57 protein-coding genes, 2 rRNA genes, 1 pseudogene and 2 riboswitches (1 of these 62 running past the window's edge) are annotated in these 53,918 nt (G+C 72.4%); of the genes and pseudogenes, 40 read left to right on the plus strand and 20 right to left on the minus strand.

Annotation, left to right across the window (positions count from 1 at the left end):
- From ACFYMO_RS03345 to ACFYMO_RS03400, 12 genes are all read left to right on the plus strand, one after another.
- Positions 1-74, plus strand: a 23S ribosomal RNA gene (locus ACFYMO_RS03345); the annotation flags it as partial.
- A 100-nt stretch (positions 75-174) separates the two neighbouring features.
- Positions 175-291: ribosomal RNA gene (gene rrf, locus ACFYMO_RS03350) — 5S ribosomal RNA — on the plus strand.
- A gap of 203 nt (positions 292-494) precedes the next feature.
- Entirely contained in the window at positions 495-1,106 is a 612-nt protein-coding gene (locus tag ACFYMO_RS03355) for a CDP-alcohol phosphatidyltransferase family protein (protein ID WP_366773402.1), read from the plus strand.
- A 112-nt stretch (positions 1,107-1,218) separates the two neighbouring features.
- The gene (locus tag ACFYMO_RS03360) at positions 1,219-3,714 is read left to right on the plus strand and encodes a mannose-1-phosphate guanyltransferase (protein WP_019358095.1); all 2,496 of its coding nucleotides are present in this window, start codon (positions 1,219-1,221) and stop codon (positions 3,712-3,714) included.
- Between the two features lie 99 nt (positions 3,715-3,813).
- The gene (locus ACFYMO_RS03365; protein WP_366773403.1) at positions 3,814-4,713 is read left to right on the plus strand and encodes a DUF881 domain-containing protein; all 900 of its coding nucleotides are present in this window, start codon (positions 3,814-3,816) and stop codon (positions 4,711-4,713) included.
- Complete coding sequence (locus ACFYMO_RS03370; RefSeq protein WP_019358093.1) at positions 4,710-5,042, plus strand: small basic family protein; 333 nt, start codon at positions 4,710-4,712, stop codon at positions 5,040-5,042. The genes ACFYMO_RS03365 and ACFYMO_RS03370 overlap by 4 nt, the downstream gene beginning before the upstream one ends.
- 5 nt (positions 5,043-5,047) lie before the next feature.
- Positions 5,048-5,938 (plus strand): DUF881 domain-containing protein, encoded by an 891-nt coding sequence (locus ACFYMO_RS03375; protein WP_366773404.1) that lies wholly within the window; start codon positions 5,048-5,050, stop codon positions 5,936-5,938.
- Positions 5,939-6,358: 420 nt separating this feature from the next.
- A complete protein-coding gene (locus tag ACFYMO_RS03380; RefSeq protein WP_360298426.1) occupies positions 6,359-6,892 on the plus strand; it encodes an FHA domain-containing protein in 534 nt (177 codons plus the stop codon).
- Positions 6,893-6,910: 18 nt separating this feature from the next.
- Positions 6,911-7,678, plus strand: a complete 768-nt coding sequence (locus tag ACFYMO_RS03385; RefSeq protein ID WP_388543801.1) for a MerR family transcriptional regulator — start codon at positions 6,911-6,913, stop codon at positions 7,676-7,678.
- A 74-nt stretch (positions 7,679-7,752) separates the two neighbouring features.
- The gene (locus ACFYMO_RS03390; RefSeq protein ID WP_026004895.1) at positions 7,753-8,226 is read left to right on the plus strand and encodes a bifunctional nuclease family protein; all 474 of its coding nucleotides are present in this window, start codon (positions 7,753-7,755) and stop codon (positions 8,224-8,226) included.
- A gap of 244 nt (positions 8,227-8,470) precedes the next feature.
- Complete coding sequence (locus ACFYMO_RS03395) at positions 8,471-9,115, plus strand: MerR family transcriptional regulator (RefSeq protein WP_388543805.1); 645 nt, start codon at positions 8,471-8,473, stop codon at positions 9,113-9,115.
- Between the two features lie 81 nt (positions 9,116-9,196).
- The gene (locus ACFYMO_RS03400) at positions 9,197-10,729 is read left to right on the plus strand and encodes a DNA polymerase IV (protein WP_366773406.1); all 1,533 of its coding nucleotides are present in this window, start codon (positions 9,197-9,199) and stop codon (positions 10,727-10,729) included.
- On the opposite strand, the gene ACFYMO_RS03405 is transcribed toward ACFYMO_RS03400, so the two are convergent.
- Positions 10,645-11,022: a PRC-barrel domain-containing protein gene (locus ACFYMO_RS03405; protein ID WP_366773407.1), complete on the minus strand. Its 378-nt coding sequence runs from the start codon at positions 11,020-11,022 to the stop codon at positions 10,645-10,647. The two genes, ACFYMO_RS03400 and ACFYMO_RS03405, sit on opposite strands and share 85 nt — an antisense overlap.
- 135 nt (positions 11,023-11,157) lie before the next feature.
- A riboswitch (glycine riboswitch) is annotated at positions 11,158-11,255 on the plus strand.
- Between the two features lie 184 nt (positions 11,256-11,439).
- On the opposite strand from ACFYMO_RS03405, the gene gcvP reads away from it, so the two are divergent.
- Complete coding sequence (gcvP, locus tag ACFYMO_RS03410; protein ID WP_366773408.1) at positions 11,440-14,346, plus strand: aminomethyl-transferring glycine dehydrogenase; 2,907 nt, start codon at positions 11,440-11,442, stop codon at positions 14,344-14,346.
- 203 nt (positions 14,347-14,549) lie between these two features.
- Here the strand turns inward: gcvP and ACFYMO_RS03415 are convergent, their stop codons facing one another.
- Both ACFYMO_RS03415 and ACFYMO_RS03420 read right to left on the minus strand, forming a co-directional pair.
- Entirely contained in the window at positions 14,550-14,756 is a 207-nt protein-coding gene (locus ACFYMO_RS03415; RefSeq protein WP_074999764.1) for a DUF5999 family protein, read from the minus strand.
- Positions 14,757-15,052: 296 nt separating this feature from the next.
- Positions 15,053-15,733: a hypothetical protein gene (locus ACFYMO_RS03420; protein WP_388543809.1), complete on the minus strand. Its 681-nt coding sequence runs from the start codon at positions 15,731-15,733 to the stop codon at positions 15,053-15,055.
- A 500-nt stretch (positions 15,734-16,233) separates the two neighbouring features.
- Between ACFYMO_RS03420 and ACFYMO_RS03425 the strand changes: the two genes are divergently transcribed.
- Both ACFYMO_RS03425 and ACFYMO_RS03430 read left to right on the plus strand, forming a co-directional pair.
- Complete coding sequence (locus tag ACFYMO_RS03425) at positions 16,234-17,730, plus strand: glutamate--cysteine ligase (protein WP_366773410.1); 1,497 nt, start codon at positions 16,234-16,236, stop codon at positions 17,728-17,730.
- Between the two features lie 456 nt (positions 17,731-18,186).
- Positions 18,187-18,990: a CPBP family intramembrane glutamic endopeptidase gene (locus ACFYMO_RS03430; RefSeq protein WP_366773411.1), complete on the plus strand. Its 804-nt coding sequence runs from the start codon at positions 18,187-18,189 to the stop codon at positions 18,988-18,990.
- A 43-nt stretch (positions 18,991-19,033) separates the two neighbouring features.
- Here ACFYMO_RS03430 and ACFYMO_RS03435 read toward each other — a convergent pair whose 3' ends face one another.
- Positions 19,034-19,879 (minus strand): PhzF family phenazine biosynthesis protein, encoded by an 846-nt coding sequence (locus ACFYMO_RS03435; RefSeq protein WP_366773412.1) that lies wholly within the window; start codon positions 19,877-19,879, stop codon positions 19,034-19,036.
- A gap of 258 nt (positions 19,880-20,137) precedes the next feature.
- Positions 20,138-21,001 carry an endo alpha-1,4 polygalactosaminidase gene (locus ACFYMO_RS03440; RefSeq protein ID WP_366773413.1) on the minus strand — a complete coding sequence of 288 codons (864 nt, stop codon included), beginning with the start codon at positions 20,999-21,001 and terminating at the stop codon, positions 20,138-20,140.
- Positions 21,002-21,200: 199 nt separating this feature from the next.
- On the opposite strand from ACFYMO_RS03440, the gene ACFYMO_RS03445 reads away from it, so the two are divergent.
- From ACFYMO_RS03445 to ACFYMO_RS03455, 3 genes are all read left to right on the plus strand, one after another.
- Positions 21,201-21,854 (plus strand): PadR family transcriptional regulator, encoded by a 654-nt coding sequence (locus tag ACFYMO_RS03445; protein ID WP_366773414.1) that lies wholly within the window; start codon positions 21,201-21,203, stop codon positions 21,852-21,854.
- Positions 21,855-22,017: 163 nt separating this feature from the next.
- The gene (locus ACFYMO_RS03450; RefSeq protein WP_388543814.1) at positions 22,018-22,554 is read left to right on the plus strand and encodes a Clp protease N-terminal domain-containing protein; all 537 of its coding nucleotides are present in this window, start codon (positions 22,018-22,020) and stop codon (positions 22,552-22,554) included.
- A gap of 128 nt (positions 22,555-22,682) precedes the next feature.
- A complete protein-coding gene (locus tag ACFYMO_RS03455; RefSeq protein ID WP_366773415.1) occupies positions 22,683-23,699 on the plus strand; it encodes an EamA family transporter in 1,017 nt (338 codons plus the stop codon).
- Here ACFYMO_RS03455 and ACFYMO_RS03460 read toward each other — a convergent pair.
- Entirely contained in the window at positions 23,686-24,360 is a 675-nt protein-coding gene (locus ACFYMO_RS03460) for a pyridoxamine 5'-phosphate oxidase family protein (protein ID WP_366773496.1), read from the minus strand. The two genes, ACFYMO_RS03455 and ACFYMO_RS03460, sit on opposite strands and share 14 nt — an antisense overlap.
- 85 nt (positions 24,361-24,445) lie before the next feature.
- On the opposite strand from ACFYMO_RS03460, the gene ACFYMO_RS03465 reads away from it, so the two are divergent.
- Entirely contained in the window at positions 24,446-25,777 is a 1,332-nt protein-coding gene (locus ACFYMO_RS03465) for an aminotransferase class I/II-fold pyridoxal phosphate-dependent enzyme (RefSeq protein ID WP_366773416.1), read from the plus strand.
- Between the two features lie 41 nt (positions 25,778-25,818).
- Here the strand turns inward: ACFYMO_RS03465 and ACFYMO_RS03470 are convergent, their stop codons facing one another.
- The 4 genes from ACFYMO_RS03470 to ACFYMO_RS03485 form a co-directional block, all read right to left on the minus strand.
- Complete coding sequence (locus ACFYMO_RS03470; protein WP_366773417.1) at positions 25,819-26,244, minus strand: pyridoxamine 5'-phosphate oxidase family protein; 426 nt, start codon at positions 26,242-26,244, stop codon at positions 25,819-25,821.
- A 288-nt stretch (positions 26,245-26,532) separates the two neighbouring features.
- Positions 26,533-26,859: an SCO4225 family membrane protein gene (locus ACFYMO_RS03475; RefSeq protein WP_366773418.1), complete on the minus strand. Its 327-nt coding sequence runs from the start codon at positions 26,857-26,859 to the stop codon at positions 26,533-26,535.
- A gap of 160 nt (positions 26,860-27,019) precedes the next feature.
- Positions 27,020-29,344 (minus strand): 5-methyltetrahydropteroyltriglutamate--homocysteine S-methyltransferase, encoded by a 2,325-nt coding sequence (metE, locus tag ACFYMO_RS03480; RefSeq protein WP_388543820.1) that lies wholly within the window; start codon positions 29,342-29,344, stop codon positions 27,020-27,022.
- A gap of 172 nt (positions 29,345-29,516) precedes the next feature.
- Positions 29,517-29,708, minus strand: a riboswitch (cobalamin riboswitch).
- A 154-nt stretch (positions 29,709-29,862) separates the two neighbouring features.
- Positions 29,863-31,386: an MFS transporter gene (locus tag ACFYMO_RS03485; RefSeq protein ID WP_366773420.1), complete on the minus strand. Its 1,524-nt coding sequence runs from the start codon at positions 31,384-31,386 to the stop codon at positions 29,863-29,865.
- A gap of 73 nt (positions 31,387-31,459) precedes the next feature.
- Between ACFYMO_RS03485 and ACFYMO_RS03490 the strand changes: the two genes are divergently transcribed.
- The 11 genes from ACFYMO_RS03490 (at position 31,460) to ACFYMO_RS03540 (ending at position 40,561) form a co-directional block, all read left to right on the plus strand.
- The gene (locus ACFYMO_RS03490; protein ID WP_366773421.1) at positions 31,460-32,374 is read left to right on the plus strand and encodes a LysR family transcriptional regulator; all 915 of its coding nucleotides are present in this window, start codon (positions 31,460-31,462) and stop codon (positions 32,372-32,374) included.
- Positions 32,375-32,732: 358 nt separating this feature from the next.
- A complete protein-coding gene (locus ACFYMO_RS03495) occupies positions 32,733-32,990 on the plus strand; it encodes a DUF5133 domain-containing protein (protein ID WP_366773422.1) in 258 nt (85 codons plus the stop codon).
- A 186-nt stretch (positions 32,991-33,176) separates the two neighbouring features.
- A complete protein-coding gene (locus ACFYMO_RS03500; RefSeq protein WP_366773423.1) occupies positions 33,177-33,503 on the plus strand; it encodes a hypothetical protein in 327 nt (108 codons plus the stop codon).
- A 166-nt stretch (positions 33,504-33,669) separates the two neighbouring features.
- A complete protein-coding gene (locus ACFYMO_RS03505) occupies positions 33,670-34,086 on the plus strand; it encodes a CBS domain-containing protein (RefSeq protein WP_366773424.1) in 417 nt (138 codons plus the stop codon).
- A gap of 272 nt (positions 34,087-34,358) precedes the next feature.
- Entirely contained in the window at positions 34,359-35,177 is an 819-nt protein-coding gene (locus ACFYMO_RS03510; protein WP_366773425.1) for a HipA family kinase, read from the plus strand.
- Between the two features lie 5 nt (positions 35,178-35,182).
- Entirely contained in the window at positions 35,183-35,587 is a 405-nt protein-coding gene (locus tag ACFYMO_RS03515; RefSeq protein ID WP_366773426.1) for a DUF3037 domain-containing protein, read from the plus strand.
- 134 nt (positions 35,588-35,721) lie between these two features.
- Positions 35,722-36,483 carry a 3-oxoacyl-ACP reductase FabG gene (fabG, locus tag ACFYMO_RS03520; protein ID WP_366773427.1) on the plus strand — a complete coding sequence of 254 codons (762 nt, stop codon included), beginning with the start codon at positions 35,722-35,724 and terminating at the stop codon, positions 36,481-36,483.
- A gap of 22 nt (positions 36,484-36,505) precedes the next feature.
- Positions 36,506-37,279, plus strand: coding sequence for an SDR family oxidoreductase (locus tag ACFYMO_RS03525; protein ID WP_366773428.1), 774 nt, complete (start codon positions 36,506-36,508; stop codon positions 37,277-37,279).
- 245 nt (positions 37,280-37,524) lie between these two features.
- Entirely contained in the window at positions 37,525-39,111 is a 1,587-nt protein-coding gene (locus ACFYMO_RS03530) for an ABC transporter substrate-binding protein (RefSeq protein ID WP_366773429.1), read from the plus strand.
- Between the two features lie 137 nt (positions 39,112-39,248).
- Entirely contained in the window at positions 39,249-39,917 is a 669-nt protein-coding gene (locus tag ACFYMO_RS03535; RefSeq protein ID WP_366773497.1) for a uracil-DNA glycosylase, read from the plus strand.
- 92 nt (positions 39,918-40,009) lie between these two features.
- On the plus strand, positions 40,010-40,561 hold the full coding sequence (locus tag ACFYMO_RS03540; RefSeq protein ID WP_366773430.1) for a hypothetical protein: 552 nt from the start codon (positions 40,010-40,012) through the stop codon (positions 40,559-40,561).
- Between the two features lie 130 nt (positions 40,562-40,691).
- On the opposite strand, the gene ACFYMO_RS03545 is transcribed toward ACFYMO_RS03540, so the two are convergent.
- The 3 genes from ACFYMO_RS03545 to ACFYMO_RS03555 form a co-directional block, all read right to left on the minus strand.
- Entirely contained in the window at positions 40,692-41,222 is a 531-nt protein-coding gene (locus ACFYMO_RS03545) for a hypothetical protein (RefSeq protein ID WP_388543829.1), read from the minus strand.
- A 72-nt stretch (positions 41,223-41,294) separates the two neighbouring features.
- The gene (locus tag ACFYMO_RS03550; protein ID WP_366773432.1) at positions 41,295-41,900 is read right to left on the minus strand and encodes a DinB family protein; all 606 of its coding nucleotides are present in this window, start codon (positions 41,898-41,900) and stop codon (positions 41,295-41,297) included.
- A 63-nt stretch (positions 41,901-41,963) separates the two neighbouring features.
- Positions 41,964-42,572, minus strand: coding sequence for a TetR family transcriptional regulator (locus tag ACFYMO_RS03555; protein ID WP_366773433.1), 609 nt, complete (start codon positions 42,570-42,572; stop codon positions 41,964-41,966).
- A gap of 82 nt (positions 42,573-42,654) precedes the next feature.
- Between ACFYMO_RS03555 and ACFYMO_RS03560 the strand changes: the two genes are divergently transcribed.
- Positions 42,655-43,860 (plus strand): FAD-dependent monooxygenase, encoded by a 1,206-nt coding sequence (locus ACFYMO_RS03560; protein ID WP_388543832.1) that lies wholly within the window; start codon positions 42,655-42,657, stop codon positions 43,858-43,860.
- A 12-nt stretch (positions 43,861-43,872) separates the two neighbouring features.
- The gene (locus ACFYMO_RS03565) at positions 43,873-44,778 is read left to right on the plus strand and encodes a Gfo/Idh/MocA family oxidoreductase (protein WP_366773435.1); all 906 of its coding nucleotides are present in this window, start codon (positions 43,873-43,875) and stop codon (positions 44,776-44,778) included.
- On the opposite strand, the gene lnt is transcribed toward ACFYMO_RS03565, so the two are convergent.
- The 4 genes from lnt to ACFYMO_RS03585 form a co-directional block, all read right to left on the minus strand.
- Positions 44,750-46,282: an apolipoprotein N-acyltransferase gene (lnt, locus tag ACFYMO_RS03570; protein WP_366773436.1), complete on the minus strand. Its 1,533-nt coding sequence runs from the start codon at positions 46,280-46,282 to the stop codon at positions 44,750-44,752. The genes ACFYMO_RS03565 and lnt overlap by 29 nt on opposite strands.
- Before the next feature lie 96 nt (positions 46,283-46,378).
- Positions 46,379-47,449 (minus strand): DMT family transporter, encoded by a 1,071-nt coding sequence (locus ACFYMO_RS03575; protein WP_366773437.1) that lies wholly within the window; start codon positions 47,447-47,449, stop codon positions 46,379-46,381.
- A gap of 368 nt (positions 47,450-47,817) precedes the next feature.
- The gene (locus ACFYMO_RS03580; RefSeq protein WP_019358054.1) at positions 47,818-48,090 is read right to left on the minus strand and encodes a hypothetical protein; all 273 of its coding nucleotides are present in this window, start codon (positions 48,088-48,090) and stop codon (positions 47,818-47,820) included.
- A gap of 140 nt (positions 48,091-48,230) precedes the next feature.
- The gene (locus tag ACFYMO_RS03585) at positions 48,231-48,461 is read right to left on the minus strand and encodes a chaplin family protein (RefSeq protein ID WP_388543837.1); all 231 of its coding nucleotides are present in this window, start codon (positions 48,459-48,461) and stop codon (positions 48,231-48,233) included.
- A gap of 151 nt (positions 48,462-48,612) precedes the next feature.
- On the opposite strand from ACFYMO_RS03585, the gene ACFYMO_RS03590 reads away from it, so the two are divergent.
- Positions 48,613-48,861, plus strand: a complete 249-nt coding sequence (locus ACFYMO_RS03590; protein ID WP_366773440.1) for a DUF6011 domain-containing protein — start codon at positions 48,613-48,615, stop codon at positions 48,859-48,861.
- Between the two features lie 84 nt (positions 48,862-48,945).
- Complete coding sequence (locus ACFYMO_RS03595) at positions 48,946-49,266, plus strand: DUF6343 family protein (protein WP_366773441.1); 321 nt, start codon at positions 48,946-48,948, stop codon at positions 49,264-49,266.
- A 135-nt stretch (positions 49,267-49,401) separates the two neighbouring features.
- On the opposite strand, the pseudogene ACFYMO_RS03600 reads toward ACFYMO_RS03595, so the two are convergent.
- The 3 genes and pseudogenes from ACFYMO_RS03600 to ACFYMO_RS03610 all read right to left on the minus strand — a co-directional run.
- Positions 49,402-49,539 (minus strand): annotated as a pseudogene (locus tag ACFYMO_RS03600) (undecaprenyl-diphosphatase); the annotation flags it as partial.
- Complete coding sequence (locus ACFYMO_RS03605) at positions 49,536-50,912, minus strand: integrase (RefSeq protein ID WP_388543841.1); 1,377 nt, start codon at positions 50,910-50,912, stop codon at positions 49,536-49,538. The pseudogene ACFYMO_RS03600 and the gene ACFYMO_RS03605, both read right to left, overlap by 4 nt.
- 414 nt (positions 50,913-51,326) lie before the next feature.
- Positions 51,327-51,746, minus strand: coding sequence for a helix-turn-helix domain-containing protein (locus ACFYMO_RS03610; RefSeq protein WP_388543844.1), 420 nt, complete (start codon positions 51,744-51,746; stop codon positions 51,327-51,329).
- 155 nt (positions 51,747-51,901) lie between these two features.
- Between ACFYMO_RS03610 and ACFYMO_RS03615 the strand changes: the two genes are divergently transcribed.
- The 6 genes from ACFYMO_RS03615 to ACFYMO_RS03640 form a co-directional block, all read left to right on the plus strand.
- Positions 51,902-52,153, plus strand: coding sequence for a helix-turn-helix domain-containing protein (locus ACFYMO_RS03615; RefSeq protein WP_388543847.1), 252 nt, complete (start codon positions 51,902-51,904; stop codon positions 52,151-52,153).
- Between the two features lie 2 nt (positions 52,154-52,155).
- A complete protein-coding gene (locus tag ACFYMO_RS03620) occupies positions 52,156-52,476 on the plus strand; it encodes a hypothetical protein (RefSeq protein WP_388543850.1) in 321 nt (106 codons plus the stop codon).
- An 88-nt stretch (positions 52,477-52,564) separates the two neighbouring features.
- Entirely contained in the window at positions 52,565-53,203 is a 639-nt protein-coding gene (locus ACFYMO_RS03625) for a hypothetical protein (RefSeq protein WP_388543853.1), read from the plus strand.
- The gene (locus ACFYMO_RS03630) at positions 53,200-53,475 is read left to right on the plus strand and encodes a hypothetical protein (protein ID WP_388543856.1); all 276 of its coding nucleotides are present in this window, start codon (positions 53,200-53,202) and stop codon (positions 53,473-53,475) included. The genes ACFYMO_RS03625 and ACFYMO_RS03630 overlap by 4 nt, the downstream gene beginning before the upstream one ends.
- The gene (locus ACFYMO_RS03635) at positions 53,475-53,738 is read left to right on the plus strand and encodes a hypothetical protein (RefSeq protein WP_388543859.1); all 264 of its coding nucleotides are present in this window, start codon (positions 53,475-53,477) and stop codon (positions 53,736-53,738) included. The genes ACFYMO_RS03630 and ACFYMO_RS03635 overlap by 1 nt, the downstream gene beginning before the upstream one ends.
- Positions 53,735-53,918, plus strand: the 5' portion of a protein-coding gene (locus tag ACFYMO_RS03640; RefSeq protein ID WP_388543862.1) for a hypothetical protein. Its footprint extends 152 nt past the window's final position; 184 of the gene's 336 nt are visible here — the first part of the coding sequence; its start codon is at positions 53,735-53,737; its stop codon lies beyond the right edge, outside the window. The genes ACFYMO_RS03635 and ACFYMO_RS03640 overlap by 4 nt, the downstream gene beginning before the upstream one ends.

Consider the following 53,918-nt stretch of genomic DNA (forward strand, 5'->3'; position numbering starts at 1 on the left):
GGTTGATAGGCCGGATCTGGAAGCACGGTAACGTGTGGAGGTGACCGGTACTAATAGGCCGAGGGCTTGTCCATAGAGGCTCGCGTCCACTGTGTTGGTTCTGAGACAACAACCGTGCAAGCACCACCCCTGTTTGGTGGGTGTTGTGCTGCTGGTTGTGTTGTTTCACCGTGTTTCGGTGGTCATAGCGTGAGGGAAACGCCCGGTCACATTCCGAACCCGGAAGCTAAGCCTTTCAGCGCCGATGGTACTGCATGCGGGAGCGTGTGGGAGAGTAGGACACCGCCGAACAAATCGTGAAATGGGCCCCGCCGACATGGTCGACGGGGCCCATTTGTGTGTCCAGCCGTCTCGTGTTCCGGCCGCCGGCCTCACCGGTACCGGAGCGCCGGCCGGCTTTACTCCGCCCCGCGGCGACCCTCTGCACGCTCCGTGAGCGGCGCCGGGTAGGGTCGGGGGGTAGCGTCGGCACGTCTTGTTCAGGAGGCCCACGGGTGGAGGTCCAGGAGACGCGGGTCCAGACGGATCGGGTCCTCACCATCCCGAACATCCTCAGCATGGCTCGCCTGGTCGGTGTGCCCGTGTTCCTGTGGCTGATCCTCTGGCCCGAGTTCGGTGGTCCGAACTGCGATCTGTGGGCACTGCTCGTGCTCGCCGGGAGCGGTATCAGCGACTACCTGGACGGCAAACTGGCCCGCAGGTGGAATCAGATCAGCAGCCTCGGCCGCATTCTCGACCCGGCCGCCGACCGGCTCTACATCCTCTCGACTCTCGTGGGCCTGACCTGGCGGGAGATTTTGCCGTTGTGGCTCACCGCCGCGCTGCTGGCCCGTGAGCTGCTGCTGCTGGTCATGGTCTGGGTACTGGACCGGCACGGCTATGCCCCGCCGCAGGTCAACTTCCTGGGCAAGGCCGCGACCTTCAATCTGATGTACGCCTTCCCCCTGCTGCTGCTCAGTGACGGAAGTGGCTGGGTCTCGTCACTCGCGGCGATTTTCGGATGGGCCTTCGCCGGATGGGGTACTGCTCTGTACTGGTGGGCAGGGATCCTCTACGTGGTCCAGGTCCGCCGTCTGATCAGGGTGGACGCCGCGACGACCGGGTGAATCCCGCCTTTCTCGCTTCGGCGGCCGGTTGCCCTGATTACGCCTTTGTAGGTCATCCTGGAGGGGTCATGGTCGGGGTGACCGTCGTCTGTGCGAGGAGGACGCTTCCGATATGAAGGCCGTCGTGATGGCTGGTGGCGAGGGCACGCGCCTTCGCCCGATGACCGCGAGCATGCCCAAGCCGCTCCTGCCGGTGGTGAACAAGCCGATCATGGAGCATGTGCTGAAGCTGCTCAAGCGTCACGGGCTCACCGAGACCGTCGTGACCGTGCAATTCCTGGCCTCCCTGGTCAAGAATTACTTCGGTGACGGCGAAGAGCTCGGAATGGAGCTCACCTACGCCAACGAGGAGAAGCCGCTGGGGACGGCCGGCAGTGTCAAGAACGCCGAGGAAGCGCTGCGGGACGATTCGTTCCTCGTCATCTCCGGTGACGCGCTCACCGACTTCGATCTCACCGATCTCATCCGGTTCCACAAGGAACGCGGCGCCATGGTCACCGTCTGCCTGACGCGGGTGCCGAATCCGCTGGAATTCGGTATCACCATCGTGGACGACGACGGCAAGGTCGAGAGGTTCCTGGAGAAGCCGACCTGGGGGCAGGTCTTCTCGGACACGGTGAACACCGGGATCTACGTGATGGAACCCGAGGTGTTCGACTACGTCGAGCCAGATGTGCCCGTCGACTGGTCCGGCGATGTCTTCCCGCAGCTCATGAAGGAAGGCAAGCCGATCTACGGCTACATCGCGGAGGGCTACTGGGAGGACGTCGGCACCCACGAGAGCTATGTGAAGGCCCAGGCCGACGTGCTCGAGGGCAAGGTCGACGCGGAGCGGGACGGCTTCGAGATCTCGCCCGGCGTCTGGGTGGACGAGGGCGCCGAGGTGCATCCCGACGCGGTGCTGCGCGGGCCGCTCTACATCGGCGACTACGCGAAGGTCGAGGCGGGCGCGGAGATCCGCGAGCACTCCGTCGTCGGCTCGAACGTGGTCGTCAAGAGCGGCGCCTTCCTGCACCGGGCCGTGGTGCACAACAACGTCTACATCGGCCCGCAGAGCAACCTCCGCGGCTGCGTGATCGGGAAGAACACCGACATCATGCGGGCCTCCCGGATCGAGGACGGTGCCGTCGTCGGGGACGAGTGCCTGATCGGCGAGGAGTCGATCGTCCAGGGCAACGTCCGGATCTATCCGTTCAAGACGATCGAGGCCGGTGCGTTCGTCAACACCTCCGTCATCTGGGAGTCCCGGAGCCAGGCCCATCTGTTCGGCGCCCGCGGCGTCTCCGGGATCCTCAACGTGGAGATCACCCCCGAGCTGGCCGTGCGGCTGGCCGGCGCCTACGCGACGACGCTGAAGAAGGGCTCCACCGTCTGCACCGCCCGGGACCATTCCCGCGGTGCCCGTGCCCTCAAGCGGGCCATCATCTCCGCGCTCCAGGCCAGCGCCATCGACGTGCGCGACTTGGAGAACGTACCGCTTCCGGTGGCCCGCCAGCAGACGGCCCGGGGCAGCGCAGGCGGCATCATGATCCGTACGACGCCCGGGGTACCGGACTCGGTGGACATCATGTTCATCGACGAGCGGGGTGCGGAACTCTCCCAGGCCGCGCAGCGCAAGCTCGACCGCGTCTACGCGCGCCAGGAGTACCGCAGGGCCTTCCCGGGCGAGATCGGTGACCTCAGCTTCCCCTCCAGCGTCTACGACTCGTACACGGGTTCGCTGCTGCGCGCCGTGGACACGACCGGGGTCACGGAGGCCGGGCTGAAGGTCGTCGTCGACGCCTCGAACGGCAGCTCGGGGCTGGTGCTGCCGAGCCTGCTGGGACGCCTGGGGGTCGACTCGCTGACCATCAACCCGGGGCTGGACGAGTCGCGTCCGACCGAGACGGCGGAGAGCCGCCGGGCCGGGCTGGTGCGGCTCGGCGAGATCGTGGCCTCGGCCCGCGCAGCCTTCGGGGTGCGGTTCGATCCGGTGGGGGAGCGCATCTCACTGGTGGACGAGCACGGCAGGATCGTGGAGGACGACCGGGCGCTGCTGGTGATGCTCGACCTGGTCGCCGCCGAGCGGCGCAGCGGCCGCGTGGCGCTGCCGGTGACCACGACCCGGATCGCCGAGCAGGTGGCCGCCTACCACGGCACGCAGGTCGAGTGGACCACCACCTCTCCGGACGACCTCACCAGGGTCAGCCGGGAGGACGGCACCGTGTTCGGCGGAGACGGCAGGGGCGGATTCGTCGTACCGGAGTTCAGCTCGGTCTTCGACGGCGCGGCGGCGTTCGTACGGCTGATCGGCCTGGTCGCGCGTACGCAGCTCACCCTGAGCCAGATCGACGCGCGGATCCCCCGGGCGCATGTCAGCCGCCGCGACCTGGCAACTCCATGGGCGGTGAAGGGCCTTGTGATGCGCACCGTGGTGGAGGCGGCGGGCGACCGCTCCGTGGACACCACCGACGGGGTGCGGGTAGTGGAGTCCGACGGCCGGTGGGTGATGGTGCTGCCCGACCCGGCGGAGGCCGTGACCCATCTGTGGGCGGAAGGCCCGGACGAGGCCTCGGCGCAGGCGCTGCTTGACGAATGGGCTGCGGTGGTCGACAGCGCCGGCCACTGAGCGCGCGGCGGGACTCGCCCCGCCGGGGCAAGTCCCGCCGCACGGCGAGTGCCTGGGTGCATTCGGCGGCACAGGCCTCCACATGCGACGATGTGCGGCATGTCGCAGCAGCAGCCCCCTCGGAGCACCGCACCGCGTGCCGCGCGGCCCGATGCCTCCATGTCGCTGCTGACCAACGTGATGGAGCACAGCCTCGACGACGGCTACGCGGAGGCGGTGGCCCGGCGGGGCGAGATGGGCCGTTCGCACATGCCCCGCACCCTCCGGACCAAGCTGGGCCTGGCGGTCGGGCTGGTGCTCGCCGCGCTGGTGGTGACCGTGGGAGCCGCCCAGGCGCAGATCTCGGCGCCGAGCATCGCCAAGGAGAAGCAGGAGCTCATCGAGCGGATCGAGGCGGGCGGCCGGCGGGCCGACGAGCTCCAGCAGGACGTCGACGAGCTGCGGACCTCGGTGGAGCGCAAGCAGCGGCAGGCGCTGGAGAAGCACGGCGGTGAACGCGGGAAGACCACGGTGCTGCTGTCCGGCGCCACCCCGGTCGAGGGCCCCGGACTCAAGCTCGTGGTGGACGACGCCGCGGGCACCGAGTCCCAGGACGGCGACGGGCCCCGGAAGACCGACGGGTTCTCCGACACGGGCCGCATCCGCGACCGCGACCTGCAGCGGGTCGTCAACGGGCTGTGGGCGGCGGGCGCCGAAGCGATCTCGATCAACGATCAGCGGCTCACGTCGCGCTCCGCCATCCGCGCGGCGGGCGACGCGATCCTGGTGGACAACAAGCCGCTCGTCCCGCCCTATACGCTGCTGGCGATCGGTCCCGGGAAGCAGCTGTCCCGGACCTTCCAGGACAGCGTCGACGGCCAGTACCTCTACGTCCTGCACAAGGACTACGGTGCCAGGACCAGCATTTCCGTCCAGGACGAGGTGCGGCTGCCGGCCGCGCCGAGTCTGATTCTGAGAACCGCGAAACCTGTGCGGACAGGGAAGGGCAGCACATCGTGATCGCCGTACTGGGCCTCGTCGTGGGAGTCGTGGCCGGACTTGTCGTCCGGCCCGTGGTGCCGCTGGCGGTCGAACCGTATCTGCCCATCGCCGTCGTCGCCGCGCTCGACGCGGTCTTCGGCGGGCTGCGTGCCATGCTGGACGGCATCTTCGATGACAAGGTCTTCGTGGTCTCGTTCCTCTCCAACGTGGTGGTGGCCGCACTGATCGTCTTCCTCGGGGACAAGCTCGGGGTCGGCGCCCAGCTCTCCACCGGTGTGGTTGTAGTCCTGGGTATCCGGATCTTCTCCAACGCGGCCGCCATCCGTCGGCACGTGTTCCGGGCGTGAGGCCGATGAGCGACGAGAACCGGCCCGAGGACGGCCTTCCCCCGAAGCGCGAGCTTCCCCCCGAGCGGGCCGTGCCCCCCGGGCAGGAGCCGCCTCGCCAGGAGCCTTCCGGCCAGGAGCCACCCGCTGCGGGAGCGGCGACGGCCGCTGGAAAGGGTGACGGCGGCGGCGCGAAGCTGACGGGACGGCAACGTCTCGCCCAGGCCGTGTGGCCCCCGCGGGTGACGCGCGCCCAATTGATCGTCGCGCTGCTGCTGTTCGTCCTCGGCCTCGGCCTGGCCATCCAGGTCCGCTCGACCAGTGAGAACAGCGCACTGCGCGGTGCGCGCCGCGAGGACCTCGTCCGCATCCTCGACGAGCTCGACAACCGCACCAAGCGGCTGGAGGAGGAGAAGCGGAAGCTGGACGGGCAGCGTACGGAGCTGGAGACCTCCTCGGACCAGGCCGAGGAGGCACGGAAGCAGACCCGGGAGAAGGAAGCCCAACTCGGGGTGCTTGCGGGTACTGTGGCGGCCCAGGGGCCCGGCATCCAGATGAAGATCAGCGACCGTACGGGTGCCGCGGACGCGGATACGCTGCTGGACGCGGTCCAGGAGCTGAGGGCCGCCGGCGCCGAGGCCATGGAGATCAACGGGGTGCGCGTGGTGGCCAGCACGCATTTCACCGACAGCGGCGGCGAAGTCAGTGTGGACGGGCATAGGATCGAGCAGCCTTACCGCTTCGAGGTCATCGGCAAGCCCGCCGACCTGGAACCGGCGTTGAACATCCCCGGCGGGGTCGTGCAGACGCTGAAGAACAAGCAGGCCACCGTGGAGGTGACCCGCTCGGGGAAGATCACCGTGGACGCCTTGCGGCAGGTGAAGCGGCCTGACTACGCTCGGTCGTCATCGCAGTGAGATGCTGATAGGAGTTTCGGGGGGTCGGCGGGCAAGTTGAGCACCGCGTGGTGGAAACTGTCTGCGGGTCACGGACGTTGTTCGGGCGTCGAGTGTGACCAATGAGAGCATCGAGGGTCTGTCCTGCCCCACGGGCGGGTCTGTTTCGTGCGAGGGGAATCGCCCGTGAGTTTTTTTGCGAAGTTGTTCGGCAAGGGTCGCCGGGGCGGTGACTCGGGTACCGCACGGCACCGTGCCCCCCAGGGGCCGGACGCGGGGACGCCGGAGGACGGCACCGAGCGCCCGCTGTTCCGGGACGAGGTGGCCGGGGCCGGTGGAGGTAATTCGGGTGGTCACGGCCCGGTTTCTGTTGACCCCGGTACTCAGGGCCGCATAGGTTCCCAGGCACCGCCTACCTCGGAATCGGGTGGAGGTCCTGCCTTGCCGGTCTGTAACAGGTGTGGTGCCCGCGTCGCCGAAGCGAGCCGGTTCTGCTCCAACTGCGGTGCCCCGCTGCGTGGCGGAGCGCCGGCGGAGGGTGCGTCGGAGACGACGTCGACGATCTCCATCTCCGGGCTGGAGGCGTACGACTCGGAGTCCACCGGCCAGCACGCCTCCCCGGTACTGCCGCCCGAGGCGCAGTCCGCCGTGGACGCGCTGCCCATGGGCTCGGCCCTGCTGATCGTGCGGCGGGGTCCGAACTCGGGCAGCAGGTTCCTGCTCGACGGGGACCTGACGACCGCCGGGCGCCATCCGGAAAGCGACATCTTCCTGGACGACGTGACCGTCTCGCGCCGGCACGTGGAGTTCCGGCGCGGCTCCGACGGCGTCTTCACCGTCGCCGACGTCGGCAGCCTCAACGGCACCTACGTCAACCGGGAGCGGATGGAGACGGCTGTGCCGCTCGGGAACGGCGACGAGGTCCAGATCGGAAAGTACCGGCTGGTCTTCTACGCGAGCCAGCACACCGTCTGATTCCCGGCAGGGAGGCCCATGCAGCACAAGCCGTCCGGCGGTGCCCGTGCGGGCACCGCCACCGGTCCGCGGAGCGGTCCGATGAGCATCGGTGCCGTGCTGACCGAGCTCCGCGCCGAGTTCCCCGAGCTCACCGTGGCCGGCATCCGGTTTCTGGAGGCGGAGGGGCTGGTGGAGCCGGTCCGCTCGCCGTCCGGTGGCCGCCGGTTCCGGGACGCGGATGTGGCGCGGTTGGGCCAGGTGCTGCGGCTGCAGCGCGACCACTGCCTGTCGTTGCGCGCCATCAGGGAGCACCTGGGGGTGCCCGGCCGGGGTGCCTCTCCTTCTGTGTCGCCGGTGGCCGTTCCGTGCGGCGCCGAGGCCGGGAGGGCGTCCGCGTCCGAGCCCGGCCCGGCACCTGCGGTCTCCGCTGTCCGTACCCGGCGCCCGGAGCTGCTCGGGTCCGCGGGCGTGCGGGAGGAGGAGCTGGCCGAGTGGGAGGAATACGGACTGCTCGGACCGGCCGCGGACGGTACCTACCGGCTTGCCGACGTGGCCGTGGCCCGACTGGTGGCCCGCCTCGGACGGCACGGGGTGGAGGCCCGGCACCTGCGGTCGGTCAAAGCGGCCGCCGACCGGCAGCTCGCCCTGGCCGAGCAGCGCGTCGCGCCGCTGCGGCGCCATCCGGACCAGCGGACCAGGTCGGCTGCCGAGAGCACGGCCGAGGAGCTGGCCGATCTCTCCGTGCGGCTCTACGGGGCCTTCATGGCCTCCGGAGCGCACCCGGACCGCACACGGTGTGACTGAATCAGCACACGGATGCCGGTGCCGGACGGCTGCCCGACTACCCAAACAGGCGCGGCACGGCCTAGGGTTGCTGTGTGAATGAGCTCGACGTAGTGGGTGTCCGGGTGGAAATGCCCACCAACCAACCGATCGTGCTCCTGCGAGAAGTGGGAGGCGACCGCTACCTCCCCATCTGGATCGGTCCTGGGGAGGCGACCGCGATCGCCTTCGCGCAGCAGGGCATGACCCCCGCACGCCCACTCACCCATGACCTGTTCAAGGACGTCCTGGAAGCAGTGGGTCAGGAGCTGACCGCGGTCCGTATCGTGGATCTGCGGGAAGGCGTGTTCTACGCGGAGCTGGTCTTCGCCAGCGGAGTGGAAGTCAGTGCCCGCCCGTCCGACGCGATAGCGCTCGCCCTGCGCACCGGAACGCCGATCTACGGCAGCGACGGTGTGCTGGACGATGCGGGGATCGCGATCCCGGACGAGCAGGAGGACGAGGTGGAGAAGTTCCGCGAGTTCCTCGACCAGATCTCCCCGGAGGACTTCGGCACCAGCAGCCAGTGACGCTCCGTCGACGAGGAGCCGCGGTCGGCGCTGCCGGTCGGTGGCGGGGGAGAGGTGCGCGCCGGGCGTGATCCACCGGGCATCCGGCCAGTCTTTCCCCGCCTTCGGGCACGCGAAACCACTCTCCCGGGCACTATCACTCGCCGTGCCGAGTGTGGCGATCATTGACGCACTCGGAGTGACTGCCTACCTTCATGTGGGCAGGTTCCGGGGGTGACCCGGGATGTGAAGGACGGAGGTCGGCGTGACAAGCACCGGCGGCGAAGGTACGGCGGCTGGCGACTCGTCCCTACTCGGCGGCCCGATTCCGGCCCCCGGCCAGGAGGCGCCCCCGGGGCGGCCGGGCTCCGCTTCCTCCCCGGCAGGTGCCGTCGGCCCGGTCGGCGACGCTCCCCCGGAGCAGGTCGGCTACCGCGGTCCCACCGCCTGTTCGGCGGCCGGTATCACCTACCGGCAACTCGACTACTGGGCCCGGACCGGACTGGTCGAGCCCAGCATCCGCCCCGCCTACGGCTCGGGCAGCCAGCGGCTCTACAGCTTCCGGGACATCGTCGTCCTCAAGATCGTCAAACGGCTGCTGGACACCGGTGTCTCGCTGCAGAACATCCGCGCGGCCGTCCGGCACCTGCGTTCCGGAGGGCGCACCGATCTGGCGCGGATGACGCTGATGAGCGACGGGGCCACGGTCTACGAGTGCTCCTCGCCCGACGAGGTGGTCGATCTTCTGCAGGGCGGCCAGGGCGTCTTCGGGATCGCCGTCGGGGTCGTCTGGAAGGACGTGGAGGGCGCGCTCTCCCGGCTGCACGGGGAGCGGGTCGACACCGGTGAGACGCTCGTGCGGGACCACCCCGAGGACGAACTCGCCCGGCGCCGCAACCGCGCCGGTTAGCGCTCCCACCGCCCGGTCGGCGCAGCCGCCGGGCACGCCGCGGCCGGGGAGTGTCAGTGGCGTACGGCAGCATCGGGGGGTGTGAGGACCCAGCCGACCATCCTGCATCTGGACATGGACGCCTTCTTCGCCGCGGTGGAGCAGGCGTCCAAGCCCAGCCTGCGCGGGAAACCGGTCGTGGTCGGCGGTCTCGGGCCCCGCGGGGTGGTCTCCACCGCGTCCTACGAGGCCCGGCGCTTCGGGGTGCACTCCGCGATGCCCATGGCGCAGGCGCGGCGGCTGGCGCCGAACGCGGCGTATCTGGGCGCCAGGTTCGGGCTCTACCGCGCGGTCAGCGACGTGGTGATGGACCTGCTGCACGGCCTCTCACCCCTGGTGGAGCCGTTGAGCCTCGACGAAGCGTTCGTGGACCTGGAGGCCGGAGGGGCCCTGGAAGGGACGCAGGGTGGCGCTGAAGGGGCGCGGGAGGTCGGTGAGCGGCTGCGGCGGGACATCGCGACAGCGACGGGGCTGACCGGCTCGGTGGGGCTCGCGGGGTCCAAGATGCTGGCGAAGATCGCCTCGGAGCAGGCGAAACCGGACGGCCTGGTGCTCATCCCGGTGGGCACCGAGCGCGGGATGCTGGCTCCGCTGTCCGTGCGGACCCTGCCCGGGGTCGGGCCGGCCACCGCGGAGGTGCTGCGCAGGGCGGGGATCAGCACCGTGGGCGAGATCGTGGAGGCCGGAGAGGACGAACTGCTGCGGTTGCTCGGAAGGGCGCACGGCACCTCGGTCCACGCGATGGCGCACGGGGTCGACGCCCGTCCGGTGGTGGCCGAGCGGGACGCCAAGTCGGTCTCCGTGGAGGACACCTACGACGTCGACCTCACCGACCGCACCCGGGTCCGGCTGGAGGTCGAACGGCTGGCCGGGCGCTGTGTGACGCGCCTGCGCGCGGCCGGGCGGTCCGGCCGCACGGTCGTCATCAAGGTGCGCAGCTACGACTTCTCCACCCTCACCAGATCCGAGACGCTCCGCGGCCCCACCGACGACGCCGGCGTCGTGCGCGAGGCGGCGCTGCGGCTGCTGGACGGGGTGGACACCACGGCCGGTGTGCGGCTGCTCGGCGTGGGTGTCAGCGGGCTCGCCGACTTCACCCAGGAGGACCTGTTCGCGCAGGCTCAGGCCGCTCAGGGGCTCGCGGCCGCCCATGAGACCGGTACGGAGCCCGGGGCAGACGGCCCGGCGGAGCCGGGGCGGGACGCCGGGGAGCGGTCGGGGGCGGTCCAGGCGGCCGGCGAGGCGGCCGCCGTCGAGGAGCCGGGCGCGGCGGTGCCCGCCGACCGGCGCTGGATCCCCGGCCGGGATGTGCGCCATGCCGTCCACGGGCGGGGCTGGGTGCAGGGCAGCGGCGTCGGGAAGGTCACCGTCCGCTTCGAGGAGCCCGACTCGGCACCCGGCCGGGTACGCACCTTCTCGGTCGACGATCCGCAACTGGAGACCGCCGAACCGGTCATGCTGGGCGCGGGTGTCGCGGGGCTCGCCGCGGATCAGTCCCCGGCGCCGGCTATCCGCCCGAAATCCCGGTCCGCAGGCGGAGACGACTCGCCGCCGAGGGGCACGTCGAGCCCGTAGTGGCGGTAGAGCTCCAGCTCCTGCTGCGGGGAGAGGTGGCGGCCGACGCCGAAGTCGGGGGCGCTCTTGATCAGATCCCGCTCGAACGGGACCCGCAGGCCCCTCTCGTCCAGGTCGGAGGGCTCCAGCGGGACGAAGGCGTCCCGGCTGAAGAGGCCCGTGCGCAGCGCGGCCCACTCCGGGTCGCCTGTGGCGTCGTCGAGGTACACCTCGTCCACGGTGCCGATCTTGGCTCCTGCACGGTCGAACGCCTTGCGGCCGATCAGGCTTCGCGGATCTGTTCCGGTCTGCACGGGGCTCCTCCACCAGGGTCGCGACACGCTGTTTCTGCGCGTACTCACCACGAAACGGCACTTTTCGACTATTGGCCACTCGGGCGCACGCCGGGTTACCACGCAGGGGGGCGCTGATACTCTCGAGGTGGCTGTCGACCCCGTGCGGGAGAGTCCTCCGGTGCAGTTTCCGGAGGCGCCGAAGGAGCAACTCCTCCCCGGAATCTCTCAGGCTCACGTACCGCGCGGACGAGGTCACTCTGGAAAGCAGGGCGGGCCCGGACCAGCACACCGAAGCCCTCCCTCACCGACGGTGTAAGCCGAGCGTCCGGCACGTGGCTCGGTGAAACTCTCAGGTCAGATGACAGAGGGGGAGGCCGTCCGGGCACCCGTGAAAGGTGCCCCTCGCAGGTCGCACAGACCAGGAGGCCCCCGCAGATGACTTCCCCTCGCACCCCGCTCTCGGCGCTGGAGAGCGGCAGCCCCTTCGAGAGTCGCCACATCGGACCCGACGCCGGTGCCCAGGCCAAGATGCTCGCCCAGGTCGGTTACGGATCGCTCGACGAGCTGACCGGCGCGGCCGTGCCCGAGGTGATCCGGAGCACCGAGCGGCTGAAGCTCCCCGACGCGCGGAGCGAGGCCGATGTGCTGGCCGAGCTGCACACCCTCGCGCGGCGCAACCAGGTCCTGCACTCCATGATCGGCCTGGGCTACTACGGCACCTTCACGCCGCCGGTGATCCTGCGCAACGTCATGGAGAACCCCGCCTGGTACACGGCCTACACCCCCTATCAGCCGGAGATCTCGCAGGGCCGGCTGGAGGCGCTGCTCAACTTCCAGACCGTCGTCTCCGATCTGACCGGGCTGCCCACCGCCGGTGCCTCGCTGCTGGACGAGCCTACGGCCGCCGCCGAGGCGATGGCCCTCTCACGCCGGGTCGGCAAGGCCGGCAAGCGGGGCGGCGGCGTGTTCCTGGTCGACGCCGACTGCCTGCCGCAGACCGTGGCGGTGCTGCGCACCCGCGCCGAGCCGACCGGCGTGGAGATCGTGGTCGCCGACCTGGACGAGGGCATCCCCGAGGAGCTCACCGAGCGGGGGATCTTCGGGGTGCTGCTCCAGTACCCGGGCGTCTCCGGAGCGATACGCGACCAGCGCCGCACTGTCGAGCAGGCGCACGAACTCGGCGCGGTCGTCACCGTCGCCGCCGACCTGCTGGCGCTGACGCTGCTGACCTCCCCCGGCGAGCTGGGCGCGGACATCGCCGTCGGCTCCAGCCAGCGGTTCGGGGTTCCGATGGGCTTCGGCGGACCGCACGCGGGCTACATGTCCGTCCGCGAGCAGTTCGCCCGCAGCCTGCCCGGGCGGCTGGTCGGGGTCTCCAAGGACGTGGACGGAGAGCAGGCCTACCGCCTCGCCCTGCAGACCCGCGAACAGCACATCCGGCGGGAGAAGGCCACCAGCAACATCTGCACCGCGCAGGTCCTGCTGGCGGTGATGGCCGGAATGTACGCCGCGTACCACGGTCCGGACGGGCTGGCGGCGATCGCCCGCCGCACCCACCGGTACGCGGCGCTGCTCGCGGCCGGGCTGCGGGAGGGCGGGGTCGAGATCGTCCACGACAGCTTCTTCGACACCGTCACCGCGCGCGTCCCGGGCCAGGCGGCCCGGGTCACCGAGCGGGCCCGCGAGGCGGGGGTCAACCTGCGGCTGGTGGACGCCGACCACGTCGGCATCGCCTGCGACGAGACCACGGGCCGGGACCAGCTCGCCACCGTGTGGCAGGCGTTCGGTGTCGCGGCCGCGCGGGCCGACCTCGACGAGCTGGACGCGGTCACCGACGACGCGCTGCCGGCCGACCTGCTGCGCACCGACGAGTACCTGACCCATCCGGCCTTCCACGAGCACCGCTCCGAGACCGCCATGCTGCGCTACCTGCGCCGGCTGGCCGACCGGGACTACGCGCTGGACCGCGGCATGATCCCGCTGGGCTCCTGCACGATGAAGCTCAACGCCACCACGGAGATGGAGCCGGTCACCTGGCCGGAGTTCGGCGCACTGCACCCCTTCGCGCCCGCCGAGCAGGCCGAGGGGTATCTGACGCTGATCCGCGAGCTGGAGGAGCGGCTGGCCGAGGTCACCGGCTACGACAAGGTCTCCCTCCAGCCCAACGCGGGCTCGCAGGGCGAACTGGCCGGGCTGCTGGCGGTCCGCGCCTACCACCGCGCCAACGGCGAGCCCGGGCGCACCGTCTGCCTCATCCCCTCCTCGGCGCACGGCACCAACGCGGCCAGCGCGGTGATGGCGGGGATGACGGTCGTGGTCGTCAAGACCAGCGACAACGGCGACGTGGACGTGGCCGACCTGCACGCCAAGATCGAGCAGTACGGCGACGAGCTGGCCGTTCTGATGGTCACCTACCCGTCGACGCACGGCGTGTTCGAGGAGCACATCACCGAGGTCTGCGCAGCCGTGCACGACGCGGGCGGCCAGGTGTACGTGGACGGCGCCAACCTGAACGCGCTGCTGGGGCTGGCGAGGCCGGGACGCTTCGGCGCCGACGTCTCGCACCTGAACCTGCACAAGACGTTCTGCATCCCGCACGGCGGGGGCGGTCCCGGAGTCGGTCCGATCGGGGTGCGCGCGCACCTGGCCCCGTATCTGCCCAACCACCCGCTGCAGCCCGCCGCGGGGCCCGCGACGGGGATCGGCCCGGTCTCCGGCGCCCCGTGGGGATCGGCCGGCATCCTGCCCATCTCCTGGGCGTACGTCCGGCTGATGGGTGCCGAGGGGCTGCGCAGGGCCACCCAGGTGGCGGTGCTGAGCGCCAACTACATCGCCAAGCGGCTGGAGCCGCACTATCCGGTGCTCTACGCGGGCCCGCACGGGCTGGTGGCGCACGAGTGCATCATCGACGTGCGCCCGCTGACCAAGCAGACCGGTGTGAGCATCGACGACGTCGCCAAGCGGCTGATCGACTACGGATTCCACGCGCCGACGATGTCCTTCCCGGTGGCCGGGACGCTGATGATCGAGCCGACGGAGAGCGAGGACCTGAACGAGGTCGACCGGTTCTGCGAGGCGATGATCGCCATTCGTGCGGAGATCGAGAAGGTCGGTACGGGGGAGTGGGACGCGGAGGACAACCCGCTGCGCAATGCCCCGCACACGGCCGCGATGCTGGGCCGCGAGTGGCAGCAGGGGTACGGCCGCGAGGAGGCGGTCTTCCCGGCCGGGGTGCACGCGGGTGACAAGTACTGGCCGCCGGTGCGCCGGATCGACGGCGCGTACGGGGACCGCAACCTGGTCTGCTCCTGCCCGCCGATCGCGGAGTACGACGCCGGGTAGTGACGCCGGCCGCGGGGCGCGGCCTCCGGGGCCGGAGGCTTGTGTCGGCCGGGGTTCGCGGAACGACGGATTCAGGGCCGGTACGGCGGATGCCGTGCCGGCCCTGCGTCGTGCGGAGTTGTGCGGAATGGCCGTGCGCCGTACGGCCGTCGGCGGTGCGCCGTGACGTCCTGTGCGGCTCTGCGGGACGGGCCGGCCGGGTGTCAGGCGGCGGTGATGACGTGGCGCGTGCCGAGCGGCTTGTGCGGAGCGATGATCCGGCCGTCCGGCAGCAGCTCTCCCGTGTCCTCGAAGAGGAGCACTCCGTTGCAGAGCAGGCTCCAGCCCTGCTCCGGGTGGTGGACCACGGCTTGCGCGGCCTCCCTGTCGGCTGAGTCCGCTGTCGGGCACGGTGGCTGGTGCTGGCACATTGTCGGTGTCGTCTTCCGTCGTGTTGTGGCGTCTGTCCTGCGGTTCCTGTTGTGCATGACCGATCCCCCGTCACCCCGTACGTGCGTACGTTCCGGTCCGTCTCCCAGTGTTCCGCTGCCGACGCGGATTCGCAGGGATTTCGCGTCAGCTCGTACCCAACCGCACAGACGCGTCACCCGGGTAGGCGGTTGCGCCCAACTGCACCGTCATTTCGGGGGGTTCGGGCTCCCGCGAAGACTAGCCCATTCGGAGGGGCGCGCAGCGGCATCCGCGGTTCCCGCAGGCGGACGCCGTCTCACGCGGACGTACGCAGCAGCGGTGCCGTGCCGGGGTCCGCTCCGGGCGCGGGCGCCGCTGCCGACCCGAGTCTGCGGGTCAGCACGGGAAGCAGCGCGTCCACGCGGTGCGCGGTGTGCGGGGCGATACCGGGCGGCGCCGGAGCCAGTGGGATCAGCAGATCGGCCGGGTCGGGGACGCCGTCGTGCGGGTCGCCGCCGATGTCGGCGTGCAGCCACAGGGTCAGCATGTAGAGCTCCGGCACCGACAGCAGACGCGGCTGGTAGGGCGTCGGCAGTACCTCGGCCTGGCGCAGCGCGCGGACCGTCGAGAGGACGTAGGGGCCCTGCCGGAACTGGCCGAAGGTCCAGCCGTCCGCGGTCGGCACGGCTTCGGCGGTGCCGACGAACGCGGAGCCGGGGCCGCCCTCGCCGTCGGTGCCTCCGTCGGCCAGCAGGAAGCGCCAGCCGGTCAGCCGGGCGCGCGGGGTCACCGCCGCCGGCGCTGTGGCCCGCCCGGTGCCGTCCGGTGCGACGCGCACCATCTCGTAGGCGGGAAGGGGGAGTTCGGGGCGCAGCGGGCCCTGCGCCGTGCGCAGGGCGAGCGGCGCCCGGGAGCCCCGTACCGCGCTCGGGGAGCCGAGGGCGGTCAGGACACTGCGCAGGGCGGGGGCAGGGGTCGAGAGTGCGTGCAGCGGCATGGCGGGTCGCCTCTCTTGGGAGACACATGGTGCTGGCAGGGGCGCGACGGCGGTGTCGGCGCGGAGATGGCCGCAGGCGCGGCTGGGAGGGGTCGACCGGGGCGGCCGGGATCGCCAAGTCTCTGCCTCGTTCGCGCAGTTTATACGAGATGTGTTCGAGTGGTGTTTCAGCTAACGTATCCTGCTGTTTCCTGTAAGGCTGCAACAGGACGAATCTGCGGACTTTTCACCTGCTCCGACACCGGCGCTGCGCGGTTGACCTCGGATTCCGGGCAGAACGCGGTCGGCCTGATGTCGTCGGTGTTTATGACGAGAGCTGTGCCGCGGGAGCTGGACACCGCTGTATGCCGAGGGAATGTGCCGCCGGGCCTCGGCCAGCGTAGCGGCAGTTCCCCGCCGCGTCAGCCCTGCCAGGCGTTATCCGCGGCCCGGCAGGGCATCATCGGTGCACGCTCGGCCGGGACCTCCGGCAGCGTCCACCAGCAGGGAGGAAGCCTCCGATGGGAGAGAAGGTCGTCGCCGACAGGTTCGACCTGTCCGATCGACGGCGGTACCGGGAGAAGCTGCACACGTGCCTGCGGGGACTGTGGCAGCTACTGGAGGAGAAGCGGTTCGACCGCCCCAGGAATCTCATGGGGCTGGAGATCGAACTCAATCTCGCGGATGTCCAGGGGCAGCCCCTCATGGTGAATGCCGAGGTACTCCAGCGGATCGCGAGCTCGGATTTCCAGACAGAACTGGGGCAGTTCAATCTCGAAGTGAACATCGTGCCGCACGCGCTCTCCGGGAGAGTTCTCGATCAGCTGGCCGAGGAACTCCGCACCGGACTGGCATACGCGGACCGGCAGGCCCGGGAAGTGGATGCCCGGATCGTCATGATCGGCACCCTGCCGACCCTCACGGCGCGCGACCTGACGCTGGCCAACCTCACCGAGGACGACCGCTACCGGCTGCTCAACGACCAGATCATGGCCGCGCGCGGCGAGGAGGTGGCGCTCGACATCGAGGGGGTCGAGCATCTGGAGAGCACCTCGGAGTCGATAGCGCCGGAATCCGCCTGCACCTCCGTGCAGCTCCACCTCCAGGTGACGCCCGGCCGGTTCGCGGACGTGTGGAACGCGGCGCAGGCCGTCAGCGCCGCGCAGGTCGCCATGGGGGCGAACTCGCCCTTCCTGTTCGGGCACGAGCTGCTGCGCGAGTCCCGGGTGCCGCTCTTCGTCCAGGCGACGGACACCCGCCCGCCCGAACTGATCGCCCAGGGCGTCCGCCCGCGCACCTGGTTCGGGGAGCGCTGGATCTCCTCCGCGTACGACCTGTTCGAGGAGAACCTGCGCTACTTCCCCGCCCTGCTGCCCCTCTGCGACGAGGAGGACCCTCCATCCGTGCTCGCTTCCGGCGGGGTGCCGGCCCTGTCGGAGCTGACACTGCACAACGGGACGATCTACCGCTGGAACCGGCCGGTCTACGGGGTCGTGGACGGTGCCCCGCACCTGCGGGTGGAGAACCGGGTGCTGCCCGCCGGGCCGACGGTGACCGACGTGCTGGCCAACACGGCGTTCTACTACGGGCTGGTGCGCGCGCTGGCCGATGAGCCGCGGCCGGTCTGGAACCGGTTGCCGTTCGAGTACGCCGAGCGGAACTTCGACGCGGCGTGCCGGTACGGGATCGAGGCCGAGCTGTGGTGGCCGCGCTCGGGCCGGGGCACCGGACTGCGCCGGCAGCCCGCCGTCCGGCTGGTACGCGAGGAGTTGCTGCCCCTGGCCGCCGCGGGGCTCGACGCGTGGGGCGTGGAGCCGGCCGACCGCGACCGCTACCTCTCGGTGATCGAGGAGCGCTGCCGGCTGCGCGTCAACGGGGCGTCCTGGCAGGCGGCGGCGTACCACCGCGCGCTGGAGTCCGGCCTGGACCGGGAGAAGGCGCTGGCCGCGATGGCCCGCGGCTACTGCGACCGGGCCGCGTCCGGAGCGGCCGTGCACACCTGGGACAACGGGCCGTAGCCCGGCTGCCGCGCCCGGCCCGGGCGCGGCAGCGCAGCCGGAGGGCCCGCGCGCTCCGGGCCCGGCCCGTCCCCCGGCCCGACGGCACCCCACACCGGGCCCGCGCCGTACCCGGCGCGGGCCCGGCCGTGTCGTCCTCGCCGGTGCGCCGGGACCCCGCAGCCCGGACCCGCCCCGGCCGTCGGGCAAGCTGTGATGTGGCAGCGCACCGGTGTACGCCCGGCAGGTGCCCTGCGGCAACGGCGGAGGGGCGGGCACGGCCCCCGGGGAGCCTCGACCCTCCGGCCGCTGCGCGCGTCGCTCCACCGCTGCCGTGCCCCGGCGCGGCCCGCCGGACGGCGCGACGCGGCCCGACCGCCGACGGTGCGGTCGCGGCACGCCGGGGCGGTGGCGCAGCCGCCGGTGGTGCGACAGGAGGGACAAGGATGGATCCGGCGTCGGCAACGGGAGGTTCGCGTGCGCGCACAGGTGTCTGAGGAACCGCCGCCCGCCTCCGCGGGCGGGCTGCCGCGGCAGGTGCTCGGCACCGAACTGCTGCTCGTCCTCGCGCTCTCCCTGGGAGCCAGTGCCGTCTCGTCGCTGATCAGCTTTGTCGGCGCGCTGACGCGGCCGGGCGGGCTGGCCGACCAGGCCGCCCGGCTCAACTCCTCGCAGGCGCCCGGACGGCCCTGGCTCGACCTGGCCTGGCAGCTCTTCGGGATCGCCACCGCGCTGGTGCCGGTCGCCCTGGTCGCCCACTTCCTGGTGCGGGAAGGCGCGGGAGGGCTGCGGGTGCTGGGCCTCGACCGCCGCAGGCCCCTCTTCGACGTGAGCCGGGGCGCCGCCCTGGCCGCGGGCATCGGCGGCTGCGGGATCGGGCTCTATCTGCTGGCCCAGGCCGGGGGGTTCAACCTCACCGTGGAGCCGGAGTCGCTGCCGGACGTGTGGTGGAAGTATCCGGTGCTGGTCGCCTCCGCGGTGCAGAACTCGGTGCTGGAAGAGGTCATCGTCGTCGGATACCTGCTGCGCCGCCTCGACCAGCTCGGCTGGTCGCCGCTCGCCGCGCTCGGCACGAGCGCGGTGTTGCGCGGCTCTTATCACCTCTACCAGGGCATCGGAGGGTTCTTCGGCAATCTGGCGATGGGCGTCGTCTTCGCCTTCCTCTACCGGCGGTGGGGCCGCGTGGGGCCGCTGGTGGCGGCCCACGCACTGATCGACATCGTGGCCTTCGTCGGCTACGCGCTGCTCGCTGGGCGGGTGGACTGGCTGCCCACGCCCTGAAGCCGCGCCGGGCGGGCCTCGCGACGCCGCCGCCCGGCCACCACTACAGGTCGGTGAGCAGCTCCGCGTCCAGCACGGTGACCGCGCGCCCGGCCAGCAGGGTGCGCTCGCCGCGCAGCGTGGTGCGCACCTCGCCGGTACGCCGCGACAGCTGAAGGCCGGTCAGGGCGGCGCGGCCGAGTCGCTGCGACCACAGCGGGGCGAGTGCGGTGTGCGCGCTTCCGGTGACGGGATCCTCCGGGAGGCCCTGCGCGGGGGCGAAGACCCGGGAGACGAAGTCGTGTCCCGGCTCCCGGTTCCCGGAGCCGGCAGGCGCCGCCGCTGCCGTCACCACCACGGCCGGGGCGGGAAGCGCGGCCACCGCTGCGGGGTCGGGCCCGAGGTCGTGCACCGTGCGCTCGTCGGCGAACTCCAGGACCAGCATCTGCAGCGGCCCGGTGTCCCAGGCCGCCACGGGGGCGGTACCGAAGATCTGCCGGGCGCTCTCCGGGACCGGGACGGGGGTCGGTGCGGCGGTCGGAAAGTCCAGGTTGACGCTGCCGTCCGCGTCGCGCGAGGCGCCCAGGACGCCGCTGCGGGTCCGGAAGCGCACCCGCCCGTCCTCGTCCAGCAGGCCGTCGTCGCCCAGCACATGGGCGGCGGCGAGCGTGGCGTGGCCGCACATGTCGACTTCGGTCGTCGGCGTGAACCAGCGCAGCGCCCAGTCGGCGTCGGAGTCGGCGGTGTCGGTCAGCGGGTGCAGATATGCGGTCTCGGACAGGTTCAGTTCGGCGGCGAGGGCCTGGAGGCGGGAGTCGTCCGGGAACGGGGCCTCCTCCAGGAGCACGACGGCGGCGGGATTCCCGGTGAAGGGGCGGGAGGCGAAGGCGTCGACGGTGCGCAGTCTCATGCCCGGGGACGGTACGCGGCGGAGACGGGCGGATGCAGGGCCAATGCGCGGCGGGTGGACCGGGAGCGCCGGTGTGGTCCGCGGAAGCGGTCGACCGGGCGGTGCGGTTCCCCGCGGAGTCCCGGCGGGGCGGAGGGCGCTGCGCCCTCCGCCGTGCCCCACCCGACCGCCCCTGGGCCGACCGCCTCGACGGTCCCGCTGTCGGCCGCACGACGGTTGCCGGGCGGGTCCGGCCCGGAATCCCGGGGCGGGTGCGGGTCAGCACCGCTCGTAGCGGTGCCCGTTCTCGCCCGCGGGGCGGACGTCCAGGTCCCGCCGTACGACTGACAGCCGCTCGCCCCATGTGCGGCAGGCCGCTGCCAGTCCCTCGGCGGTGTACTCGACGTCCAGCACCCGGTCGTCGTACGCCTCCGCGTAGCGGCCGCATTCGTCGTACTGCCCGCATTCCTCCGTCACCGCGAAGTCGAAGCCCATCGCGGTGCGCCGCGGCAGCAGTTCCTGTGCGTTCTTCTGCCCGGCCGCCAGTCCGCTCCGGTGCGCCTGCCGGGTCAGCAGCGCGGCGAACGCCACGTTGTCGGCCCGGCTGAGCCGGTCGCCGGAGCGCTCGTAGGAGTCGAGGTTGTCCACCTCGACCGCCTGGAACCCCTTTTCGGCGCAGCCGTCGATCCAGTCCCCGACGATGTCCGCGAGCTCCTCGCGGTGTGCGGCCGTGGAGGTGTCCAGCAGCGCTTCGTTCCAGTCGGTGTCCAGCACCGGCTTGCCGCTCCCGGTCCGCAGCACCAGGTCGGGATGGTGCCGCTGCCACCAGTCCAGCGCGTCGGGCTGGGCCTGGAAACCGTTGACGTAGCAGACGTTGTAGTGCCCCGGTGCGGGGTCGTGCGTGCGGTCCCTGGAGAGCACGCGCACGCCGTCGGGTGGCGGGTAGGCGCCCCCGATCTGGTAGTCGAAGCCCGCGTGCGCGGGCGGCGGCGCCGGGTGTGCGGCGGTGGCGCTGCGGCCGGGGTCGGGGGCGCCGTCGTCGCCCTGGCCCGCTCCGCAGCCGCTCAGAGCGGCCCACAGCAGCAGGGCGGTGGCGAGCGCCGGGATCCGGACGCGGCTCGCCGGGGCGGCGGTGGTGTGCATGCGGGGGACTCCTGACCGGACGCGGGAAGCGCCTGCCGCCCCCTGGCGCCCAGCTTACGGAGAGTGCCGGGCGCGCGGTCCGCCGGTCCGCCCGTGCGACGCGGAGGTCCGCTGCGGCGGAAGGCTTGCCATGCGATCGGTTCCGACATATCGTCGAGGCATCGTGAAAGATCAGAGATGCAATGTGAAGGAGTCAGCGATGTATCCCCATGAAATGCAGCAGGACGAGACTCCCCGCCGGTACGGACCCGGGCCCGGCCGCGGCGCCGAGGGTCCCGGTGCCGGACCCTGTGGTCCGCACGGCCGGGGCCGTGGCCACGGGGCGGGGCGCGGGCGGGCCGCCTTCGGCCCGTTCGGGCCGCCTTTCGGCGGCGGGCCCTTCGGCGGCCGCGGCCGCGGCGGCCCCCGGGGCCGGGCGCGGCGCGGTGATGTGCGGGCCTCGATCCTGGCGCTGCTCAAGGACCGCCCGATGCACGGCTACGAGATGATCCGGGAGATCGCCGAACGCAGCGGCGGTGCCTGGAAGCCCAGCCCCGGTTCCGTCTATCCGACGCTGCAGCTGCTGGAGGACGAGGGGTTGATCGCCAGCGAGAGCGAGGGTGGCAAGAAGCTCTTCTCGCTCACCGAGGCGGGCACCGCCGAGGCGGAGACCGGTGCCGAGGCCCCCTGGGAGGAAGCGGGGCGCGGCGCCGACTGGGAGGCCCTGCAGGAGGTGCGCACCGCGGCCGGAGGGCTTGCGGCCGCCTTCCAGCAGGTGTGGGCGACCGGGACGGAGGGGCAGCGGCAGAAGGCGCTCCGCGTGGTCAACGACGCCAGGAAGAGCCTGTACCTGATCCTGGCCGAGGAGGACTGAACCCCGGCACGCGGCGCGAGACGCCTCCGGACCCCCGAGGGGGACCGGGGTGCTGTCTCCTTCCCAGGGAGGAGGCGGCGGCGCCCGTGCACACCCGTAGGCGGACCGGCATATGCCACGGCACGCTGACGATCTGCGCGGGTGCGTGTGATGTGGTGGTTCGGTGCACAGTCCTACACCGCCCAGCGCCTCGGCCGAAGCGGGGATCGACACCCTGGTCGACCCGCCGGTCGGTGACGCGCTGGCTGAAGTGATCGCCACGGCCCGCCGGCGTGCGGCGCGTGACGGGGACCGGCAGATCGACACGGCGCACCTGCTGCACAGCCTGCTGGAGTCCGACAGCGGCACCTGGGAGCTGCTGGACGGCGGCGGCGCGCAGCTCGGCAGGCTGCTCGGCTATCTGGTCCAGCGCAGCATCGGCTACGGCCTGCGCTGGCAGAGCGCTGTGGAGGACTCCGGAGCCGTGCCGGCCGTCTCCGACCAGCCCGGCGGGGTGCCCGGCTGGTCGCCCAGCGCGCAGGCCGCGCTCGAACTCGCGGCGCGCCGTGCCCGGCGGCTGGGAAACGCGCGGACCGAGGCCGTCGACCTGTTCGCGGGCGTGGTGTCCGACCCGGAGTGCCGGGGAGCGGAAGTGCTGCGGCGCGCGGGTGTCGACCTCGTGCGGCTCGCCGACCGGACCGGCATCGCCGCGGACTTCTGAGCCGCCCGCCGGATTCCTGTCGACCCGATACCGGGTGTCCGGACCGCTCGGCGAGGGGCCCTGTCCAATCGGACATTGTCAGGGGCATCTGGGGTGACACTCCTGTCGGGGCTTGAGATGATGCGCCGATGCGCACCCACTCCTCCACGGCCGCCTCCCGGGCCCCCGCCTCGGGCCTCGCCCTGGCCCTGGCCTCCGCCTTCGCGTTCGGCAGCTCGGGGGTCGCGGCGAAACCGCTCATCGAAGCCGGGATGGAACCGCTCCACGTCACCTGGCTGCGGGCGGCCGGTGGGGCGCTCGTGCTGCTGCCGCTGGCCTGGCGGCACCGGGCACTGGTACGCGAACGCCCCTGGCTGCTGCTGGGATTCGGGCTGCTCGCCGTCGCGGGTGTGCAGGCGTGCTACTTCACCGCGCTCTCCCGCATCCCGGTCGGTGTCGCGCTGTTGATCGAGTACCTGGCCCCGGCGCTGGTGCTGCTGTGGGTGCGGTTCGTGCAGCGCCGCGCGGTGACCCGGGCCGCGGCCGTCGGCATGGTGCTGGCCGTCGGCGGACTGAGCTGTGTCGTCGAGGTGTGGGCGGGGCTGCGGCTGGACGGGCTCGGCCTGCTGCTCGCCCTGGGCGCCGCCTGCTGCCAGGTGGGCTACTTCGTGCTCTCGGACCACGGCAGCACCGCCGAGGGCGACGCCGCGGCCCGGCCGCCCGCCGACCCGGCGGGTGTCATCGCCTACGGACTGCTGATCGGCGCCCTGGCGTTGACCGTCGTCGCCCGGCCCTGGCACACCGACTGGAGCGTACTGGCGGACAGTGCTCCGCTGCACGGCACCGCGGTGCACGGACTGGCGCTGCTGGCCTGGATCGTGCTGGTGGCCACCGCCACCGCCTATCTGACCGGAGTGGTCTCGGTGCGGCGGCTCTCGCCACCCGTGGCCGGCGTGGTCGCCTGCCTGGAGGCGGTCGTCGCGACGGTGCTCGCCTGGGTGCTGCTCGGGGAACATCTGAGTGCCGTGCAGTTGGCCGGGGGCGCCCTCGTGCTGCTGGGTGCCCTTGTCGCCCAGCGCTCCACCTCCGAGCCGCGGGCCGCCGCACCGCCGGTCGCCGGGTCCGGCGGCCCCGCGGACGCGGTGCTGGACGTCAGCGTGCGGTGAGGTAGCCGGGGACGGGGATGTCCGGAGCCAGGTCGTCGGCGGGTATCGGAGCGCCGTGGACGGGGGAGACGGGCACGACGCCGCTCCAGTGCGGCAGAGCGAGGTCCTCCGGCTCGTCGCCCGGGCCGCCGCTGCGGGACTTGACCGACACCTCGGCCAGGTCCACGCGGACGACGGCGGTCGCGGCGAGTTCCTTGGCATTGGCCCGGCGCGAATCCGCCGCCCGGCCGGGGACGGCGCTCTCCACGATCGCGTCCAGAGCAAGCAGCCGCTCCTCGTGGTCGGTCACCGGATACGCGAGCCCGTGCGCCACCACGGAGCGGTAGTTCACCGAGTGGTGGAAGGCCGCCCTGGCCAGCACCAGTCCGTCCAGGTGCGTGACGGTCACGCACACCGGTACCCCCGCGTCCGCCTGTCCGGCCTCCCGCAGCGGGCGGGACCCCGTGGAGCCGTGCACGTACAGCCGTTCCCCCACGCGCGCGTACAGCGTGGGCAGCACGACGGGCGCGCCGTCGCGGACGAAGCCGAGGTGGCACAGGTAGCCCGCGTCGAGGACGGCGTGCACCGTCTCCCGGTCGTAGCTCATCCGCTCGCGTGCCCGGGTGCCGGTGGTGCGCGGGGTCGGGGGATAGGTCTTCGGGCCGGCCTCCGGGCCGGTCATCGGTTCGGCTGTCGGTTCGGCTGTCGGTTCGGACGGTGAGCCGGTCACGGCATTCTCCTCATTGCACTAGTGCATAATAGGTTTTGTGCTAGGAGACTATCGGATCACAGGCCGGGGCGCAGCAGAGATCGCGGACAGCGTGGAGCGCGGCGTCGGCCGCGGTGCGCTCGCGCCCGGCGACCCGCTGCCCCCCCTGCGGGAACTGGCCACCGCGCTCGGCGTGAACCCCAACACCGTGGCCGCCGCCTACCGCACACTGCGCGACCGCGGCGTCATCGAGACCGCAGGGCGGCGCGGCAGCCGGGTACGGCAGCGCCCGGCCACCGCACCCCGGGAGTCCGTACGGGTCGAGCCGCCGCCCGGCGGCGTCGACCTCTCCACCGGCAACCCCGACCCCGCGCTGCTTCCCCCGCTCACCGCCGCCTTCACCGCTTCAGCCGACCGCGCGGCGCGCGCTCCCGTGCTCTACGGGGCTCCCGACACCGACCCCGGATTCGCCTCCCTGGCCCGGGCGGCGCTGGACGCCGACGGCGTGCCCGCGGGGCCGCTCGCCGTCACCTCCGGCTCCCTCGACGCCATCGAACGCGTACTGACGGCACATCTGCGTCCCGGGGACGCGGTCGCCGTCGAGGACCCGGGCTGGGGCAGCCTGCTCGACCTCGTGCCCGCACTGGGGCTGCGCCCGGTACCCGTCCCCGTCGACGACTCCGGGCCGCTCCCCGCCGACCTGGACCGCGCCCTGGAACAGGGTGCGCGGGCAGTGCTGGTCACCGACCGCGCCCAGAACCCGACCGGCGCCGCGGTCCCGGCCGCACGCGCCGCCGAACTGCGCGCCGTACTGGCCGCCCGCCCCGAAACCCTGCTGATCGAGGACGACCACGGCCACGGCATCGTCGACCTGCCACTGCATCCGCTCGCGGGCACCACGCACCACTGGGCCCTGGTGCGTTCCACCGCCAAGGCGTACGGCCCCGATCTGCGGCTCGCGGTGCTCACCGGCGACCCGCTCACCGTCGACCGGGTCCGCGGCCGCCAGCGGCTCGGCCCCGGCTGGGTCAGCCAACTGCTCCAGCGGGCCGTCGCGCACCTGTGGGAGACCGGGGCGACCCGACCTGAGCAGGTGGCCGGCTCCTACGGCGCGCGGCGCTCCGCGCTCATCGGTGCGCTCGCCGCCCGGGGCGTCGCCGCGCACGGGCGCAGCGGCATGAACGTGTGGGTCCCGGTGCCGGACGAAACCGGTCCGGTGGCCCGGCTGCTCCAGGCGGGCTGGGCGGCGGCCCCGGGCGCCCGGTTCCGGCTCGCGTCGCCGCCCGGGCTGCGGTTGACCGTCTCACCGCTGTCCCCGGCCGACGTCGAACGCGTCGCCGCCGATGTCGCCGCCGCGCTGCGCCCGACCGGTGGCGGGCGCTTCGACTGACGCGGCGCACCCGCCGGCGCGCTCCCGCCCGGCTGCCCGGATCACAGCTTGCGGAAATCCCAGGAGACCACCGCCGCGGGCACCAGCCTGAGCCAGGCGTGCCGCCCGTCGTGCGGCATCTGCGGCAGACCGAAGTACTTGGCGCAGAACAGCCGTTCCGCCTCGGCCAGCTCCGGGCGGGCCGCTCCCGTGCGCGGCACCTCCCCGACGGACTCCGCACGGCCGGACAGCTCCACTCCGCGCAGCTCCCCGTAGTCCTCGCCGTCGTCCACCAGCACTGCGATCCGGGGGTCCTGGCGAAGCTGCGCCCACCTCCGGCTGCGGGTGAGCGAGTACAGCCACAGCGCACGGCCGTCCCAGCAGAACCACAGCGCCCCCACGTGCGGCGCGCCCTGCCGGCTCACCGTGCCGACCCGGCAGGTGCGCTGCGTGCGCAGAAACGCGTCCCGCTTCTCGGGGCCCATCATGATCCGGCGTCCCCGCCGCTGCGTTGGTGCTTCCTCGGCCATCCGGTTCCGCCCTCCGGGCTGTTCCGTAAGCCGCCCGGCCGTCTCTCCGGGCCGCGACACGCATATCTGATCGTGCGTCAGCGACAGCATGAGGGCTCTTCCTGCCGGACGCAATGCTCCCTGTCCCGCGGACACCCGGACGAACCGGCCCCGTGTCCGCCCGCGGCGCCGGGCCGCGGACGGTCCCCGGCGGTGCCGGGCCGGGGCCGGCCGGCTGCCGGGTCCGTGGACCGGAACCCGCCCTGGTCAGATCCGAGGGCCGGAACCGGACCGTCCCGTCAGAGCGCGTACGCACCAGCCGATCAGCACGGCGTTCACCAGGGCGCACCCCAGCAGGAGGGGGACGAACCCCCACGGTCCGTCGGGCAGCGGGAGCGCCAGGACGACCAGGCTGAGCGGCAGGGTCGCGAACGTGGGGATCACCCCGGCCATGGACTCGCCGCTCTCGTCCCACGCCGTGACCGCGACGGCCCACCCGATCAGGCCCACGCACAGCGCGAGGTAGAGGAGCGCCGGCCCGCTCGTGAGAGCCCGGCGGACGGTGCGGAGGACGGGGCGCTGGTCGGCGGTCATGGGAGAACTCCTCGTCGGTGGTGCGCGCTGGTGCCCTGCGGCGCCGCTCTTCGCGGCGGCCACGGGACCATCCTGCCCCTCCTCGCGGCGCGCCGGGACAGTGCGGGCCCGCGGGCCGGAGCGGCGGCGCAACCTGGCCGCTCCGGCCCGCTGAACGGGATCAGGACGTGCTGTCCGGCAGCTCGGCACGGATGGTTCGTGCGGCGGTGACCAGGTTCTCCAGGGAGGCCCTGGTCTCCGGCCAGCCGCGGGTCTTGAGGCCGCAGTCGGGGTTGACCCACAGCCGTTCGGGCGGGATGGCTTCGAGGCCCTTCCGGAGCAGGGCCGTGGCCTCATCGGCACCGGGCACCCGGGGGGAGTGGATGTCGTAGACGCCGGGGCCGGCTTCGCGGGGGTAGCCGTGTCCGGCCAGTTCGTGGGCGACCTGCATGTGGGAGCGGGCGGCCTCCAGGCTGATGACGTCGGCGTCCAGATCGTCGATCGCCTGCACGATGTCGCCGAACTCGGCGTAGCACATGTGCGTGTGGATCTGGGTGTCGGGCCGTACCCCGGCGGTGGTGAGACGGAACGCCTCGGTCGCCCAGGCCAGGTAGGAATCGCGGTCGGCGGCGCGCAGCGGAAGGGTCTCGCGCAGTGCGGGTTCGTCGACCTGGATGACCGAGGTGCCGGCCGCCTCCAGGTCGCCCACTTCGTCACGCAGCGCGAGGGCGACCTGGCGTGCCGTGTCCCCGAGGGGCTGGTCGTCGCGGACGAAGGACCAGGCGAGCATGGTGACCGGGCCGGTCAGCATGCCCTTGACGGGACGTTCGGTCAGCGACTGGGCGTACCGGGTCCAGCGCACCGTCATCGGCTCGGGGCGGGAGAGGTCGCCGGCCAGGATCGGGGGGCGGACATAGCGGGTGCCGTAGGACTGCACCCAGCCGTGCTGAGTGGCCAGGTAGCCGGTGAGCTGCTCGGCGAAGTACTGCACCATGTCGTTGCGTTCCGGTTCGCCGTGCACCAGCACGTCGATGCCGGCCTTCTCCTGGAAGGCCAGGACATCGCGGATCTCGGTCTTGATCCGCTCCTCGTAGGCGTCGGGGCCGATGCGCCCGGCGCGCAGGTCGGCGCGGGCGGTACGCAGTTCGGTCGTCTGGGGGAAGGAGCCGATGGTGGTGGTGGGCAGCAGCGGCAGGCCCAGGTGTGCGCGCTGGGCTGTGGTGCGCTCGGCGTAGGAGGGGGAGCGGCGGGTCTCGGCCTCGGTGACGGCGGCGGCCCGGGCCCGCACCGCCGGGTCGTGGGTGAGCGCGGAGTCGGTGCGGGAGGCCAGGTCGGCACGGTTGGCGGCCAGTTCGGCGCCGATGGCGTCGGTGCCGTGTGCCAGGCCCTTGGCGAGGGTGGCGATCTCGGCTGTCTTCTGCCGGGCGAAGCTGAGCCAGCGCAGCACCTCGGGGTCGATGTCGCGTTCGGCCTTCACGTCCAGCGGTACGTGCAGCAGTGAGCAGGAGGCCGACACGTCCACCCGGCCGGCGAGCCCGAGGAGGGTGCCCAGGATGGTCAGGGATTTCTCCAGGTCGTTGATCCAGATGTTGCGGCCGTTGACGACGCCGGCCACCAGGCGTTTGCCGGGCAGGCCGCCGGCTGCGGCCAGCGCGTCGAGGTTGGCCGCGGCCGCCTCGGTGAAGTCCACCGCGAGGCCGTCGACCGGTGCTTTGGCCAGCATCGGCAGGGCGTCCCCGAGCCGGTCGAAATAGGAGGCGACCAGCAGCTTCGGCCGGTCGGTGAGCCCGCCCAGCTCGCGGTAGGCCCGCTCCGCGGCGGCCAGCTCCTGCGGGGTGCGGTCCTGGACCAGTGCGGGCTCGTCCAGTTGGATCCATGCGGCGCCCGCGGCACGCAGATCGGCGAGGAGTTCGGCGTAGACCGGCAGGAGTCGCTCCAGCAGGCTCAGCGGCTCGAAGTCCGCGGCGACCCCCGGGGCGGGCTTGGCCAGCAGGAGGTAGGTGACCGGACCGACCAGCACGGGCCGGCCCGCCAGCCCCAGCGCCAGGGCTTCCTTCAGCTCGGTGACCTGCTTGGTGGCGTCGGCCGCGAAAACGGTGTCCGGACCGAGTTCGGGGACCAGGTAGTGGTAGTTGGTGTCGAACCACTTGGTCATCTCCAGCGGCGCCACGTCCTGGGTGCCGCGGGCCATCGCGAAGTAGCCCGCCAGGGTGTCGGCCGCCACGGCCTCCCGGTGGCGTTCGGGGATGGCGCCGACCATGACGCCGGTATCCAGCATGTGGTCGTAGTAGGAGAAGTCGCCGGTGGGCACCTCGTGGATGCCGGTCTCGGCGAGCTGTCGCCAGCTGGCGGCGCGCAGGTCCTTGGCGGTCTGCCGGAGGGCTTCGGCGGTGACGCGGCCCTTCCAGTAGCCCTCGACGGCCTTCTTCAGCTCCCGGTTCGGGCCCTGGCGGGGGTAGCCGTGGACGGTGGCCCCTGCTGCCGCGGCTGCGGACTTCGCTGTCACGGAGATCTCCTTCGCGAGATGTCTCGTCGGGATCCCGGCGGGCACGAGGAGCGAAGGTGACGGAACACCGGTGAAAAGGCGGAAGCGCGGCCTGCTTCCGTCCACCGGATATGTGCGCCGACCCGCCCTCGAGGTCACCGGAATGTCCGCACACACATGGGCGCGTGCGGGCAACGGGCAGGTCTTCGGACTCGCGGGCGCGCCTGCCGGTCTCCCGGCGGGGCTCCTACTGGCCGTCGCTTCCCGGACCGTCGGGTCCAGTGCGTGTGACGGCGGTCGTTCCCACTCACCGCTGCGGGGCAGTCCCGGACTTCCACCGGGTTCCCTCTTACGACATCCCGCCTGGCGGACGGGACGAACCAGCTGCCCCGCCAGCCTAGGCGCAGAGCCCCCCGCCTGGGTAGTGCGCCCCGCGAGTCCCCGGCCCATCCGCGCCCGGTCCCGGGCGCCGCACTCCGGAGGTGAGCGTGTCCTCCCCGACTCCGCCGGTGGCCCTGCCCGCGTCGCCCTCATGCGGTTCAGCGGTTCCGCCACGTCCCGGAGGGGTGTTCCTGCGCTGTCGGCCGATGCGGGCCAGGAGGGACCGGCCGTCGGCCCGGGGGACGAACGTCCGCCGGGCCGACGGAGGAACGCGGCGACGGGCGTGGGCGGCGGCCGCGCAGCCGGACCGGTGCAGACGTCCCCGTCCCACGCGCCGGACGGCTGCTTAGGAAGACCCGGCGAGGGACGTGCGCGGCGGAGTGCGTCGCCCGCCCGTCTCGCCGCACCGGGACGGGCAGGCGGCAGGTGGAGCACAGAACGACCGCACCGAGGGCGGCACCGGCCCAGCTCAGCACGGTCACCGCCGCGGTGAGCGGCATGTGCGCGGACATCAGTCCGACGGCGACGGCCGGGGTTCCGGACCCCGTGTAGAAGAGGAGGTACAGCGCGGCCGCGATCCCGGCGCGGTGTCCGGGAGGTGTCCGCGCGTCCACCGCGCGGGCGGCCCCGCTGACGGCCAGCCCGTGTCCGGAGCCGGCGAGCAGGGCGGAGACGAGTGTCGCGTGGAGCGATGCGGCACCGCTGGCGGCGAGGAGCACCAGGCTTGCGGTCAGTGCCGCGAGACCGAGGGCCCGGGCCGAGCGTGCCGAGCGGCGGATCCCGGCGCACTGCGTCAGCACCGAGCACACCAGGACTGCCGCCACCACGCCCCCCGCCAGGGCCGGGCCCGCTCCGCGCGAGGTACGCGCGAGCAGCGCCGGAAGGAGCGCGAGGTAGATGCCGACGACGGCCCAGGCGAGGAACCCGGTCAGCCCGGCGACGACGAACAACGGCCGGAGGGCGGAGGGCAGATGCGGGCGGGCCGGGCGCCACCGTCGGCGGGCCCCGGAGGCCCCCGGCCCGGGCTCGGGAATGTTCCGGCGCATCAGGTGCCAGACCCAGGCCAGCAGCGCCAGGTGCAGCAAGTAGGGGGTGACCAGGGGGGCCGGCGCGTACTGGGCGAGTACCCCCGAGAGGGCCGGGCCCGCGGCGGTGCCTGCCGCGAAGGCCAGTCCGGCCAGCAGGGGTCCGCCGATACGGGCCGTGGGGTGTCGGTGCCGGGTGATGAGGGCCTGGGCGGCGCCGGTCGCGGCTCCCAGCGCCAGCGCCTGGCTCACGCGTCCGGCGAAGAGCCAGGCGGGGCCGAGGGCGAGGAGGAAGCATCCGGAGCCGACGGCGGCCAGCAGCACGCTCGACCGCAGCACCGGCCGGGGGCCCACGACATCGGCGGCCGGGCCGCACAGCAGCAGCGTCGGTCCACTCACCAGCGCGAACGTCGCGAAGAGCAGCGTCATGACCAGGTCGTCATAGCCGAAGAGGCGCTGGTAGTCCGGGTAGAGCGGGCCGGGCAGATAGGCGCCTGCGGTCAGCACCAGCACAAGGAGTCCGGTGGTCCGCACCGTCCGCCGGTCATCCCGGCCCTCCGGCAGCCGCCGCCCTCGGATGGACCGTGCGGCGGGCGGGGAGACGGGGGCCGGATCCGAGCGGGCGCTCCTGCCCGGGGAAAGACGCTGATCAGTCACGCAAGCCAGTGTGCAGGCCGGGAAACACAAGGGGAATCAAACGAATTCGAAGTCAATCATGCAAACTCTTTGCATGATTGACTCCCGGCTCCGGATCCTGCAGATGGTCGCCGAGCACGGCACGGTGACCGCCGCCGCCCGGGCCCTGCATTACACGCCCTCAGCGGTCTCCTACCAACTGCGTCAGCTCGCCGCCGCGGTGGGCGAGGAACTCGTGGTGCAGCAGGGCCGCGGCATCCGCCTGACGAACACCGCCCGCGTCCTGCTGCGCCACGCGGAGCGCCTTCAGGAACAGTGGGAACTCGCCCGCGCCGAACTGGCCGCTGTCGGTACCGAGCCCACCGGCCCGGTCACGCTGTGCGGCTTCTCCACCGCCGCCAGCAGTCTGCTGCCGCCCGCCGCCGCCGGACTGCGCGATGCCCACCCGCACATGAGGGTGCGCATCGTCGAGGCAGAGCCGGATCGCTGCTTCGACCTGTTGCTCGCGGAAGAGGCCGATCTGGCCTTGCTCGTCGTCACGGCGGACTCGCCGCCGATGACGGACCAGCGCTTCGACCAGCGGCCGCTGCTGGAGGATCCGCTGGACCTGGTCGTCCCCCATGACCACCCCCTGACGCAGCGCCGGAGGGTAACGCTGGCCGATGCCGCCAGGGAGCAGTGGATCGTGGGCAGCCCGGGTACGACCTACCACCAGCTCGTGCTCGCGGCCTGCATGAGTGCGGGCTTCACACCCGACATCGCCCACTACGCGGACGAGTGGGACACCGGAACGGCGTTGGTCGGGCACGGGTTCGGCGTGATCCTGGTGCCGCGCCTGGCGCGACTGCGCGAGGACTCGCCCGTCGCCCGGATCCAATTGCGCGGGGAACCGGCCCCGGCGCGCCGCATCATGGCTGTCACCCGACTCGGTGCCCGGGGAAACCCCGTTCTCGCACAGGCCGTCGAGACGATCACGGCGGTCGCCGCCGAACTCCTCCCGCGGTACTGAGCAAGCCAGGTGCGGGACGGGCGAGGGGAAGGGGCGTCCTCTTTCGGCAACGCGAACGGCAGGGCCGACGGCGCCCCGACTCCTCCCGCCGCTGCGCTCGGTCCCGCGCGGCGAGGCCGGTGCGGAGCCGAGTGCCTGTTGCGTTCGTGCCGCGGACGCCCCGCACCAGGCGTCGCCACCGCAGCGCAGAACTGCTGGTGTGGCGGATGGGACTCCGGGTACCCGGGGCCGTCGAACGCCGGCCGAAGCGGCACGGCAACGGCCATGGCGCATGCGTCCGGCCACCGCGGACTCCGTATATGCGGACTCCGGATGAGGTGCCGGGCCCGGCCCGCCCGTACCCGGAAAGGAACTCCCTGTGCTGCACCCAGCAGAGAAGACGCTCCGAACCCTCCTCGCCCGCTACGCCGACGCCCGTGCACAGCACGAGACCGCTCCCACTCCGGCGACCCGCGAAGCGGTGGAGGACCTGGCGTACACCCTCTGCGTCACCACGGACACCCGGTCCCTCACCGAGGCCCTCTCCGCAGCCGACGGCATGCTGGAGCGCCACGTCGCCCAGCGGAAGCACGGCACCCGGCGGGGGCGCGCACGCGGGGCTCCGGCCGCGGTCTGAGTCCGGTCACGTGAGCCGGGCGTGGCCGGCGGCTGCGCCGCCGTCCCGGCCCGAGGCCCTCGGCAGCCGGGCACGGCGCGTGCCCCGGCCCCGGGAGCGCGCGGAGCCCGCCCCGTGCTGCGGGACGCCGGATCTGTCGGGAGACTCGGAGGAGGAACCGTTCCCCGCCCGGAGGTAGCGCAACCCATGTCAGCTTCCCAGGACAAGCCCCTGCCCCTGCCGGACTTCGACCAGCTTCCCGCGGGCGCAGTCGAGCACCGCATCCGGCCGCTGTCCGGCGAGGACGTGCGGCGGCTTCTCGACCACGAGCGGGCCCATGCGAACCGGACACAGGTCGTGCACTTTCTGACCGCGCGGCTCGACGAACTGGCCGCCGGGGCCGAGCCCACCGGAGGAGATCCGCAGGGTGAGCGTCCCGAGCGCCCCGACGGCGCCTCCGGGCGCTCACCGGCCGCACCGGACACCGCAGCCGAGCCCACGGAACCCCTCCGGCACGGGCGGCACCGCTTCTGACCAGCGCGGGGCCGGCGCGCTCCGCAGCCGATGCGCACGCCGTCGCCCGCCGGCTGCGGTGTTTGACCGGCGGACCGTGTGAAACCCGCCGGAGCGGACGGCCCTGGGCCCCGATCCCGGACGGCGGTCGTCCCTGCCGTCCGGCCAGGGCACCCGAGGAGGAATCATGACGACGGCACGAGATGTGATGACACCGGGCGTGGAATGCGTGCAGAGCGACGAGACCGCCGGTGACGCGGCACGGCTGATGGCCCGCCTCGGTGTCGGTGCCCTGCCCATCTGCGGCAAGGACAACAAGGTCAAGGGCGTGGTGACCGACCGCGACCTCGTCACCAAGGTCCTCGCCGAGGGCCGCAAGCCCGCCGAGATGCCCGCCGGCAGCCTCAACCAGGCCGAGGCCGTCACCGTGGGCGCGGACGACGACACGAGCGAGGTGCTCGCCACCATGAGCGGCCACGGTGTCCGCCGGGTCCCGGTCATCGACGGAGACCGTCTGGTCGGAATGATCGCGGTCGCCGACATCGCCCGGAGCCTGCCGCACGCCGAGACCGGCCGGCTTCTCGAGACCCTCTCCGCCGACTGACCCGCCGGGGCCCGCCAGGTGCACACCGAGCGTGCACACGAACGGTCGGGAGCCCGCGGTCGGCGGTATGCGGGCGGTGCTTCCGCTTGGCGGGCCGCAAGGCGAACTTCCGGCTGCGGCCTGTGCACCGGGCGGTGGGGGAGCGGGAGCGAACCCTGCCGCAGCGGATTCCCCGGGGCCGTCGCCGAGGTGGCAGACAGGTCGTGCCGGCCCGGACGGCGCGGCGGCCCGCTGCCGGTCTCAAGGCCGGCACGGCCGTATAGCCTGGCGAAATGCTCCCCGAAGTCACAGCCACGCGCTACGTCACGCCCCTGAGAGAGGGCGGTTCGCTCCCCGGGCTCGTCGAGGCCGATGATCTGGGCACCTATGTCATGAAGTTCGTCGGAGCCGGTCAGGGCCGCAAGACGCTGGTGGCCGAAGTGCTGTGCGGCCGGCTCGCGCTGCGGCTCGGGCTGCGGGTGCCCGACCTGGTGCGGGCGTGGCTGGACCCGGTGATCGGACTGTCCGAGCCCGACGAGGAGGTGCAGGCGCTCCTCAAGGCGAGCGGCGGCCTCAACCTGGGCATGGACTTCCTGCCCGGCTCGCTGGGCTTCGATCCGCTCGCCTACCAGGTGAGCTCCGAGGAAGCCGGACGGGTGGTGTGGTTCGACGCGCTGGTGGGCAACGTCGACCGCTCCTGGCGCAACCCCAACATGCTGGTGTGGCACGGTGATCTGTGGCTGATCGACCATGGCGCTACGCTGGTCTTCCACCACAACTGGCCCACCGCTCGGGCGGCTGCCGAGCGTCCCTACGACGCCTCCGACCACGCGCTGGCCCCCTTCGCTCCGCGGACCGAGGAGGCCGCTGCCGAACTGGCCCCTCGCGTCACCGAGGAACTGCTGTCCGAGTGCGCCGCCGAGATCCCCGACGAATGGCTCGCGGGCGAGCCGGGCTTCGCCGACCCGGACGCGGTGCGGGCCGCGTACACCGAGGTCCTGGCCTCCCGCGCCCGTACGATCCAGGAGCGGATCACGCTCGGCGAGCCGAGCAAGGACGGACCCTCGCAAGCGCCGGGGTGGCTCACCGTGAAGGGCGGCGGTGCCAAGTGAAGCGGATGTCTGCGGAGCCCGCCGCGCGCGGCGATCTCGACGTGTTCGAGTACGCCCTGCTGCGTGTCGTGCCCCACGTCGAGCGCGGTGAGCTGATCAACGCGGGGGTGCTGGTCTACTGCCGCGCGCGTTCCTACCTCGGTGCCCGCACCCATCTGGACGAGGACCGGCTGTTCGCCCTCGACCCGTGTGCCGACGTACGCGGTGTCCGCGCCGCGCTGCACGCCGTGGAGTGCGTGTGCGGCGGCGGCGCCCGGGCCGGGCAGGCGGCCGGGGACGACGCGGGGCGGCGCTTCCGCTGGCTGGTCGCGCCGCGCAGCACGGTCGTCCAGCCCGGTCCTGTGCACACGGGGCTGACGGCCGATCCGGAAGCCGAGAGCGAGCGCCTGCTGGATCTGCTGGTGCGCTGAGCCGGGTACGGGGCGGCATCCGGGTGCGCTCCCGCACCGGGCGCCGTTGACAGGGCCTGTCGTGCCTCATAGCGTCACGACTGCCAGAGGTACTAAGCGGTTGCTCACCCATTCAGGCCCGAGGAGACACCAGCATGTCCAGCACCGAGCAGCGAGTCGCGATCGTGACCGGCGCCGCCCGAGGGATCGGCGCGGCCACGGCCGTCCGCCTCGCGGAGGAGGGCCACGCCGTCGCCGTCCTCGACCTCGACGAGGCCGCCTGCGCCCAGACCGTCGAGCAGATCACCCAGCAGGGCGGCAAGGCGCTCGCCGTCGGCTGCGACGTCTCGGACTCCGGACAGGTCGAGGCCGCGGTCACCCGCGTCTCCGAGGAACTCGGGGCCCCCGTGGTCCTGGTGAACAACGCCGGGGTGCTGCGCGACAACCTGCTGTTCAAGATGAGCGACAGCGACTGGGACACGGTCTTGAACGTGCACCTGCGCGGCGCCTTCCTGATGTCCCGGGCCTGCCAGAAGTCCATGGTGGACGCCGGGTACGGACGCATCGTCAACCTCTCCTCGTCCTCCGCGCTGGGCAACCGCGGCCAGGTCAACTACGCCGCGGCCAAGGCCGGCATGCAGGGCTTCACCAAGACCCTCGCCAAGGAACTGGGCAAGTTCGGCATCACGGCCAACGCGGTGGCCCCCGGCTTCATCGCGACCGACATGACCGCCGCCACCGCCGAGCGCGTGGGCATGGGCTTCGAGGACTTCAAGACCGCCGCGGCCGGCCAGATCCCGGTCCAGCGCGTGGGGGAGCCCGCCGACATCGCCAACGCGGTGGCCTTCTTCGCCGACGAGAAGGCCGGCTTCGTCTCCGGCCAGGTGCTGTACGTCGCCGGCGGACCCCTCAACTGACGGCCGGCGAGGAGTGGATCGCATGACGGAGCAGAACGCGGGCGGACAGCCCGGAAGCGGCAAGGTCGCCCTGGTCACGGGCGGCAGCCGGGGTATCGGCTACGGGATCGCCGAGGCGCTCGTGGCGCGCGGCGACCGGGTGTGCATCACCGGGCGGAACGCGGACGCGCTCAAGGAGGCGGTCGAGCGGCTCGGTTCCGACCGGGCCATGGGGATCGCGGGCAAGGCGCACGACCTGGAGCACCAGGCGGCCGCCGTCGACGGCGTGATGGAGGCGTACGGACGCGTCGACCACCTGGTCAACAACGCGGGCACCAACCCGGTGTTCGGGCCGATGGCCGAGCTGGACCCGGGCGTCGCACGCAAGGTGTTCGAGACCAACGTGGTCTCTGCGCTCGGCTTCGCGCAGCGCACCTGGGCGGCATGGCAGCAGGGGCACGGCGGCACGATCGTCAACGTGGCCTCGATCGCCGGCCTCTCGGCCTCGCCGTTCATCGGCGCGTACGGGATGAGCAAGGCCGCCATGATCAATCTGACCCAGCAGCTCGCGCACGAGTTCGCGCCCGCTGTCCGGGTCAACGCGGTGGCGCCCGCCGTGGTCAAGACGAAGTTCGCCGCCACGCTCTACGAGGGGCGCGAGGAGGAGGCGGCCGCCCGCTATCCGATGGGCCGGCTCGGCGCGCCCTCGGACGTGGCCGGCGCCGCGGCGTTCCTCACCTCCGAGGAGGCGGGCTGGATCACCGGACAGACGCTGACCGTGGACGGCGGTCTCTTCCTCAACGCGGGTGTCGAATAGCACAATAGGCGCGCCCGTGCGGACGTCGGACAGGTGCAGTGGTTTCGCGCACCAAGCGGCCTATGGCTCTTATGTCCGGGTGTCGGACTCCAAGTCCCGGCACCCGGACAGCTCGTTCTGCTCCGTCAGGGCTGTGCCTGGGGTAATGTCCAAACCCTTTCCCGTAGTCGGGTGACGTCGGAGCGTGGACGCACCCCGTGGGCACCGCACCAGAGGTAAGGCACCGCCGACTGAGGAGCGCGCACGTGTTCGACCGGAATGGGCTGCGGAAAGTCGCAGCGACCATACTCTCCCTCGTACTCCTGGCGGGGTGCAGCGCGCTCTCCGGGGGCGACGGGGGCGAGGAGCACAAGATCGTGGTCGGCACCACAAGCGCCCCCAGCTCCCTGGACCCGGCTGCTGCCTGGGACGGTTCCTGGGAGCTGTACCGGAACGTCTTCCAGACCCTCATGACCATCCCGAACACCGGGACCACGCCGGAACCCGAGGCCGCGGAGGACTGCGGGTTCACCGACTCGGCCAGCCGGATCTACCGCTGCGAACTGCGCAAAGGGCTGAAGTTCTCCAGCGGCCGCAAGCTGGACGCCCAGGCGGTGAAGCACTCCTTCGACCGCATCACCTCGATCGAGTCGCCGAAGGGCCCGGCCGCGCTGCTGGCCAACCTGGAGCAGGTCGAGATGAAGAGCAGCCGGGTGGTCGTCTTCCGGCTCAGGAAGTCCGACGCGACCTTCCCCTTCATCCTCTCCACCCCCGCCACCTCCCTCGTCGACCCCGACGACTACCCCCGCGCCAGCCTGCGTCCGGGCAACGAGGTGACGGGCTCGGGGCCCTACGAGCTCAAGAGCTACGAGCCCGGCAAGCGGGCCGTGCTCGTCCGCAACGACGACTACAAGGGCACCGCCAAGATCCGGAACGACGCGGTCACCATCCGCTACTACAAGCGGTCCACCAAGATGGTCGGCGACCTCAGGCACGGCCGAATAGACCTCACCTACCGCGGTCTGACCCCCGACCAGGTGCTGGAGTTCCAGGAGGCCGCCACCACGGGTGACACCTCCTTCGACCTGAGCGAGATCACCGGCTCCGAGGTGCACTTCCTGGTCTTCAACCCGAAGGACGAGCAGGCCGCCAAACCCGCGGTACGCCGCGCCGTCGCCCAGCTCGTCGACCGCAAGAAGCTGGTGCGCGAGGTATACGACCGGACCGCGAACCCGCTCTACTCCATGGTCCCGACGGGTATCACCGGGCACACCAACGCCTACCTCGACCGCTACGGGGAGCCCGACCGCGGGAAGGCGCGCACCATACTCCGGGACGCGGGCATCACCGAGAAGGTGCGGCTCACCCTCTGGTACGCCGAGGACCGGTACGGCGACTCGACGAGCCGGGAGTTCGCCGAACTCAAGGAGCAGCTCGAGGACTCCGGTCTGTTCGACATCACGCTGCGGTCGCGCTCCTGGGAGAACTTCCAGGACGGTTACCTCAAGGGGCAGTACCCGGTCTTCGGCCGCGGCTGGTCCGCCGACTTCCCCGACGCGGACAACTACATCACCCCCTTCGTGGGGGAGAAGAACGCGATGGGCACCCCGTACAAGAACCGGAAGCTGACCGGAGAGCTGCTGCCGTACTCGCGGCGGCAGAGCGACCGCGGCGCGGCCGGTCAGTCGTTCGCCAAGGTGCAGCGGGAGATGGCTGAAGACGTGCGGCTGCTGCCGCTGTGGCAGGGCAAGGTCTACATCGCCGCCGAGAAGGATGTCGCGGGGGTCGAGTGGGCCATCGACGCCTCGGTCATCATGCGCGTCTGGGAGCTGTACAAGAAGTCGAGCTGGTAGCCGCGGGATGCCGCCGGGGCCGTCCCGCGGCGTTCCGGGGCCGTCCGGTGCTGTCAGTGCGGGACGGTACCTTCGGTGCGGTCAGTGAGCACGACGGAAGTGCACCACCGCAGCGGAGGTAACAGCGCGTGAAGGAAATGCTGCCCCGGTCCTGGCAGGGCGTCCTCGGCGAGGAGACCGAGAAGCCCTACTTCAAGGAGCTGGCGGAGTTCGTCGAGGAGGAGCGGGAGCGGGGACCGGTCTACCCGCCCCGCGAGGAGGTGTTCGCCGCCCTCGACGCGACCCCGTACGAGCAGGTGAAGGTGCTCATCCTCGGCCAGGATCCGTACCACGGCGCGGGACAGGGGCACGGTCTGTGCTTCTCGGTCCGTCCGGGCGTCCGCACCCCGCCCTCGCTGCGCAACATCTACAAGGAGATGCAGGACGAGCTGGGCCACCCCGTGCCCGACAACGGCTATCTGATGCCGTGGGCCGAGCAGGGCGTGTTGCTGCTCAACGCGGTGCTGACCGTGCGTGAGGGCGAGGCCAACTCGCACAAGGGCAAGGGCTGGGAGAAGTTCACCGACGCGGTCATCCGCGCCGTCGCGGACCGGCCCGACCCGGCGGTGTTCGTGCTGTGGGGCAACTACGCGAAGAAGAAGCTGCCGCTCATCGACACCGAGCGGCACGCGGTGGTGCAGGGCGCCCACCCCTCACCGCTGTCGGCGAAGCGCTTCTTCGGATCCCGGCCCTTCACCCGGATCGACGAGGCCGTCGCGGCCCACGGCCACACGCCCGTCAACTGGCGCATCCCCGGTCTGAGCTGAGCCACGCGGGGCTCAGCCCGGGGTGAGCGCCATCGCCGGAGGCGGCCGTTAGCGTCGTGTCCTCAGCACTCGGCGAACGGGAGGAGCCCCTCGTGGCGGAGCCCCAGCAGGACGTGCCCCAGGGCGCGGACCACGCGACGATGGTCAGAATCGGCCAGGCGGTCATGCTGCACCGCGGTGGCGACCGGGAGGAGGCCCGGAACCGCTTCGCCGCGCTGTGGACGGAAACCGACATCGACGCCGACCTGTTCCACCGGTGCACGATCGCGCACTACATGGCCGACACCCAGGACGACCCCGTCGACGAGCTCGCCTGGGACCTGCGCGCCCTGGCGGCGGCCGACGCGCTGGAGCAGGACGGTGCCGGTCGGGCCGAGCACCGGTCGGCGGTCCGCTCGCTGTATCCCTCCTTGTACCTCGACCTCGCGGCCGATCACGTCAAGCTGGGTGACGAGGAGGCGGCCCGGAGTGAGCTGGGGCAGGCCCGGCGCCGACTGGAGGCGCTTCCCGCGGACGCGTACCGGCAGGGCCTCCTGGCCGCCGTCGAACGTCTGGAGAAGCGCATCGCCGACGGCGCCGCCTCACCGGGCGGGCGCCCGGGCGACGCCGACGGCCCGGACGGCGGGACGGACCCGCAGCCGTAGCGCGCCTGCCGCAGCGGGCTCCCCGGTGCGGCGGCGCCTGCCTCGTTCCGCCGGGCGGGGCCTCCGCGGGGCGCGGGGCCCGGGGGCCGGGGCACTTCCCGTACGGGGAGCGGTGTGCGGGGAGCCGGGGTCACCTCCCGTACTGGGAGCGACAGATGCGTGCCTGCGCGCTGTCCGCTTCCCAGCGGCCGTAGGACTCGCCCAGTTCGCAGACGGCACTGTCCGGACGCGCCGGGTGGTTGCCGCGCCGGTGCCGCTCGCGTGCCCCGGAGCCGTCGTGGCCACGGCCCGTCCCGCCGCCGATGACCGGTGCCGGGTCCCGGCCCGGCGCGCCGGGCCGCGGCCGGGGATGCGCGGGACGCCGGCCCGGGTTCCCTGCCGTGCCCGTCGGGTGCGCGTCCTCGCGGGTGCCGGATCCGCCGCTTCGCGGGGGCTGCGCGCCGGGGGAGGGGGCCGGGCCGGCTCCCCGGCGCGGCAGCTGGGACAGCGACTCCTTCGCCGGAGGCCGCACCAGGCGGCGAGTAGGTACGGCCCCGCCGCGGGGCGGATGGGAGTGCTGGGCTGCGGGTTTGCCGCCGGGCTCACCGGGACCGCCCTGGACGGTGACGCACCCGGTGGTGGTCGAGAGCGCCACTCCCAGGAGGGCCATGGCTTTCGTCATTCGTGACACTCCGGCAACTCTTCCCACCCGGGTCGCCGTGCGGAAGCCCCCTCAGGAGTGATCGGGGAGCGTTCAGAAGCCGGTTCTGCCGTCGATGCGCTCCCGCAGCAGATCGGCGTGGCCGTTGTGCCGCGCGTACTCGCCGATCACGTGCAGATGGATCCACCGCAGGGAGTTGGTCCAGGCCGGCCGCCACGGGCTGGTTCCCGTGTCGTCGAGGGAGCGCGCGGCCGCGGACCTGCGGGCCCGGTCGACCTCCTGCCGCCAGACGGCCAGCGTCCGCGCCCCGCTCTCGGCGTCCGCCACCGCGAAGTCGCCGTCCGGTGCGTCCTTCGAGGAGTAGAGCGGTTCGGAGTCGGCCTCACCGAAAACGGTCCGGAACCAATGCCGCTCCACCTTGGTCAGATGCCGGACCAGTCCCAGCAGCGTCAGCCCGGAGGGCGGGGCGGAGGCGGTCCTGAGCTGCTCGTCGCTGAGCCCGGCGCACTTGGCGGCGAGCGTGGCGCGCTGGAAGTCCAGCCACTGTTCCAGCAGTTGCCGCTCGGCTCCGTCCCCCTGGGGCAGTGGGAGCCCGCTCACCGCGCCGACCGGCGGTCCCTGGGGCTGCCCGGCACCGGCCGCCCGCTCCTGGTGCGCTGTCCGCGGTCCGGGGGCCGGCCGGCCCTCGTGTGTGGTCATGCGGCCATCCTGGTCGCCACAGGTGCGGGGGCGGTTCCGCCGCGCCGGTGACCGCGTGCCGTGTCAGCCGAGAGGTGCCAGCATCCCGGTGAGGATCTCCCGCACGCTCTCCCGCAGCTCCCCCTCGGTGGGGACGGTGCTGCTGAAGGTGCCCGCCGTACAGGTGAAGAGGATGCCGTCGCACCAGGCCAGCAGGGAGAGTGCGTGCCGCTCGGGAGTGCGGGAGCCGGCCGCGGCGAGCAGCGCGCGCAGCGGCCCGGCGAAGTCGCTCAGCCCGGTCCTGTCGTAGTGCGCCCGCAGTTCCGGGCGGCGGGTGGCCTCCAGCGCCAGTTCGTAGCGGGCCACCAGCAGGGTGCGGTGCCGGGTCAGATGGCGGTGCAGCGCGGTCGCGACGAGGTCGGCGAGCGGCCCGGGCCCCTGGTCCGCCCCGGCGGCCGCCGCCATCTCCGCGGTGTGCAGCACGGAGCCCTCCAGCTCCGTCAGCCGCCGCACGGCCGCCTCCAGCAGGGCCGCCCGGGTGCGTGCGTGGTTCGAGGTGGAGCCCGGCGGCAGTCCGGCCGCCTCGTCCACCGCGCGATGGGTGAGTCCCCGCATTCCGCGCTCCGACAGCAGCCTGATGGCCGTGTCGGCGATCAGCGTGGCGCGGGGAGTGGCGGTCACACGTGGAGTCATGAGGGCAATCTACCGGGATCACTACATCCGTAGTACGATCGGAGTGGCTACTACATCTGTAGTTAGATCTCGAGGAGGCCCCGTGCGCCCGTCCCACGCTCTCGTCATCGGTGCCGGAATCGGCGGACTGGCGGCCGCGGCCGCGCTCGGCGACCGCGGCTGGACCGTCACCGTCCTGGAACGCGCCCCGCGGCTGGAGCCCGTCGGCGCCGGTATCGCCCTCGCCCCCAACGGGCTCCGCGCCCTCGACGTGATCGGCCTCGGCGACCCCGTGCGCGACCTGCGCACCTGGACGGGGCAGGGAGGTGTGCGCGCCCCCTCGGGCCGCTGGCTCGCCCGGACGACCGCCGACCGGACCGCCGCGCGCTTCGGCGACCCCACGGTGCTGCTCTCCCGTGCCGCCCTCGTCGACCTCCTGCGCACCCGGCTGCCCGCCTCCGTCGAACTGCGCACCGGGACCGCCGCCACCGTCGCCGACCCGGGTTCCCGCACCCGCCCCGCCTCGGTGACCACCGCGGACGGCGCGACCCGCACCGCCGATCTCGTCGTCGCCGCCGACGGCATCCACTCTCCGGCCCGCCGCGTCCTCTTCCCCGCACACCCCGGGCCGCGGTACGCGGGCTGCACCGCCTGGCGCTTCCTCACCGAGCGCCCCGCAGGAGAGGTCGAGCCGCACGAGACCTGGGGGAGGGGCCGGATATGGGGCACGCAGCCGCTTCCGGACGGCAGGGTCTACGCCTACGCGGCCGCCGTGTCCCCCGCCGGGCAGCAGCCCCCGGACGGTGAGCGCGCCGAGCTGCTGCGGCTGTACGGCAGCTGGCACCGGCCGATCCCGCAGCTCCTCGCGTCGGTCGCGGACAGCGCCGTACTGCGCAACGACGTCCACCATCTGATCGATCCGCTGCCCGCCCAGCATGCCGGGCGGGTGGTGCTGCTGGGCGACGCGGCCCACCCCATGACTCCCGGCCTGGGTCAGGGCGGCAACCAGGCGCTGGAGGACGCCGCCGTCCTGGCCCGGTTCGCCGACCCGGCGGGCGACCCCGCCGAGGCGCCGGCCCGCTTCACCCGGCACCGGCTGTCCCGCACGACCGAGGTCGTGCGCCGTTCGGCGCGCGCGAGTCGTGCGACGACCCTGACCGGCGCCGCGAGCCGCCTGCTGCGCGACACGGCACTCGTCGCCCTCGACCACCTCGCCCCCGCTGCCGCGCTCCGCGTCTTCGCGGGGATCGCCGACTGGCGCCCACCGCCTCGCACGTATGCTGCCCAACCACAGTCAGCAGCGCAGTAGCGAGGAGAGCCCGTGCGGATCGGCGTGATCGGACTCGGCGACATCGCCACAAAGGCGTACCTGCCGGTACTCATGGCCCAGCCGGGCCTGGAGCCGCATCTGGTCACCCGCACCCCGGCCACCCTGGCCGCCGTCGGGGACGCCTACCGGGTCCCGGCCGCCCACCGCCACACCGGCCTGGACGGCCTGCTCGCCGCCCGGCCGGACGCCGCCTTCGTGCACGCCGCCACCCGCGCACATCCGGAGCTGGTCCGGCGGCTGCTGGAGGCCGGCGTGCCCACCTTCGTCGACAAGCCACTCGCCTACGAGCTCGCCACCTCCCGCGCCCTGGTGGAGCTGGCCGAACGCCGCGGCACCGGCCTCGCGGTCGGCTTCAACCGGCGGCACGCCCCCGGGTACGCGCAGTGCCTGGAGCACCCGCGGGAGCTGATCATCCTGCAGAAGCACCGGGTGGGCCTGCCCGAGGACCCCCGCCGCACGGTGCTCGACGACTTCATCCACGTCGTCGACACGCTCCGCTTCCTGCTCCCCGGCGAACCGGACCGCATCGACGTGCGGGCCCGGGTCCGCGACGGGCTGCTGCACCACGTCGTGCTCCAGCTGGCGGGCGACGGCTTCACCGCGCTCGGCGCCATGAACCGGCTCTCCGGCTCGGCCCAGGAGGTCCTGGAGGTCTCCGGCCAGGACGCCAAGCGCGAGGTGCGCGACCTGGCGGAGGTCGTCGACCACAAGGGCCGGCCCAGCATCCGCCGCCGCGGTGACTGGGTGCCCGTCGCCCGGCAGCGCGGCATCGAGCAGTGCGTGCTCGCCTTCCTCGACGCCGTGCGGGACGGCAGGACCCCCGATGCGCGGGACGCGCTGCGCACCCACGAGCTGTGCGAACGCGTCGTCAACGACGCACTGGAGCAGTCGCGCTGAGCTGTGTGCGGCTCCGCGCCCCGCGCGCGCGTGCCGCACGCGCCCCCTCCACCACGCCGTAGGCCGCCAGCGCGGTCAGCGCGAGCCGCAGCGTCCAGTCGCCGAAGCGCACATAGAGCGTCGTCCCCGAGGCCAACGGCACCTCGGCGAGCCGTGCCGCGCTGGTGCCGGTGCCCATCGGAGCCCCCACCCGCTCGCCTCCGGGGCCGTACAGCGCACTCACCCCGGTGAGCGTCGCGTGCATCACGGGGCGCCCCGACTCGGCCGCCCGCAGCGCCGCCAGCGACGCGTGCTGCTCCGGCGCCCAACTGTGCTGGAAGGAGGAGGTCGAGGACTGTGCCACCACCATCCGGGCGCCCTCGGCGACCAGTTGCCTGCTCATGTCGGGGAAGGCCGTCTCGAAGCAGATCAGCGGGCCGAACCGCAGTCCGCGCGTCCGCATCACCACCGGTTCCTGGCCGCGCCTGCGGTCCTCGCCCGCCGCGCGGCCCACCGACGTCGCCCAGCCGAGCACCGACCGGGCCGGGACGTACTCGCCGAAGGGCACCAGTCGCATCTTGTCGTAGCGCTGCCCGGTGAGCCCCCGTTCGTCCACGAGCACCGAACTCTTGTAGATGCCCGGCCGGTCGCTGCGCCGCGCGTCGACGTTGACCAGCAGCGGAGCCCCCGTCAGCCGGGAGAGCGCGGACAGTCTGCGCACCAGCCCGGGACGGCCGGCCAGGTCGTAGCCGACGCTGCTCTCCCCCCACACGATCAGGTCCGGATCGCGGCCGGCCAGTCGGCGGGTCAGCTCCTCGCCGCGCGCGAACCGCTCCTGCCGCGACTGCGTCTCCCCGATCTGCACGACGGCGATCCGGGTGCGGCCCGCCGGTTCGGGCCGGGGCGCCCACGCCCAGGCGGCCCCGCCGGCGGCCGCCACGGACACCAGTACCACCAGCGCTGCCGTCCGGGCACGCGGCAGCGCCGTCAGCGCGACCAGCGCGGTGTTCACGGCCACCACCAGGAAGCTCACCAGCCAGACGCCGCCCACGGAGGCCAGCCGCAGGGCGGGCCGCACCTCCCACTGGCTCGCGCCCAGCAGCCCCCACGGCCCGCCCAGGTACTCCCAGGACCTGACCAGTTCGGCCAGCAGCCAGCCCGACGGAACCAGCACCACGGCCGCCGCCAGCCGGCCGGCGCCGGGAGCGCCGCCCAGCAGCCGGTGCACCAGCCAGCCCCAGGGCAGCCACAACAGCCCCAGCAGCGCTGCCAGCAGGACGATGAACACATGCAGGCTCGGCATCAGCCAGTGGTGCATCGCCAGCATGAACCCCGTGCCGCCCGACCATCCGGCGAGCGCGGCGGCGCGGCCCGACGGCGCAGCGCGCAACAGCAGCAGCCACGGCACCAGCGCCACGTACGCGAGCCACCACAGCGCGGGCGCGGGGAACGCCAGCACCGGCAGCGCGCCCGCCACCGGCGGCAGCACCCGACGGGCCCAGCGGGACGCCGGCCACGGCGGCATGGGCGCCCTCCTTCATCCGGTGGTCCGATCACCCAGTGTGCGGGAGGGCGCGCGCGGTGGCGAGGGGCGTGCCGGGGCGGGCGCGGCGCGGCCAGTTCACCGCGCGGACACGGACACCGCGCGGCCACCGGCGGGATGCGCCGGCGACGTGCGGGGGCCGGGGACCATGCTGAGCACCTCCGCCTCGGACGTCCGCAGCACCGCGGACTCCGCTGCCGGACCGCGGTCAGGCCCGTCGGCACGATCCGGTGCGTCGGCCGGTCCCGGCCGGGCCGCGCGCCGGGACGACGACCCGGGCTCCTCCGTACGTGCCTGCCGCGCGCTGTCGGACGTCAGGACGACCAGCCCCCAGGCGATCAGCGCGCCCGCGGCCAGCGCCAGCACCGTGCCCGTCGCGCCGTACCGGAAGCTCTCCTCCAGCAGCAGTATCCCGGCCGCGGCGGCGACCACCGGGTTGGCCACGGTGGCGGTCGCCAGCGGCGTCGCCAGCCCGCCGTCCCGGTAGGACGCCTGGGAACTCGCCAGCCCGGTGGCTGCCAGCACCACCGTCAGACCCGCGAGCGCCACGGAGACGGAGAGCGGGGCCGAGGCCCAGCCCTCGGCGAGCGACTTGACGAAGACCGAAGCAGCGCCGTACGCGACCCCGGCGGCCAGCGCCAGCGCCGTGCTCCGCAGGGCGCCGAGACGGCCGCCGGGGCGGCCGTGCACCGTACGCCGTACCGCTGCCGCCGCGCCCGCCAGCAACGCGACGAGGCCCAGGACGCAGCCCGCGAGGAGGAACTGGCCGCCTCGGTCGAGGGAACCCACGCCGGTGTCCCCGGTCAGCAGCAGGATGCCGGCAAGACCGGCCGAGACCAGCACGATGCCCCGCCACGCGGAGGGCGTCACCGGCCGCCGTCCCAGAAGCGCCGCCAGCGGGGCGGCGAGGACGAGCGTGAGCACGCCGAGCGGCTGGACGACGGTCAGCGGACCCTGGGCGAGCGCCGCCACGTGCAGCAGGGCTCCCGCCCCCTGCAGGGCCGCTGCGGTCCACCACATCCCGGACCGCAACAGCCTCCACCGGCTCGGCTCGGTCGAGCTGGCGATCTTCTCCTGCACGATCGCGGCCAGTGCGTAGCTCACCGCGGATACCAGCGAGAGCGCCACCGCCATGGTCAGCGCGCTCATATCCGCTCCGTGCAGCACCGGTCGGGCATCGCGTTCATGCCCTCCACGGTTCCGTATTCCTGACGGCCTGTCGTCACCTGCCGGCACCGTCTTGATGTACCACCAGCGGAGTACGGCACGGCTCCGTCTCCCCCTGTCAGGTGATGTCTCCCGGTGGACGCCGGGTGTGCCGGAGTCGGCCCGGCCGGATCCGGGCGGCGCCCGCCGGCGCCGGTCGGGGGCCGGCCCCGCCGAACGGTGCACGGGCCGGCGCGGTCGGTCGGGCCGTCCGGTGCCATGGACGGCCCGACCGACCGCGCCGGGGTGTGCCCGGGCCGTCACGTCGGCGCGGTGCCGCCGACCGGGCGCGGAAGACGGAAGACCGCCCGTCAGGGCTCCGCGGGGAACGGCCCCTCGCCCGAGACCTCGACCGGACCGAACCCGCTGCCGAGCACGGTCACCCGGCACACGCGGCCGTCCGCCAGCCGCAGCCGGGCCGTGTCGCCCTCCAGTTCGGTCCACAGCCGCTGGTCGCCCTCGGGCCTCATGGTGCCGGACCACTTGGTGCCGGGGCCGGTGGTCTCCGTGAACAGCGCTACGTCGACCGGCACCTCGGCGGCCCCGGTCAGCAAGGTCGCGGGACCGCGGTAGAAGTTGTCCATGCCGCAAGTGTGGCAGCCCGCTTCCCCGACGGCACAACCGCTCAGCGGGCGGATCGCTCCCCGCGAACCGACGGAACCCCGCCTCCGCGGTGCGGGGGCGGGGTCCGTCGGCCGACGTGCTGATGCTGCGCTGGTGTGACCTAGAAGTCGTTCTTGCAGTAGTTCTGCGCCGCCGGGCTCAGCAGCGGGTTGCCGCAGACGTTCGCACCCACCTTCACGGGTACCTGGACGTTGTCGCCGGAGAGGATGCCGGGCGACTTGCCGGTCACTCCCACCACCGGATCGCCGCCGGCGGCGGCGGTGGTTCCGGTGGAGCCGAGCAGTGCGGTGGCGCTGCGGGCGCCGACCACGAGGGCCGTACGGATACGCATGTGCTCTCCCGTGCGAGGTGGTTGTTTTCTCCACGCCCACCGTGGGCGTGCACGCCGCCCCCCGCACTTCGGCCTGCTCCGCCCGGGTGGGCGCGTTGGTACGGTGCGAGCCGGCGGGGAACCGCCCGGACGGAGCGGAAGGGGGCCGCGGATGGCCGCGGAGGAGGAGCCGCACGGCGGCGGAGGAGAGCACGGCGAACGCGCCGAGGCGGTGGCGCTCCCCGGCAGCCGGCCGGTCGGGGGACGACGGGTGCTGTGCCGGATGTGCGGGCAGCCACTGCGCGACCGCGCCTCCCGGCTCTGGGGCCTGGGGCCCGACTGCCGGCACAAGCTGTCCCTGCGTACCGCCCCCGAACCGCCCCGGAACGAGGTCGACCAGGACGTGCTGCCCGGGCTGTGACCGGCGGCTCCTGGCGCGTCTGCACGGGGATTCCGCGGCGCGACGGGAATCATGGGGGAGCACACCGGCGAAAGGCAGCTCCCCGTGTCCCAGCCACCGCAGCCCGGGCCCGACCGGAACGACGACCGCCGCTCCCGGCGTTCCCGCTCCGGCACGGAACCGGTGACCGCGCGCAGCGACCTGTGGCTGCGCACTCTGCTGTCGTCCGTCGGAGTGCCGTTCTTCGCCGCGGCCGCCGCGCTGTTCGCCTGGTGGGCCGCGGCCTCGGACAGCCACAGCACCCCCAGCGACCGGGTGCTGACCGTGCTGGCGGCGCTGTGCGCCGCGTTGGCGCTGATCGCGGCTGTCGATCTGCTGGTGCTCCGGCGCAGGCGGGCGCAGGAGCGGCAGCGGCGCCGCCACTGAGCCGACGGGCGCTCCGGGAGTCTTCCGGTCCGGTCCGGCTCCGGGAGCTTCCCGGTTCCCCCTGGGGACTCCCGGTTCAGCCCCGGGGCCCGGCGCGCGGGCCGTGGGCTTCCGGAACCGCGTGCCGCGGGGTGCTCAGCCCACCGGCTGGCCCGCGTGCGGGCTGAGGACACCTGCCGCCATCAGGGCGAAGAGGGCCACCCCGAGCAGGATCCGGTAGATGACGAACGGCATGAAGCTGCGGGTGGAGATGAAGCGCATGAACCAGGTCATCCATCGAACTCTTCGGCGGCCTTGACCTGCGCCTTCATCCACTCCATGAGCGGCGGTGGGAGAGGAATGGGAGAAGACTCCCACAGGCGTTCACCCTCCCGGGCGACAAACCGCATCCACCTGGCCTGCAGCGTTTCCATGATGGCCCGCTCCATGCCCGTTGTCACGTTCGCGTACAGGCCCTCCACGCCCGCCACCTCGTGCCCCATGCGCGTCTCCGTCGCGATCCGGCTGTGCCCGTCCTCGTCCAACCACTCCTTGTGCCCGTGCCGCAGCAGGTACAGGCGCTTCCCCGCATAGCCCGTGGCCGGCAGCTCCGGCACCGGCCGCCGTGAGCCGGCCGTCTGCTGCTGACCCAGCCGCACACGCTCGTACCTCTCGCGGCTCTCCCTGCCGTCCGCGATGGGCCGCCAGTAGTGGTAGGTGAAGTTCGCGTTGGCGAGCGACCCGCCGCCGATACCGCGAAACACGGTCGGCGCCTCGTGCGAGTCGAGGAGCATCTCCAGCAGCTCCGCGAGGAACGCCGGCACCACCAGGTCCCGATACGACTCGTACTTCGGCGGGAACAGCTTGATGGGCCCGGTGCCGTTCTCCCGCTGGTACTGCCACTCGACGCGCAGCGCCGGCATGGGCTCGTCCCCGCGGTAGCGCTGCAGCGACTCCTCGCGCCGCTCCGGGTCCGGATCCGACGCCGGCCAGGCGGGGTGGCAGAACTCGCGGCGCAGGGCGTACAGCTCCCCGGGGCGCATCCCGGTGAACGGCATCGTGTACATGAAGACGTAGCCGTCGAGACCCCAGAAGGCGAGCGCGTTGAGTGCGAGACGGTGCACGTCCTCGATGCGCATTTCGCGCTTCTTCTCGCGCGGCTTCTTCTTGTACTTCCCGCGGCGGCTCTTGCGCTTCACGGGGGAGGCGGCCCGCAGCCCGTCGTCGACCGCGTCGTCCATCATCATCGAGAAGACCAGCAGGATCTCACCCGCATACCGGGTCCCGACGTTCGGCCGGGCCTTGAGCTCCTTCTCCCACAGCCGGTACTGGCTGGGCTTGATGTCGCCCACGGGGACGTCGCCCCAGCGGGGCTCGATGTACAGACGGATGAACGATCGGACGTTGTGCAGGCGCAGGTGGCCGACATCGAGGGTGTCGGGCCAGGTGCGGCAGTAGTCCCGCATCAGGATGGAGCCGTCGCGCCGGCTGATGTACCGGTCGTTGCGGACGTCGGCTTCCCGGTCGAGGCCGTAGTCGTATGCCTCGTCCTCGCTCCAGTCGGTGGACGACAGCGAGTCGTAGATCTTCTTGCCGGTGTCGGGGTCGACGCGGCCGGTGTCCCACCGCACTCGAACGCTGCGTCCTCGCCGCTCGATGTACGGCATCGCATGCTCCTCCGGTACGGCGGTGCGCGGCGGGCACCCCCTGTCCGCCGCGCGTTCCCGCTCGACGGTGCGCTAGGCCAGGTGGGCTACGGGGCATCCCTGGCAGAGCGCACAGTCACCTCCTTGACGCTTGACCAGGTCGCGCACGACGGCTCTGGCGTGAGCGTCGTGCGCGACTCGGGGCGTCGTTGCGCACACGATTGTGTCATCGATCTTTCCTCGGAACCCGTAGAACTCGGCGCCGAGGTCGAGCGTGACTGGCTCGTAGTGCAGCATGAGCTTCCCCCTTCCGGAGAAGTTGGAACCTCCCAAGTAGCGCCAATAGTCCCATGTTCAACAGCACTTGTTGGTGTGTCTGGTGCTGGTGTGACTGGTGGTTATGTAACAACTTGGCTCACGGAAAGGGTTGTACGGCTAGCGCAACTTTCCTTGCCGTTCGAGTTCCTCGAGGACCTGCTGCTTGAGCTTCCGGATCTCGGGGGCGGGGAGGTCGGTCGTGGCGACCGCCGCGTCCTGCACTGCCTGGCCGACCGCGTCTTTGAGGTCGTCGGGTTGCACGGGGGAGATGACGGAGCCGTCGGGGCCCGGCTCGATGGTCGTGGGGCTGCCGCCGCGCAGGATCTCCTGGCAGGAGCCGGCGGCCCAGCCGAGCGCTGGTTCGATCTTTCCGTAGGTGTTGTCGCGGACGGACTGTCCGGCTTCGACCTGGTTGTAGGTGTTGATGTTGAGGTCGGCGTCGCGGGCGACGTCGACCTTCGTCTTTCCCAGTTGCGTGCGGCGTAGGCGTACCTGCTCGGCCAGCCTCAGGCGGTGTTCCTTGGGTGTGGAGGGCATGCCCCGCATCTTCTCAGGAACGCACAGGAACCGCCAGGAACACCTGTGATCGGCTGATTCCGGACCGTAGTGACACTGTGAGAAACAGCGAGAAACGATGAAGTTACTGCCCAGTTCTACTAGAAACCATTAGAAGAAGCGGCTACCTTCTCTTCATGGAACAACCCCCAGCCACCTTCGAGGTGAACGGGGCGGCAGTCCGCACCATCCGAATGCGCCACGGGCTCGACCAGGCACAAGCGGCACATGCAGCAGGCATAACCGCCAGCTACCTGAGCCGCCTGGAGACCGGCACGCGCACCCGCATGAGGCCGGACACCTACGCCGCGCTCCGCACAGCCCTACGCGCCACCGACGACCAGCTCCTCGCACCACTCGACGAGGAGCCCACCGAAGAGAAGAGGTGACCATGTCTCCCCGCCCGACCCCCACGCCCCGCGGCCTTGAGACCTACTACAACGTCAAGCAGGCCACGGTCCGCCTCGGACTCGCCACCGCGGACGAGTCCGACTGGAGCGGCCAGAAGTGGCTTCGTGACGGGGCCAACCGGCCGGCCGACGGCAGCAAGGGCGACCCGTTCCCCTGCACCCGCATGGCCGGGCGGCTCCTGTTCTCCGAGTCGCAGCTCGCCCAGATCGCCGAGATGCACGCGAACGCTCCCGAGCGCCGTGGGCGGGGCCGCAAGACGCGCAAGCCGACCGTCAAGCAGCCGGCCACCGTCGCCGCCTGAGTGCGGCAAACGGCCCCAACCGCCGGGCTTCCACACACCGGCAGCAGGGGCCTCGGAACCACCCTCAACCACAAGAAAGGGGCGCCCCGTGCGTCACATCATGACACCCACCGAACAGACACCGCTCACACCGGAGCGCGAGCGGGAGATCCGCGACCGCCGCGAGGCCGTCACCGACACGCCGTGGGGCAGCTACCGCGACCTGGGCGGCGAGTACACCGTCGAGGCCGGTGCGACGATCACCCTCGACGAGGGCTTCTCCTCCACCGGCATGGTCGCCCGCGTCTACGGCGACAGCGACGAGCAGCGCTACCGGCGGGCCGACTTCATCACCCAGGCGCCCACCGACATCGACCGCCTCCACACCGAGCTGGACCGGGTGCGCGCCGAGCTGCAGGGGGCGCGGGCCACTGTCACCGAGCTGACGGCCGCCCGTGACGCCGCCACCGCCGAGGCCGAGTCCCTGCGTAGCCAGCTCGCCGACGCCTACGGCAGCACGGCCGCCGAGTGGATGCAGACCCAGCAGCAGCTCATCACCACGCTGATGGCCCGCGTCGCCGAGCTGGAGGCCCGCCCGTCCCTGACGGCGGAGCAGGTCGCGGTCAAGGGCGCCGTGTACTGGGAGGTGCTGGCGCACCGCGACGACCCCGACCTGTCGTCCCGGATCGCCGCCGCCGTCACCAGCGCGCTCGCCGAGGTCCGGGCCGAGGCAGGTGACCGGCGATGACGATGCCTTCCCCGTTCGAGCCGGACGCTTTCGACCGCATCACGGCCCGGCTGCCGCACCTGTCGGCGTGGCAGGCCGCCTGGAACCAGGCCGCCGACGATCTGGCCGACACCTCTGTCGTCGAGATCTACCCCGAGGACATCGGCCGGCTCGCCTGGGAGCTGCTGCCCGAGCAGGAGCGCGACGAAGCACTCGGCGCCCTCTTCTACTGCTGGTGGGCCGCCATGCAGAACGACCGCGAACAGCTCGCCACCGAGAGGGGCGACCGGTGATGGCACTCACGATCCCCGCACCCGCACCGGAGGGCCACGAGCAGTGCAGCGGCTTCATCTCGGACGCTCCCCGCGCCCCGGGCCTGTGCGCTGTCTGTGGTGACTCCTGGGCCTGGCACCGCGCCGACGACGGCCGTCTCGCCGAGCAGATGCACCAGCTCGACACCGCCGACGGTGCGTTCGCCGCACTCGCCGTCCAGCACCCCGACCGCTGCCACACCCCCGACGACTACAACGGCTGGACCCCCGGAGGAGCCGCATGAGCGCCCCGAAGCTTTCTGCCGGATGGAACAAGGTCTCCCTGCGCGAGGGCGGCGAGATGGCAGCCGAGGTGCTGCGTGAGGCCGCTGCCGAAGTCGTGGCGTTCTGCCCTGAGCACGGCGACCGCGACACCGTGCGGATGGCCTGCCACTGCGAGCTCGCCGACGAACTCCGCCGCAACG

The organism is Streptomyces sp. NPDC007025 (assembly GCF_042869455.1).
In the GTDB taxonomy this organism is placed as follows: domain Bacteria; phylum Actinomycetota; class Actinomycetes; order Streptomycetales; family Streptomycetaceae; genus Streptomyces.

Excerpts from the sequence above, each read along its gene's own strand:
- ACFYMO_RS03360 (WP_019358095.1), top strand. The coding sequence starts at position 1,219 with ATGAAGGCCGTCGTGATGGCTGGTGGCGAGGGCACGCGCCTTCGCCCG.
- ACFYMO_RS03365 (WP_366773403.1), top strand. The coding sequence starts at position 3,814 with ATGTCGCAGCAGCAGCCCCCTCGGAGCACCGCACCGCGTGCCGCGCGG.
- ACFYMO_RS03375 (WP_366773404.1), top strand. The coding sequence starts at position 5,048 with ATGAGCGACGAGAACCGGCCCGAGGACGGCCTTCCCCCGAAGCGCGAG.
- ACFYMO_RS03385 (WP_388543801.1), top strand. The coding sequence starts at position 6,911 with ATGCAGCACAAGCCGTCCGGCGGTGCCCGTGCGGGCACCGCCACCGGT.
- gcvP (WP_366773408.1), top strand. The coding sequence starts at position 11,440 with ATGACTTCCCCTCGCACCCCGCTCTCGGCGCTGGAGAGCGGCAGCCCC.
- ACFYMO_RS03415 (WP_074999764.1), bottom strand. The coding sequence starts at position 14,756 with ATGTGCCAGCACCAGCCACCGTGCCCGACAGCGGACTCAGCCGACAGG.
- ACFYMO_RS03420 (WP_388543809.1), bottom strand. The coding sequence starts at position 15,733 with ATGCCGCTGCACGCACTCTCGACCCCTGCCCCCGCCCTGCGCAGTGTC.
- ACFYMO_RS03425 (WP_366773410.1), top strand. The coding sequence starts at position 16,234 with ATGGGAGAGAAGGTCGTCGCCGACAGGTTCGACCTGTCCGATCGACGG.
- ACFYMO_RS03435 (WP_366773412.1), bottom strand. The coding sequence starts at position 19,879 with ATGAGACTGCGCACCGTCGACGCCTTCGCCTCCCGCCCCTTCACCGGG.
- ACFYMO_RS03440 (WP_366773413.1), bottom strand. The coding sequence starts at position 21,001 with ATGCACACCACCGCCGCCCCGGCGAGCCGCGTCCGGATCCCGGCGCTC.
- ACFYMO_RS03445 (WP_366773414.1), top strand. The coding sequence starts at position 21,201 with ATGTATCCCCATGAAATGCAGCAGGACGAGACTCCCCGCCGGTACGGA.
- ACFYMO_RS03455 (WP_366773415.1), top strand. The coding sequence starts at position 22,683 with ATGCGCACCCACTCCTCCACGGCCGCCTCCCGGGCCCCCGCCTCGGGC.
- ACFYMO_RS03460 (WP_366773496.1), bottom strand. The coding sequence starts at position 24,360 with ATGACCGGCCCGGAGGCCGGCCCGAAGACCTATCCCCCGACCCCGCGC.
- ACFYMO_RS03470 (WP_366773417.1), bottom strand. The coding sequence starts at position 26,244 with ATGATGGGCCCCGAGAAGCGGGACGCGTTTCTGCGCACGCAGCGCACC.
- ACFYMO_RS03475 (WP_366773418.1), bottom strand. The coding sequence starts at position 26,859 with ATGACCGCCGACCAGCGCCCCGTCCTCCGCACCGTCCGCCGGGCTCTC.
- ACFYMO_RS03490 (WP_366773421.1), top strand. The coding sequence starts at position 31,460 with ATGATTGACTCCCGGCTCCGGATCCTGCAGATGGTCGCCGAGCACGGC.
- ACFYMO_RS03500 (WP_366773423.1), top strand. The coding sequence starts at position 33,177 with ATGTCAGCTTCCCAGGACAAGCCCCTGCCCCTGCCGGACTTCGACCAG.
- ACFYMO_RS03505 (WP_366773424.1), top strand. The coding sequence starts at position 33,670 with ATGACGACGGCACGAGATGTGATGACACCGGGCGTGGAATGCGTGCAG.
- ACFYMO_RS03510 (WP_366773425.1), top strand. The coding sequence starts at position 34,359 with ATGCTCCCCGAAGTCACAGCCACGCGCTACGTCACGCCCCTGAGAGAG.
- ACFYMO_RS03515 (WP_366773426.1), top strand. The coding sequence starts at position 35,183 with ATGTCTGCGGAGCCCGCCGCGCGCGGCGATCTCGACGTGTTCGAGTAC.
- fabG (WP_366773427.1), top strand. The coding sequence starts at position 35,722 with ATGTCCAGCACCGAGCAGCGAGTCGCGATCGTGACCGGCGCCGCCCGA.
- ACFYMO_RS03525 (WP_366773428.1), top strand. The coding sequence starts at position 36,506 with ATGACGGAGCAGAACGCGGGCGGACAGCCCGGAAGCGGCAAGGTCGCC.
- ACFYMO_RS03535 (WP_366773497.1), top strand. The coding sequence starts at position 39,249 with ATGCTGCCCCGGTCCTGGCAGGGCGTCCTCGGCGAGGAGACCGAGAAG.
- ACFYMO_RS03545 (WP_388543829.1), bottom strand. The coding sequence starts at position 41,222 with ATGACGAAAGCCATGGCCCTCCTGGGAGTGGCGCTCTCGACCACCACC.
- ACFYMO_RS03550 (WP_366773432.1), bottom strand. The coding sequence starts at position 41,900 with ATGACCACACACGAGGGCCGGCCGGCCCCCGGACCGCGGACAGCGCAC.
- ACFYMO_RS03555 (WP_366773433.1), bottom strand. The coding sequence starts at position 42,572 with ATGACTCCACGTGTGACCGCCACTCCCCGCGCCACGCTGATCGCCGAC.
- lnt (WP_366773436.1), bottom strand. The coding sequence starts at position 46,282 with ATGCCGCCGTGGCCGGCGTCCCGCTGGGCCCGTCGGGTGCTGCCGCCG.
- ACFYMO_RS03575 (WP_366773437.1), bottom strand. The coding sequence starts at position 47,449 with ATGAGCGCGCTGACCATGGCGGTGGCGCTCTCGCTGGTATCCGCGGTG.
- ACFYMO_RS03580 (WP_019358054.1), bottom strand. The coding sequence starts at position 48,090 with ATGGACAACTTCTACCGCGGTCCCGCGACCTTGCTGACCGGGGCCGCC.
- ACFYMO_RS03585 (WP_388543837.1), bottom strand. The coding sequence starts at position 48,461 with ATGCGTATCCGTACGGCCCTCGTGGTCGGCGCCCGCAGCGCCACCGCA.
- ACFYMO_RS03590 (WP_366773440.1), top strand. The coding sequence starts at position 48,613 with ATGGCCGCGGAGGAGGAGCCGCACGGCGGCGGAGGAGAGCACGGCGAA.
- ACFYMO_RS03605 (WP_388543841.1), bottom strand. The coding sequence starts at position 50,912 with ATGCCGTACATCGAGCGGCGAGGACGCAGCGTTCGAGTGCGGTGGGAC.
- ACFYMO_RS03610 (WP_388543844.1), bottom strand. The coding sequence starts at position 51,746 with ATGCCCTCCACACCCAAGGAACACCGCCTGAGGCTGGCCGAGCAGGTA.
- ACFYMO_RS03615 (WP_388543847.1), top strand. The coding sequence starts at position 51,902 with ATGGAACAACCCCCAGCCACCTTCGAGGTGAACGGGGCGGCAGTCCGC.
- ACFYMO_RS03620 (WP_388543850.1), top strand. The coding sequence starts at position 52,156 with ATGTCTCCCCGCCCGACCCCCACGCCCCGCGGCCTTGAGACCTACTAC.
- ACFYMO_RS03630 (WP_388543856.1), top strand. The coding sequence starts at position 53,200 with ATGACGATGCCTTCCCCGTTCGAGCCGGACGCTTTCGACCGCATCACG.
- ACFYMO_RS03635 (WP_388543859.1), top strand. The coding sequence starts at position 53,475 with ATGGCACTCACGATCCCCGCACCCGCACCGGAGGGCCACGAGCAGTGC.